We start from the raw sequence: 57,486 nt of genomic DNA, 5'->3' as shown, positions 1-57,486 counted from the left end.
CGCATCTGCGCGGCGGCGTCCGCGTCGAGGCCGGCGCAGGCGGGCGGGAGGCCCACGCAGATCCGCTCGGCGAGACCGGCGGCGACGCCCGTGAGGGCCGCCGTGTCGGTGCCCCGCACGTCCCCGTAGCGCAGCGAGCGGGCCAGGGCGGGGAGCGCGTCGGCGAGGTGGGCGGCGTCGGTGTCGAGCGCGGCCCGGTCGGCGAGGGCGCCCAGGACGGCGGGCAGGGCGTCGCCGAGCCCGGCGAGCAGGCACTGCTCGGCGAGGGCGGTGATCTCGCCGAGGGAGCCGGCGGCGCGGGCCCGGGACTCGGCGCGGGCGGTGGCGGCGGTCTCGACGGTGGTGCCCCAGACGCCGGCCTCGGCGACCCGGACGTGCAGTTCGGGCTGCCAGCGCAGCCGCCAGGACTCCCGGAAGGTGCCGGTGCCGGTGCGGCCCGCGGCCGGCTCCCCCCAGTCGACGCCGAGGAGCCGGAGCCGGTGGAGCAGCCGGCTGCGGGCGGCGTCGGTCTCCCCGCGCAGGTCGAGGCCGAGCTCGCGCTCCTCCGCCTCGGGTTTGAGGCGGAGGCTCCGCTGGAGGCGGTTCAGGTCGCGCTGGAGCGGGACGGCGGGGGCGGCGGCCGGGACCTCGCCGAGGACGTCGCCGACGACGAGCCGGTCCCGGACGAGGGCGAGTGGCACGTCGGAGCCCTCGCAGAGGACGGCGCGGACGGCGTCGGTGGTCTCGGCGAGGCCCGGCCGCGGGCGGCCGCGCAGGGCGGCGAGGGTGTCGGCGAGCCGGACGGCCTCGATGACATGGGCGGAGGAGACGGGGTGGTCGGCCTCGCGGAGGAGCCCCGCGACCTTGGCCATCCACCGCTCGACGGGCCGGTCGGGGGCGGAGAAGAGGTGCCCGTACCAGCCGGGGGACTCGATCCCGGCGCCGTACCCGGAGCGGCGGGCGAGCCGCCGGTGGGTCCAGGGGACCCAGGTCAGCTCGGTCCTCACCTTGGGCAGGCCCTTGAGGAGGGCGCGGTCGGCGGTGACGGTGGTCCGCCGGGCGAGGGCGGGCACGTGCCAGGCGCCGCAGACGACGGCGACCGCGTCCCCGAACTCCTTCCGCGCGGCGCGCAGCCGGAGCCGCATGTGCGCCTCGCGGACGAGGTCGCGCGGGTGGCCGCCGTGCCCGTACCGCTCGCGCAGGGCGGTCATGGCGTCGGCGAGGGCGGTGAAGGGGGCGAGGGGGTCGGTGTCGCCGCGGAGTTCGACGACGTCCTCCCACCACTGCTCGGGGTCCTCGTGCCCGGCGGCCCGGGCGAGTTCGGCCAGGGGGTCGATCCGGGTGGCGGGGTCGGCGGGGGCGTACTCCTCGTCCTCGCCGTCGCCCCAAGTGGGGTCGGCGGCGAGGGTGTGGGCGGCGGGCAGGTCGACGAAGCGGACGGGGACGCCCCGGGCGAGGGCCCAGCGGATCGCGGTCCACTCGGGCGAGAAGGCGGCGAAGGGCCAGAAGGCGGCCCGGCCGGGGTCGTCGACGGCGTGGGCGAGGAGGGCGACGGGCGGCCGCATCGCCGGGTCGGCGGCGAGGGCGACGAGCGCGTCGGCCTCGGCGGGGCCCTCGATCAGCACCGCCTCGGGCCGGGCGGCGTCCAGGGCGGCGCGCACCCCGCGCGCGGAGCCGGGCCCGTGGTGCCGGACGCCGAGCAGCAGGGGGCCGGGCGGCCGGTCGCGGAGGTCCGCCCCGGCCGGGGCGGTGGCGAGGGCCGGGGTGGGGACCGAAACGGGGGCGGGGGCCGGGGTGGACGCGAGGGCCGTCATGCGCTGACCTCGCGGCAGGCGCGGTAGAAGTCCTTCCAGCCGTCGCGCTCCCTGACCACGGTCTCCAGGTACTCCTGCCAGACGATCCGGTCGGCGGCCGGATCGCGGACGACGGCGCCGAGGATGCCGGCGGCGACGTCCGAGGGGCGCAGCACGCCGTCCCCGAAGTGGGCGGCGAGCGCCAGGCCGCCGGTGACGACGGAGATGGCCTCCGCGGTGGAGAGCGTCCCCGAGGGGGACTTGAGCCGGGTGCGGCCGTCGGCGGTGACGCCGTCGCGCAGTTCGCGGAAGACGGTGACGACCCGTCGGATCTCCTCCACGCCCTCGGGAAGAGAGGGCAGTTCGAGGGAGCGGCCCAGCTGCTCGACCCGGCGGGAGACGATGTCCACCTCGTCCTCGGGGGTGGCGGGCAGCGGCAGCACGACGGTGTTGAAGCGGCGGCGGAGCGCGCTGGAGAGGTCGTTGACCCCCCGGTCGCGGTCGTTGGCGGTGGCGATCAGGTTGAAGCCGGGGACGGCCTGGACCTCCTCGCCGAGCTCGGGGACGGGCAGGGTCTTCTCGGACAGGATCGTGATGAGCGTGTCCTGCACGTCGGCGGGGATGCGGGTGAGCTCCTCGACGCGGGCGGTCGTGCCCCGCTCCATGGCCCGCATGACGGGGCCGGGCACGAGGGCCGCCCTGCTGGGGCCCTCGGCGAGCAGCCGCGCGTAGTTCCACCCGTACCGGATGGCTTCCTCGGGGGTGCCGGCGGTGCCCTGGACGAGGAGGGTGGAGTCGCCGCTGACGGCGGCCGCCAGGTGCTCGGAGACCCAGGTCTTGGCGGTGCCGGGGACGCCGAGGAGCAGCAGGGCCCGGTCGGTGGCGAGCGTGGTGACGGCGACCTCGACGATGCGGCGGGGCCCGACGTACTTGGGTGTGATGACGGTGCCGTCGGGGAGCGTGCCGCCGAGGAGGTAGGTGGCGACGGCCCAGGGCGAGAGGCGCCAGCGGGCGGGCCGGGGGCGGTCGTCGGCGGTGGCGAGCGCCGCGAGTTCGTGGGCGAAGGCGTCTTCGGCGTGGGGCCGCAGGGCCTCGGCGGCGGGCCTGGGCCGGCCCGGGCCGGTGTCCTTCACGGCACCGGCGCCGGGCTGGGCGATGGTTTCGGCCACGGTCATGGTTTCGGGCACGGTCATGGATCCCCCTCCAGATCGTTCGACCTGCTGTGCGATCCACGGTGCACCACGCCACTGACAATCGGTCGTGTCCGCAGGTCAGGGGCGTAATCGGGGGTGGCGGAGGCTCAGTTGAAGACCGGGGAGACGGCGACGCAGCCGCCGGCCACGGCCTGCTCGCCCTTGGCCTCCTTGATGACCTTGCCCTGGTAGACGACCTTGCAGGTGAGGTCCTGAGGCTTGTCCGCGACCGGCATGACGGCGGGCGGCATGATGCCGTGCAGCCTGACCGTCTTGGTCCACGGCGTGGTGGGCTTCGCGTCGGTCTCGACCCGCGGCTGCATCGCGGTGCCGTCGCCGGCGTGGTAGTCGATCGACCGGATGTTCTCGCCGGTGACCTCGTAGGTCACCTCGTAGCTCTCGGTGACGGCCTTGTCGACCTTCTCGGCGGCCTTGCCGGACGCCTCGGAACAGGCCCCGAGCCCGAACGCCAGGCCGGTGACGGCGAGGGCCGAAACGACGGAGCGGACGGTGCGGTTCATGGTGGTACTCCCCCTGCACGATGGTGCGGACGTGAGGTGGCGCGCTGGTTCGCGCGAGCTCGAACAGCACCGTAAGGGGTGGTCGGACCTGTCATGCCGCCAGGGCCGCCCTTGAGGGCGAAACCGCAGGTCAACCGCGTTGTCAGTGGAGAAGAATACCGTCAAGTACATGAATGCCATGGGGGTGCGTCGGACGGCTGAACAGGTGCTGGCACTGGCTCCTGACGAAGCCTCACGCAGAGCGGGGAGCAAGCTGGGCACGGCCGGGCCGTGGAGCGGCGCGGGCTGCGGCGAGGGGATCGTGTGGGGGCGGTGCGAGGGCAGCGGCCGCACGCCGTACCGGACGGTCGTGGACACGACCGGGCCCGCGTACGCGTGCACCTGCCCGAGCCGCAAGTCGCCGTGCAAGCACGCACTCGGACTGCTGCTCCTGTGGGCGACGGACGAGACGGCCGTGCCGGGCGGAGCCGAGCCGCCCGACTGGGTGGCGCGGTGGCTCTCGGCACGCCGGGCCGGGGCCGCCGGGGCGGCGCGGAAGGCGGAGGGGAGCGTGGCGGCGGGCCCGGCCGATCCGGAGGCCGCGCGCCGCCGGGCGGAGCGCCGGGCGGCCCGGGTGACGGCGGGCGCCGAGGAGCTGGAGCGGCGGCTCGCGGACCTGGTGCGCGGGGGGCTCGCCACGGCCGGACAGCAGGGGTACGGCCTGTGGGAGGAGACCGCGGCCCGCATGGTCGACGCGCAGGCGCCGGGGCTCGCGGGCCGGGTCCGCGAGCTGGGCGCGATACCGGGCTCGGGCCCGGGCTGGCCGGTGCGGCTCCTGGAGGAGTGCGCGCTCACCCATCTCCTCGACCGGGCGTGGCTGGCCGCCGACCGGCTGCCCGCCCCGCTCGCGACGACGGTACGGACCCGGGTCGGGCTCCCGTCCGCGCCCGACGGCCCCGCGGTGCGGGACCGGTGGCTGGTCCTCGCCCAGTACGACACGGGGGACGGCCGCCTGACGACCCGCCGGATCTGGCTGTACGGCACGGGCAGCGGCCGTACGGCGCTGCTGCTCTCCTTCGGCGCGGCGGGCCGCGCCCCCGGTCTGGCGCTGCCGGTCGGCGCGGTGGTCGACGGCGAGCTGACCCCGCACGCGGGCTCCGGGCAGCTCCGCGCGGAGCCCGGCGAGCCGCTGGTGCCGGTCGCCGGACCGGCCGCGCCGCCGCCGGGCGGCCCGGTGGGCGCGGCCCTCGACGCGTACGGGCGGGCGCTGCGGGAGGACCCGTGGCTGGACTCCTGGCCGGTGACGCTCGCTCAGGTGGTGCCCGCGCGCGCGGAGTACGGCTGGCAGCTCGCCGACTCCGACGGGCGGGAGGCCCTGCCGCTGACCGGCGCCGACCGCTCCCGCCCCGGTCTGTGGCGGCTGCTCGCCCTGTCGGGCGGTGCCCCCGTCACGGTCTTCGGCGAGTGCGGCCACCGCGGCTTCACCCCGCTCGCCGCCTGGTCCCCGGACCACCCGTCGGAAACGGTGCCGCTGTGACCACCATCCGCCGTACCCCCTTCCCGTCTCCGTCCGAGGCCCGCGACAGCGGCCGAGACCATGCCCGAGGAGTGCCCGTGCCGACGACCCAAGCCCCTGGAGCAGCCCCCCGTTCCGGGCCCGGTGACGCCGGCTGGGAGGAGCTGGTGACGTCCGCGCTGCTCGGGACCGACCGGCGGCCGCCCTCGGGGACGCGGGGCGCCACGGCCGCCGGGGCGCTGCTCGACGCCGCCGCGCGGCAGACGCTGCGGCGGCGCGCGGGGCTGCGGCCAGGACCCGCCGCCGTACCGCCCGAGCCCGCGCCGGACGATCCGCGGCCGGAGCTGCCCGCCGCCGCCCGGCGCCGGCTCGGGCTGCTGCTGGCCGGGCGGGCCGCGCCCGCGCCTGCGGGCGGCCGCCGGGGCACCGCGCCGGACCTCGCCGAGCTGCTGCCGCAGTGGCTGACGCTGGCCGGCGAGCGCGGCTACAAGGCGCCGTACGCCGCCCTGCCCGCGCTGCTCGACGCGGCCAGGGCCCGTACCGACCTGCGGCCGCAGGCGCTGGCGCTGGCCGGGCCGCGCGGGCTTTGGCTGGCCAGGCTCAACCCGGAGTGGCGGTTCGCCCTGCGGGGCGGCGGGGCGGGCGGTGCCCTTCCGGACCTCGGAGACCTCAAGGACGCCGAGGCGGTGCGGGAGCTGTGGGAGGAGGGCCTGTTCGCCGAACGGGTCGCGCTGCTCGGAGCCGTACGGGCGAAGGATCCGGCGGCCGGGCGGGCGCTGCTCGCGAGCACATGGGCCGGGGAGCGGGCAGAGGACCGGCTGATGTTCCTGGACTCGCTGCGGGCCGGTCTTTCGGCGGCGGACGAGGAGTTCCTGGAGGCGGCGCTCGCCGACCGCAGCCGCAACGTCCGCGCGACCGCCGCCGAACTGCTCTCCGCGCTGCCCGGCTCGGCGCTCGCGGCCCGCATGGCGGGCCGGGCGGCCACCTGTGTGGGTCTGGACCGGACGGCGGCCGTGCCGACGGTCGTCGTGGAGGCCCCGCACGAGTGCGACGAGGAGATGCGGCGGGACGGTGTGGTCGCGGTGCCCCCGTCGGGCCGGGGCGAGCGGTCCTGGTGGCTGGGGCAGCTGGTGGAGGCGGCCCCGCTGTCCTGCTGGCCGGCCCGGTTCGGCGGGCGCACGCCCGAGGAGGTCGTGGCGCTGCCGGTGGCCGACGACTGGCAGGCGGAGCTGCACGCGGCCTGGTGCCGGGCGGCGGTGCGGCAGCGGGACCCCGCCTGGTCACGGGCGCTGCTCGGTGCGCCCGCGGTGCCGCCCGCGACGGGGCCCGGCACCTCGTCGCTGGCCGAGCGGGCACAGCTGCTGGCGACGCTCGACCCGGAGGAGCGGGCCCGGTGGGTGGCGGCCTTCGTGGCGGCGCACGGCCTGTCGGAGGCGTTCCAGCTGCTCGGGGTCTGCGGGGTTCCGTGGGCGGAGCCGCTGGGCGAGGCGGTGATCGACGCCCTGGACACCGCGCGGGACGCGGGCAGCTACCCGTGGAGCTTCAGCGGGGTGATGGGCCTCGCGGAGCGGTGCCTCTCCCCCACGGCCGCCCGGCGGCTGGAGTCGCTGGCGGCGGCGGTCCCGGAGGCGGAGGACACCTCGCCGGGGGCCGGCGCCTACTGGTCCGAGGCCTTCCAGCGCCTGGTGGCCACGCTGGACCTCCGCGCCCGGATGCGCGCGGAGCTGGACGGCACCCCTGCCGCGGCGGCCTGACCCGCTCCCGTACACAGGGGGCGACCGCACACGCGCGTGGGGAGCCACGTACCCGCGTGGCCGACGGAAGGCCCGTACACGCGCGGACGGCCGGGAGCCCGTCGGAGGGGGCTCCCGGCCGTCACGGCCGGAGGGCGTGCGCAGGCGCCGCACGCGCCGACCGCCCACCGGGGCGCGGCGGACGGGTGCCCGCGCGCGTGCCGGGCGTCGGCGGGTGCCGGCGGGTGTCAGACGGCCGTCGTGCGGACGTTCGCGTTGACCCAGTCGACGATCGACGCGGTCGTGGCGCCCGGCGTGAAGATCTCCGCGACGCCCTTCTCCTTCAGCGGCGGGATGTCCGCGTCGGGGATGATGCCGCCGCCGAAGACCTTGATGTCCTCCGCGTCGCGCTCCTTGAGCAGCTCGATGACCTTGACGAAGAGCGTGTTGTGCGCGCCCGAGAGGATCGACAGGCCGATCGCGTCGGCGTCCTCCTGGATCGCCGTGTCGACGATCTGCTCGGGCGTCTGGTGCAGCCCGGTGTAGATCACCTCCATACCGGCGTCGCGCAGGGCCCGCGCGATCACCTTGGCCCCACGATCGTGGCCGTCGAGACCCGGCTTGGCGACCACCACGCGGATCGGACCGGTCACACCCATCACTGCCTCCACATGCGACCCCCGCGCGTCTGTGCCGGGGAGGTGAACGAACGTTATCGACAGCATCCCGCAACCAGCCGTTTCACGGTGGCCGGGGAGGGGGAAATCACACGTGGGACACGTTCGTTCCGTGGCCTGCCCCGCTCCGGGCCCCCCTCCTGGGCCCTCCAGCCGCCTGCGGGGCGGTCGCGAAGGGAGCCGCGACGCCGGTCGCCGGACCTCCGTGCCGCCGTCCGCGCGGCGCGAAGGTCCGGCGACCCGGCGTACCGCCCGGCCCCAGGCGCCGCAAGGGAGGTCGGCGATGGAGCTCGCCAAGATCACCGCCCTGATGAAGGCCACCGCCCTCGAAGCCGCGATCCTCACCGGCCACCTCGTCCTCTACCCGTCCGGGATCGTCTCCGTACGGCCCGGAGGCTCTCCCACCGAGTCCGCCCCCGTCGTCGGCGGGGGCGGGGGCGGGCGTCCGGTCGTCCTGCTGCACGGCTTCGTCGACAACCGCTCCGTCTTCGTCCTGCTGCGCCGCGCCCTCGCCCGGCACGGCCGCCGCCACGTCGAGTACCTCGACTACTCGCCGTTCACCTGCGACCTGCGGACCGCCGCCGAGGCGCTGGGGCGGCGAGTCGACGCGATCCGGGAGCGGACCGGCCGGGCGGAGGTGGACCTCGTGGGCCACAGCCTGGGCGGGCTCGTCGCCCGTTATTACGTACAGCGGCTGAACGGTGACGCGCGGGTGCGGACGCTGGTCACCCTCGGCACCCCGCACACGGGCACGACCGTCGCGCCGCTCGCCGACGCGCATCCGCTGGTGCGGCAGATGCGGCCGGGGTCGGAGGTGCTGCGGGATCTCGCCGGTCCGGCGCCGGGCTGCCGGACGCGGTTCGTGAGCTTCTGGAGTGACCTGGACCAGATCATGGTGCCGGTGGAGACCGCCCGCCTCGACCACCCCGACCTGCGGGTGCACAACGTGCGGGTCAGCGGCATCGGACATCTCGCGCTGCCGGTGCACCCGGGGGTGGCGGCCGGGATCCTGGCGGCCCTCGACGCCGGCGGGGCCGAGGACGGGGCGGACGGCGGGGCGGCCTCCGTGGCCTGAGCCGGACGAGCAGGCCGACCCGGACGAGCAGGCCGAGCCGGCCGCACCCGCCGCACCCGCCATGCCGGTGGCGACACTCCCGGCGCCGTTCTTCGAACGTTCCTCGAACACAAGGCCAAAGCTCTGTGCGTGAGCTGGCGAAACACGGTCGATTGCCCGTTTCCTGCGCCCGCGAACCCCTCCGAAGATTGTCGGTCCCGCATACCGCCGGGTACAGTCGCGCCACTGCTTCCCCCGGGACACCCCCCTGTCGGGCCCGCCCCGGACTGGTTCTGCTGCCGAGGCGAGAGAGACGTTGGTGAACGACCAGCACCCCCACGCCGGGTACGCCGGAGACGGCGCCCACCTCACCGGCAGCTTCGCCACCGACCCGCTCTTCGGGACCTGGTCCGACGCCGGCCAGACCGGCCACAGCGGCCAGTGGGACCTCGGCCAGTACGCCGCCACCGGTACGTACGACACGACCGGCACGTACGACACCACCGGTACCGGTACCGGTACGTACGACACGACCGCCTGGACCACCACCACGGGAAGCCACGACACGACGGGCCAGTGGGACACCACCGGCCAGTGGGCCGGCGCCGCCGTGACGGACCCCTACGCGACGGGCACGACGTACGAGCAGCCCGCGCAGTACGACACCACCGGGCAGTGGGACGCCTCCGCCTGGACCGAGGCCCAGCACACCGGCCAGTACGAGACCCTGCACTCCGGCGCCTACGCGGCGCAGGGCGCGTACGGCCACGAGGCGTACGACGTGACCGGCCAGTGGGCCGCCCCCGCCTTCGCGACCGACACCGGCGCCTACGACGCCGCTGCCTGGAACCAGGCCCCCGACCCGGTCGAGCCGGTCGTCCCCCACCAGTACACCCCGCAGCACGAACTCGCCGACCAGACCGCCGAGTTCGAGTTCGCCTACGAGCCGGATCCGGAAGTGGCGCACGAGGCCACCGAGGACGACTCCCCCGAAGGCCCCGCCGCGGAAACCGACTCCGGTGCCGACCTCGGCACCGGCCCCGGCACCGACTTCGACCTCGACGAGGCCGACGCCCCCGCCCCCGCCGCCGAGGTCCGCACCGACGCCGCCGCCCGCCCCGCACGCCGCTCCTCCGGCGGCAGCCGCGCCCGGCGCCGTACCCCCGCCAAGCGCTCCGCCCTGCTGACCGTCGCCGTCCCCTCCGCCTGTGTCATGGGCGTCGCCGGCATCGCCGCCGCCTCCGTCAGCGGGCTCACCGGCTCCGGCCCCGAGGGCCAGAAGAAGCAGGACACCACCGCGCTCGCGGCCGCCGCCGACCCGGCCTCGGTGAAGCAGCTCGCCGCCAACAGCGTGGTGGACAGCCGGTTCGACGCCCTTGAGGCCGGTGCCCTCGACTTCGGCGACCGCGCCAGCCGCACCCAGGAGCGCATCGACCTCAAGGCGCGCCAGGCCGCCGAGAAGAAGAAGCGCGAGGAGGAGGCGGCCCGCCGCGAGGCGATGCGCCCCAAGTTCATGCTGCCGGTGAAGCTGCACCAGCTCAGCGCCCGCTTCGGCCAGTCCGGCGTCAACTGGATGTCGGTGCACACCGGCATCGACTTCCCCGTGCAGTACGGCACCCCCGTCATGGCCGCGACCGACGGCACCGTCCGCACCCAGTGGAACCCCGCCTACGGCAACATGGCGATCGTGACCGCCGCCGACGGCACCGAGACCTGGTACTGCCACCTCAGCAGCACCAAGATCCGCTGGGGTCAGGTCAAGGCCGGCGACGTCATCGCCTACTCGGGCAACTCCGGCAACTCCACCGGCCCGCACCTCCACTTCGAGGTCCGGCCCGGCGGCGGCTCCGCGATCGACCCGCTGGCCTGGCTCCGCAACCGCGGCCTCGACCCGACGAGCTGACACCCCGTACGTACGGGCGAGGGCCCGGTCCGTCGGACGGACCGGGCCCTCGCGCGTACGAGTGCTCTCCTACAACTTCTCGACCGGCGCGTACCGCAGCAGCAGCCGCTTCGGCTTCTCGTCGCCGAAGTCGATCGTCGCCTGCGCGTCCGAGCCCGAGCCCGTCACCGCCAGGACCGTGCCCAGGCCGAACTGGTCGTGGGTGACCCGGTCGCCGACCGCCAGCGAGACCACCGGCTTGTCCGTGCCCGCGCGGCGGGTCGCGAAGCCGGACGGGCCCGAGCGGGCGCGGGACGAGGAGAGCGAGGACGACAGCGAGGAGGCGATCCCGGAGACCGGCCCCGCGGGCTTCGCCACCGGCCCCGTCCGCTTCCACTCCAGGTACGCCGGCGGAATCTCCTCCAGGAAGCGCGAGGCCGGGTTGTACGAGGGCTGGCCCCAGGCGCTGCGCATCGACGAGCGGGTGAGGTAGAGCCGCTCGCGGGCGCGGGTGATGCCCACGTACGCCAGGCGCCGCTCCTCCTCCAGCTCCTTGGTCTGGCCGAGCGCCCGCATGTGCGGGAAGACGCCGTCCTCCATGCCGGTGAGGAAGACCACCGGGAACTCCAGGCCCTTGGCGGTGTGCAGGGTCATCAGCGTGATGACGCCGGTACCCTCCTCGTCCTCGTCCGGGATCTGGTCGGAGTCCGCGACCAGCGCGACCTTCTCCAGGAACTCGGCGAGCGTGCCCGCCCCTTGCTCCTCGCCGCGCTCCTTCTCGAACTCCAGGGCCACGGCGGCGAGTTCCTGGAGGTTCTCGATACGGGTCTCGTCCTGCGGGTCGGTGGAGGCCTGGAGCTCGGCGAGATAGCCCGTCCGCTCCAGGACGGCCTCCAGGACGACGGCCGGGCCCGCGCCGGACTCGGCGATGGTGCGCAGCTCGTCCATGAGCGTGTTGAACCGCTTCACGGCGTTGGCCGAGCGGGCGGCCATGCCGTAGGCCTCGTCGACCCGCTTGAGTGCCTGCGGGAAGGTGATCCGCTCGCGCAGCGCCAGGGCGTCGATCATCGCCTCGGCGCGCTCGCCGATGCCGCGCTTGGGCACGTTGAGGATCCGGCGCAGCGGCACGTTGTCCTCGGGGTTGGCGAGGACGCGCAGGTAGGCGAGGACGTCCCGGACCTCCTTGCGCTCGTAGAAGCGCACGCCGCCGACGACCTTGTAGGGCAGGCCGACGCGGATGAAGATCTCCTCGAAGACGCGGGACTGGGCGTTGGTCCGGTAGAAGACGGCGACGTCTCCGGCCTTGGCCTCGCCCGCGTCGGTGAGCCGGTCGATCTCGTCGGCGACGAACTGGGCCTCGTCGTGCTCGGTGTCCGCGACGTAGCCGGTGATCTGGGCGCCGGCGCCGGCGTCGGTCCACAGGTTCTTGGGGCGGCGCGACTCGTTGCGCTCGATGACCGCGTTGGCGGCCGAGAGGATCGTCTGGGTGGAGCGGTAGTTCTGCTCCAGGAGGATCGTCGTCGCGTCCGGGTAGTCCTCCTCGAACTGGAGGATGTTGCGGATGGTCGCGCCGCGGAAGGCGTAGATCGACTGGTCGGCGTCGCCGACGACGCACAGCTCGGCCGGACCGAGGTCCTCGTAGCCGGTGCCGACCAGCTCGCGCACGAGGGTGTACTGGGCGTGGTTGGTGTCCTGGTACTCGTCGACGAGGACGTGGCGGAAGCGGCGGCGGTAGTGCTCGGCGACGTCCGGGAACGCCTGGAGCAGGTGGACCGTCGTCATGATGATGTCGTCGAAGTCCAGCGCGTTGGCCTCGCGGAGCCGCGCCTGGTACATCCGGTACGCCTCGGCCAAGGTCTTTTCAAAACCGTCGGCGGCCTGGTCGGCGAAGCTCTCCTCGTCGATCAGCTCGTTCTTCAGGTTGGAGATCTTGGCGCTGAAGGACTTCGGCGGGAACTTCTTCGGGTCGAGGTCCAGGTCGCGGCAGACCAGCGCCATCAGGCGCTTGGAGTCGGCGGCGTCGTAGATCGAGAAGGAGGACGTGAAGCCGAGCCGCTTGGACTCCCGGCGCAGGATGCGGACGCAGGCGCTGTGGAAGGTGGAGACCCACATCGCGTTGGCCCGGGGGCCGACCAGCTGCTCGACGCGCTCCTTCATCTCGCCGGCGGCCTTGTTGGTGAAGGTGATCGCCAGTATCTGGCCGGGGTGCACGTGCCGCGTGGCCAGGAGGTGGGCGATGCGGTGGGTGAGGACCCGCGTCTTGCCGGAGCCGGCGCCGGCCACGATGAGCAGGGGGGAACCGGTGTGGACGACGGCGGCGCGCTGCTGCTCGTTCAGCCCGTCGAGGAGGGCGGCCGGGTCCACGGCGGGGCGGTGGGCGCCGTCGCGGTAGTACGGGTCACGGGGCGGGGGCGCGTCGAAGTGCTCCCCGAACAGGTCGTGCGGGATCTCCTCCGCGGCCGGGGCGCCGTACTCGTCGTCCTCGGGCGGGGGCGGGACGTCCTCCGGGGAGTGGGACTGGAGGCCGGCCAGGAAACTGTCGTCAAAGAGGCTGCTCATCGCCTCACGAGTCTAGGACGCCGGGCCGACAAGCGGGTCCGCCTTCGGCGTGCTCCCGGTGTGAGCACGCCCACCGGGAGGGGCCGGCGCCCCGGCCGGGGCTCGGCCCCGGGGGGCTGGGGAATCAGACCCAGAGGGTGGCGATGAAGATGTTCGCCGTGGTCAGGCCGCCGACGGCACCGAAGAGGCCCTTGTCGACGGTCTCCTCGTCCCGCTTGACGTAGACGATCGCGAGGATCGCCACGAGGATCGCCAGCTTGATGCCGACCTTGAGGTTGTTGACGGTCTGGTCGTCGGCCTGGTTGAGACCGACGAGCGCGACGCCGGTGACCAGCATGGTCAGCGCGCCGTGCAGCATCGCCGGGACGAAGCGGGCCGTGCCGGCTCCCATCGCCTTCATCTGGGTGAGGAATCCGCCCAGGAGGGAGGCGATGCCGATGATGTGCAGGGCGACGAAGACATTGATGAGGACGTCCATGGGGCGGAGCCTAACCGGGCCCCTAGCACCGCTCCCCAGCCGGGTCCACCCACTCCCCCGCTTCGGTCGCCCTCCCCGCCGAAACCTTCGCCGACCGCCCGGTGGGCGACAGGGAACGGTCCCGGAAGGTCATCCGGTGTCAATAGCGGTCAACCCGGCGCCGGGGCGTGACCGCCGGGTCTAGCGTCCTGCCCCAGGTGGTCGGCTCCCCACCCCGCCGGACCACCCGGCGGTGCCGGCCGTCCCCGCCGGAGAACCCCGGCGGCGGCCCGTCTCCCCTGTGCGGTCCGCCGCCGGCCCCGGCCGGCACCGTCCCCCACAGGGAGAGGATGTGACCCGCCCTCGTGGCAGCTCACCGAAAACCCAGGCCGGCGCCGCTCGGCCGCCACGCGGCCCGCACCGCCGCCACGCTCGCCCTGGCCTCCGCCGCCACCACGACCCTCCTCGAAGGCTCCGGGCACGCCGATCCGGCCCGCCCCGGCCGCACCGCCGCCCAGGTCAGGGCCGAGGTCGACAAGCTGTACGAGGAGGCCGAGGCCGCCACCGAGCGGTACAACGGCGCGAAGGAACAGGCCGACGCCGCCCGCACCGCCTACGACCGGCTCCGCGACGAGGCCGCCCGCCGCACCGAGCGCCTCAACACCGCCCGCCGGAGCCTCGGGGCCGTCGCCGCCGCGCAGTACCGCTCCGGCGGACTCGACCCGGCCGTCCAGCTCGCCCTCACCTCGGACCCCGACCAGTACCTGGAACGGGCCGCCCTCGCCGAGAAGGCCGGTGACCGGCAGGCCGCCACCGTCACCGCCGTACGCCGCGAACTCGCCGCCCTCGCCCAGCTGCGCGCCGAATCCACCGGCCGGCTCACCGCCCTGCGCGGCCACGAGGCCGAGCTTCGGCGCCAGAAGGCCGCCGTCCTCGGCAAGCTCGCCGCCGCGCGCGACCTCCTCGCCCGGCTCACCGCCGAGGAGCGGGCCCGCTATGAGGCCGCCGTCGCCGCCCGCTCCGTCACGCCACCCACGACCGGCGCCACGGCACGCCCCGGTGCCCCCGGCGCCAGCGCCTCCGGGACCGGCGCGGCCGCCGCGGGCGGCACCACGGCCCGGGCGGACCGCTCCTCCGGCGAACGGGGTCCGGTGACCGCCCCCACCAGCCGTGCCTCGGCGGCCATCTCCTTCGCCCGGGCGCAGCTCGGCAAGCCGTACGTCTGGGGCGCCACCGGCCCCTCGGCCTACGACTGCTCGGGCCTCACCCAGGCCGCCTGGCGCGCCGCCGGGGTGTCCCTGCCGCGCACCACCTACACCCAGATCAACGCCGGCCGCCGGGTCTCCCGCGCGGAGCTGGCCCCGGGCGACCTGGTCTTCTTCTACTCCGGCATCAGCCACGTGGGCCTCTACATCGGCGGCGGCCAGATGATCCACGCGCCCCGGCCGGGTGCCCCGGTCCGGATCGCGCCGATCGACGAGATGCCCTTCGCGGGCGCCACCCGCGTCGCCTGAGCCCCGGGGCTCGGGGCCTCGGGGCGGGCCCGGGGTCAGACCAGCCGGCGGGCGGTGGCCCAGCGGGTCAGCTCGTGCCGGTTGGAGAGCTGGAGCTTGCGGAGCACCGCGGAGACGTGCGACTCGACGGTCTTCACCGAGATGTAGAGCTGCTTGGCGACCTCCTTGTACGCGTAGCCGCGGGCGATCAGCCGCAGCACCTCCCGCTCCCGCTGGGTCAGCCGGTCCAGGTCCTCGTCCACCGGGGGCGCGTCGGTGGAGGCGAAGGCGTCGAGGACGAAGCCGGCGAGCCGCGGGGAGAAGACGGCGTCGCCCTCCTGGACCCGGAAGATCGAGTCCACCAGGTCGTCACCGGTGATCGTCTTGGTGACGTAGCCCCGGGCACCGCCCCGGATCACGCCGATCACGTCCTCCGCCGCGTCCGAGACGGAGAGCGCGAGGAAGCGCACCGGGTGCTCGGCGGCCGCCATCAGCCCGGCGCAGCGGCGCAGCACCTCGACCCCGCCGCCGCCGGGCAGATGGACGTCGAGGAGGACGACCTCCGGTCTGGTCGCGGTGATCACGGTGACGGCCTGGTCGACGTCGGCGGCCTCGCCCACGACCTCGACCCCGGTGATCTCGGTCCGGCCGATCTCCGCCTGCACACCCGTACGGAACATGCGGTGGTCGTCGACGAGGACGACCCGCACCCGGCGCCCGGCACCGCCCGCCGTGCCCGGACCCGTCTCCCCGCCGCCCCCGGCCGTCGCTCCGGTCTCGTCGCTCATCCGTCCGCCCTCTCCATCTCCAGCTCGACCTCCGTGCCCCCGCCCGGCACGGCCCGCAGCCGGGCCGTGCCGCCGTTGCGCTGCATGCGGCCGATGATCGATTCCCGTACGCCCATTCTGTCCTCGGGGACCTCGTCCAGGTCGAAGCCCGGCCCCCGGTCGCGGACCGAGACGAACACCGTGCGGCCCTCCACCTCGGCGTACACCTGCACCGCCCCGCCCTCGCCACCGTACTTGGCGGCGTTGACCATCGCCTCGCGCGCGGCCTGCATCTGCGCGACCAGTTTCTCGTCGAGCGGGCAGTCGCCGACGACGACCACCTCCAGCGGTACGCCGTGCTTGTCCTCGACCTCGGCGGCGGCCCGCTTCACGGCCTCCGCGAGGGTCTCCGGCTCCTCGTCCCTGCCGGTGCCCTCCGGCTTGTACAGCCAGTTCCGCAGCTCCCGCTCCTGGGCGCGGGCGAGCCTGCGGACCTCGCCGGCGTCGTCGGCGTTGCGCTGGATCAGGGTGAGGGTGTGCAGGACGGAGTCGTGGACGTGGGCGGCGACCTCGGCCCTCTCCTGGGCCCGGATGCGCAGGGTCCGCTCCGCGCTGAGGTCCTGCGACATGCGGATCAGCCAGGGGCCGGCGAGCAGCGCTATGCCGGTGAGGACGGCGACGGCGGCGGTCAGCGCGGTGCCGATCTGGGCGACGGAGCCGCGCACGACCACGAAGACGGCGAGACCGGTGCCGACCAGGGCCACGCCGACGAGCCCCCGCAGGAGGTGGAAGCCGCGCCCGTGTCTGACCGCACGGCCGGTCCAGGTGTCGCGGCGGGCGTTGTCGGCCTGCCGCCACACCAGGACGACACCGACGCCGATGAGCAGCGTCGGCCACACGTACCGGCCCGTCTCCCCGTCCATCCGCAGGTTCGCCATGAAGACGGACGCGCCGATCGCGAGGGCTATGAGGGCGAGTATCTGGTTGCGGTCGGGTTTCCGCAGCCGGCGTCTGCCGTCCGCGGTGGTCTCGAAGACGGGGCGGGGGGTCTCCCGGCCGCCGACGCCGAGCGGGACGACGATCCAGAAGACCGCGTAGAGCAGCAGCCCGAGTCCTTCGGTGAGGACGAGCACCGCGAAGACGGCGCGCACCCATACGACGGGCAGGCCGAGGTGTCCGGCGAGACCGCGGGCGACACCACCGAGCCACCGCCCGTCGGCGCTCCGGTAGAGCCTGCGCACGGGCGGTTCGTCGAGGTCGGTGACGTGAGCGGTTGCGGACATGCACCGATCGTCACACGTCCGGCCCTCGCGGGGCATCAGGGTCGGCCCTGAGATCGACCCCGGGATCGCCTCGGGGTCGACACGCCGTCGAATATCAGGGTCGCGCCAGGGTCGTTCCCGGTGCCGTCCGAGGGTCACGGTCCGTCAGCATGGACGCATGACGAGTTCGACGCCTTCGCAGCACACGCAGCACGAGGCCCCGCCGGCGGCCGAGGCCGCCTCCACAGCTCCCCTGCGCCGCTCGCGCACGAGCAAGGTGGTCGGCGGGGTCTGCGGCGGTCTCGGCCGGCACTTCGACCTGGATCCGGTGATCTTCCGGATCGTGGTGGGGGTGCTGGCGGTGACCGGTGGCATCGGTCTGATCTTCTACGGATTCGCCTGGCTGCTGATACCGCTCGTGGGCGAGGAGGAGAGCGAGGGCCGGCGGCTGCTGACCGGCCGGGTGTCCGGTGCCTCGCTCGCGGCGATACTGATGGCGCTGGTCGGCTGCGGGATCTTCCTGTCGATGCTGCGCACGGGCTCGCTGCTGGGCTTCGCGGTGATGCTGGCGCTGGTGACGGCGGCGGCCGCGTACTGGTCGCAGCGGCGGCGCACGGCAGAGGAGGGGGAGGCCGAGGGCGATGCTGCGGCAAGGCCGAAGACCTCGCCCGGCCGCGTCCCGGTGCCGCCTGAGGCGAAGGCACCGCCGCTGACGTTCATCGAGATGGGCTCGTGGTGGCGCGATCCGATCGTGAAGGACGGTTCGACGGGCAAGGTGGCCATCGGCTACCTGTGGGGCCCGCACGGCATCGTCGACGAGCGGGGCCGGGTCGATGGCGAGGTGCCGAGACCGGGCAGCCAGTGGGGGCCGCCGGCCGATCCGGGCCGTCCGAAGCCGTCGGTGCGGCGCAGCCCGTACTCGATCGCCGGTCTCGTCACTCTCCTGGCAGCGGCCGCCGCGATCACGGGCACCGCCCTGACCTGGGAGTCGCAGCCGCTGGGCACCAGTCTGGCGACGGGTTTCGCGGCCGCGCTCGCGGTCTTCGGTCTGGGGCTCGTCGTCAGCAGTTTCCTGGGCCGCACCGGCTTCGGCACGATCGTGCAGGTGGTGGTGACGGCGGCGCTGCTGGCCGGGGCGGTCGCCCTGCCGGACCGGATCACCACGGACTGGACGCGCCGGACGTGGACGCCGCCCACGGTGGCCGCCGTGCAGGCGCGGTACGACCTGGGGTCGGGTGTGGGGACGCTGGATCTGTCCCGGCTGGCGGTGCCGGAAGGGACGACGGTGTCCACGGCCGTCGACGTGGGCGCGGGCAAGCTGAAGGTGGTCGTGCCGGAGGACGTGGTGGTGAAGCTCCACGCCCAGGTGGGTCTCGGTGATCTGCGGCTGCCCGGCGAGGCGCCCGACGACATCGACGTCGAACCGGGCCGCGACGAGACGCGGACGCTGAACCCGCCCACCGGGACGGACCCGGCAGGGACGCTGGACCTCTCGCTGGAGGTCGGTCTTGGACAGTTGGAGGTCACCCGTGCTGCTTCATGAGTTCCGTCCGGGCCGGCTGGTCGTCGGCGTGGCCGCCCTCGGCCTGGCCTGGGCCTACGGGGGCGACCTCGCCGGCTGGTGGACAGTGCCGTGGTGGCTGGCGGTCCCGGTGATGTGCGGCGGTCTCGGGGTGGCCGGCCTGGTGACCTGGGTGGCCTACGGCATACGGCGGCGTTCGGCGAGGAGCCGGTCGACGGAGAGCACCGGGGCCCCGGCGAGCAGCAGCGGCAGCCAGGCCATGAGATAGGCGAGGTCGTTGCCGAGGTAGTACGGGTTCACCTGCCAGCTCACGGTGAGCCAGAGGCTCAGCGAGATCAGGGCGCCGCCGAGGGCCGCCAGCCGGGCGTAGAGGCCGAGGAGGGTGCCGAGGCCGACGGCGATCTCTCCGAAGGCGATGGCGTAGCCGAAGCCGGTGGGGCTGTGGAGGGCGAGGTCGACGAGGCCGGGGATCGCCGCGGTGTCGCGGACGCCGCGCATGGTCTCGCCGATGGAGCCGGTGCCGGTGTCGGCGAGGAAGGCCGGATCGGTGAGCTTGTCGAGGCCGGCGTAGACGAAGGTGACGCCGAGGAAGATCCGGAGCGGGAGGAGGGCGTAGCGGGAGGCGGTGGCCTTCCAGGTGTCCATGCGGTCCCTCAGGGTGGTCCCGCCGGGGCGGTCCGTGTACTCGCTCATGATCGGTCACCTCTCCACGCCCCGTACGACTGTTCGCGGATCGATTGTCTCCGCTTGTCCCGTGAGGGGATACAGGGCGGGGCCGGATGCTCAGTCGACGACGTCGATCGTGACCCGGTTGGTCTCGATTCCGGCGGCGGTGACGACGGAGACCTCGACGCGGCCGGGCTCGACGTCGGCGGGGAGGGAGACGGTGAGGACGGTGTTGGTGGGGTTGGCGAAGCCACCGGGGACCGGAACCAGGGGCACATGGGCGTGGACCGGGCCGATGCGGACGACGAGCCGGGTGAGCGGGTCGGGGGCGGCGGCGCCGGGCGGGACGAAGCCGTGGCCGCGGATCTCGATGTCGTCGCCGGTGCGGATGGGGGCGTCGAGGTCGCCGGCCTCGCGGGCGCGGACCACGGAGTGGACGGCGGGCCGGTTGCCCTCGGTGCAGGTGGCGGCGAGGTGCCAGGCGGCGGAGACGGCGACGAGGAGGGCGAGGGACCAGGGCAGTTCGGGGAGGCGGCCGGGTTCGGTGGCGAGCCGGACGGCGGAGTGGGCGAGGACCGCGCCGGAGACGAGGACGTACTGGACGTCGGCGAGGTCGGCGCGGCCGTTGTCGTCGCAGAGGAGGTCGGCGGCGCGGGGCCGGTCGGCGCGGACCTTCTGGAGCCGCTGGGCGGCGATCCGGACGGAGACGACGAACCGGGAGGCGACGGCGACGCCGGAGACGAGGGCGAGGACGGTGACGAGGCCTGCGGCGGCGGAGAGGCCGAAAGGGGTGGTGGCGAGCGAGCGGGAGGTGAGGAAGAGGAGGGCGTAGCAGAGGAAGAGGAGCCAGGCGGCGACGGCGCGGGTGGTGGAGAGCCGGTTGTCCTCGCCGGTGAGCGGGGCGAGGAGGCCGCCGCGGGCGCGGTGGGCGTGGGCGGCGGCGGTGAGCGGGGCGGCGAGGAGGAGGGCGGTGCAGAGGCCGGCGGTGCGGGTGGCGGTCCAGCCGGTGCCGAGGGCGGTGAGGGCCTGGCCGAGGAGGAGGGCGAGGACGGCGGCCCAGACGACGGCGATGCTGCCGGTGCGGACGCGGGCGAGCCAGGCGAGTCCGGCTTCCCGGCCGTGGGCGGTGACGGCGCGGGCCGACTGGGCGAGTTCGTCGGAGACCCACTGGCGGGCGGCGACCGGGGAGTGGGCGACGGCGGCGGGGACGCCGTGGCCGGCGGCGAGTTCCTCGCGGCGGGCGAGGAAGGCGGCGACGGCCCGGCGGTGGCCGTTCTCGCCGCAGTGGGCGCAGCCCGCGCAGGCCGTCGGATGGTCGTCGGCCGCGTGGCGCCCCTCGTATCGTCTCGCCTCTTGAATCGCCACGGCGCCGCCACCTCCCGAGCTCAACTTGCGCTTTATTCCTCGGAATTGTGCCGCACCGAGGGGGCTCGTGAGGGCCGCGTGCGCCCCGCCCGAGGGTGATTGGCGTGCCGTCCCATTGACGTACAGAAAGGTGAGGCGATGGTGTTACGACAGGAGTTCGGGCTCCGCTCGGCTGATTCTGCGCCACAAGGGCTGGTAGTTGATCCAGGCGACGAGGTCGCTGCCGAGCTGTTCGCGGGTGGCGACGGCGTCCTTGTGGTCGATGAGGACGGGTTTGCCGGCGGCGCGGGCGGAGAGCTGGATGCGGGCGCAGCGGTCCATGGCGATGAACCACCAGGCGGCGGCGTCGACGGAGGAGCCGACGGTGAGCAGGCCGTGGTTGCGCAGCACGATGCCCTTGAAGGGGCCGAGGGCGACGGCGATCCGGCGGGCCTCCTCGGTGTCGACGGTGACGCCGGTGTAGGCGTCGTAGAGGGCGTGGTCCTGGTAGAAGGCGCAGGCTTCCTGGGTGAGGGGGTCGAGGAGTTCGCCGAGGGCGGCCAGGGCGCGGCCGTGGGTGGAGTGGGTGTGGGCGACGGCGACGGCGTCCGGGCGGGCGCGGTGGACCTGGGCGTGGACGGTGAAGGCGGCCTGGTTGACGTGCTGGTCGCCGAGGACGACCTGGCCCTCGCCGTTGGCGAGGACGAGGTCGCTCGCGGTCAGGTCGCCGAAAGGGGCGCCGAAGGGGTTCACCCAGTAGCAGTCGTCGTACTCGGGGTCGCGGACGGTGATGTGGCCGGAGACGCCCTCCTCGTACCCGAGCCGTCCGAAGAGGCGGAGCGCGCCGGCGAGCCGCTGCTTGCGGTGGGCGCGTTCCTCCTCGGCCGTCGCGTGGACGGGCGGCATGGCGAAGTGGAGCCGGTCCACGGGGACGGGGACGGGGACGGGTACGGGGGCCGGTGTCTCGGTCATGCGCGGGAAGGTAATGCCCGGCCGGTCAAGTCACCAGAGGCCGGACGGGACCGGAAAGCGACGGGGCCGGAAACAACAGCCCCGGAGTCAGCGGCTCCGGAAGCGATGAGGCCGGAAGCAGCGGTCCCGGAGGCCGCGGCTCCGGAAGCGATGAGGCCGGAAGCAGCGGTCCCGGAGGCCGCGGCTCCGGAAGCGGCGAGGCCGGAAGCAGCGGTCCCGGAGGCCGCGGCTCCGGAAGCGGCGAGGCCGCCGCCCGCGGGGTGCGGGGGCGGCGGCCTCGGGTGCGTGCGGGAGGGGTCACTCCCACTCGATGGTGCCCGGGGGCTTGCTGGTGACGTCGAGGACGACGCGGTTGACGTCGGGGACCTCGTTGGTGATGCGGGTGGAGATCCGGGCGAGGACCTCGTACGGCAGGCGCGACCAGTCGGCCGTCATGGCGTCCTCGGAGGAGACCGGGCGCAGCACGATCGGGTGGCCGTAGGTGCGGCCGTCGCCCTGGACGCCCACGGAGCGGACGTCGGCGAGCAGGACGACCGGGCACTGCCAGATCTCGCGGTCGAGGCCGGCGGCGGTCAGCTCCTCGCGGGCGATGGCGTCGGCCTCGCGGAGCAGGTCCAGGCGCTCCTTGGTGACCTCGCCGACGATGCGGATGCCGAGGCCGGGACCCGGGAAGGGCTGGCGCTGGACGATCTCCTCGGGCAGGCCGAGCTCCTGGCCGACCATGCGGACCTCGTCCTTGAAGAGCTGCCGCAGCGGCTCGACGAGCTGGAACTCCAGGTCCTCGGGGAGGCCACCCACGTTGTGGTGGGACTTGATGTTGGCGGTGCCGGTGCCGCCGCCGGACTCGACGATGTCCGGGTAGAGGGTGCCCTGGACGAGGAAGGCGACCTCTTCGCCGTCGGCGGCGCCCTCGGCGACGATCTCGGCCTGCGCCTGCTCGAAGACGCGGATGAACTCACGGCCGATGATCTTGCGCTTGGTCTCCGGGTCGGAGACGCCGGCGAGGGCGGTGAGGAAGCGCTCCTGCGCGTCCACGACCTTCAGCTGGACGCCGGTGGCGGCCACGAAGTCCTTCTCGACCTGCTCGGTCTCGCCCTTGCGCATCAGACCGTGGTCGACGTAGACGCAGGTGAGCTGGGAGCCGATGGCCTTCTGGACGAGGGCGGCGGCCACGGCGGAGTCGACGCCGCCGGAGAGGCCGCAGATGGCGCGCTTGGTGCCGACCTGGGCGCGGATCGCGGCGACCTGCTCCTCGATCACGTTGCCGGTGGTCCAGTTGGGCTCGATGCCGGCGCCGCGGTAGAGGAAGTGCTCCAGGATCTGCTGGCCGTGCGTGGAGTGCAGCACCTCGGGGTGGTACTGGACGCCGTAGAGCTTCTTCTCGTCGTTCTCGAAGGCGGCGACCGGGACCACGTCGGTGGAGGCGGTGACGGTGAAGCCCTCGGGGGCGGCGGAGCAGGCGTCGCCGTGCGACATCCACACGGACTGCTCGACCGGGGTGCCCTCGAAGAGGGTGGAGCCGGCCTTGGTGACGTGCAGCGGGGTGCGGCCGTACTCGCGGGCGCCGGTGTTGTCGACGGTGCCGCCGAGGGTCGTCGCCATCAGCTGGAAGCCGTAGCACATGCCGAAGACGGGCACGCCGGCCTCGAAGAGCGCGCGGTCGAGACGCGGGGCGCCCTCCGCGTACACGGAGGACGGACCGCCGGAGAGGATGATCGCCTTGGGGTTCTTGGCCAGCATCTCGGCCACCGGCATGGTGGACGGGACGATCTCGCTGTAGACCCGCGCCTCACGGACGCGACGGGCGATGAGCTGGGCGTACTGGGCGCCGAAGTCGACAACGAGGACTACGTCCGGGTTGGTGACGTCGGGCGCGGCAGCGGGGGGCGCTGATGACACTACGGCGGCCTTCCGGCGGTAGGAGGATTCCCTGCGGGGTTCCCCCGAAGGGGGCTATTTGTCGATTCTACCGGCGCGCGCGTGACGCTTTTCGTCTCACCATCCGAACCCGGGTGGCCTTCGTCTCACCATCCGGGCCCGGCTTGACCCGGCCCGGAGCGCGGGCTCCATACTGGGCGCCATGCGCGAGCTCACGACCTTCGTCTTTACCTATGGCACCGGCCGGTCCGGATGCCATGGTCGTGCTGCTTGAGCAACTGACAAGCGACTTCCCAGGCGCCCCGGGCCGACAAGGCCCGGGGCGTTCTGCTTTCCCGGGCCGTGCCGATCCGGGGCCTCCCCGTCACGAGACACCACCGAGACCCCACGAGGAGCCCCAGATGACCAGCGAGACCCTCACCGAGCAGACCCTCCCCCAGAAGACCCTCACCGAGCAGACCGGCGCCCGCACCGACAAGGCGGCCTCGCTGATCGGCGACGCCCGCGAGCGGATCGACGCGCTCGACGACCGGATCATCGGTCTCATCCAGGAACGGGTGGCGATCTCGGCGGTGATCCAGGAGGCGCGGATCTCCTCCGGCGGCCGCCGGGTCAACCTGGCCCGCGAGATGGAGGTCCTGGCCCACTACCGGGACGCCCTGGGCAAGCCGGGCACGGCGCTGGCGATGACGATGCTGGAGCTGTGCCGCGGCCGCATCTGAGCGGCCCGAAGGAACCGGTGGGACGCGTCTGAGTGGGTGCCCGCACCCGCGTTCGGGGCCGGTCTCACCCGTACGGCGCGTGACCGGCGCCCGCCGGGCTTCGTTGAGCGGGGTGTCCGTGCCAGCCAGGGGCGGGCCCATAGAAACCACGCGTGGCTCCGCTGGAGCGTGTGGCGTGCTTCTGGCACGTCGTGGGACCTCGCTCCAGCGCGCGTGACCGGACGGCAGGGGACAGCAGCCCGGTCACCCAGAAAGGGCGGTCGGTCCCGGGGACGCCCGGGACCGACCGCAACCGGCTCACCGGCCGTGCCCCTCGCGGCCCAGCACCCCGACCCGTACGACCGTCCCCCTCGGCTTCCCTCCCCCGATGCGGCGCGACCCCCCGGCGCCGCTCCGTTCGGCGCCGCCGCTGCCCTGACACCGGCGCCGGACCCGGGCCCGTGCCGCGACCGGAATCGCGGCACGGGCCCCTTTTCTCATGACCCTCTTCCTCATGACCCATCAGAGTGACGCGCGTCACATGGAGATCCGGTGCAACGCCTACAACCAATGGCGGGGGCCGGAGGTCATCTATGCAGCAACACCGAAAAGCCGGAAGGGCGCTGCACTCGGAGGGGGGTGCAGCGCCCTTCCGTCTTTCCGGAAGCCCTACGCAGGAACCCCTACAGACTCTTCTTCGGCGGGACCGTCGGGATGCCGAGGAAGGGCAGGCGCAGGGCGCCGAAGGCCCCGGCCGGGACCGCCGGCGACTTCGGCTCGACCGGTGCCAGGCGTACGTACGCCTCGCCCTGCCGCGGCCGCGGATCCTCCTCGCCCTTGTTCGGCCAGAAGGACATGGCCCGCTCCGCCTGGGCGGTGATCGTCAGGGACGGGTTCACGCCGAGGTTGGCGGAGACCGCCGCGCCGTCCACGACCGAGATGCCGGGGTGGCCGTAGAGGCGGTGGTACGGGTCGATGACGCCGGACTCCGCGTCGGCGCCGATCGGGCAGCCGCCGAGGAAGTGGGCGGTCAGCGGGGTGCCCATCAGCTCGCCGATGTTGGAGCCGGCGAAGCCGTTGATCTCCTCGGCGAGCAGGGAGGCGGCCCGGGTCGCCGCCTCGATCTGCGTCGGGTTCGGCGCCCCGTGCCCCTGGCGGGCCGTGAGCAGGCCCTTCCCGAGGCCGCCGGGCTTGCGGTAGGTCGTCAGCGAGTTGTCGAGGGACTGCATGACGAGGCCGATGATGGTCTTCTCGGACCAGCGCCGGTTGGAGAGCGAGCGGAGCGCCAGGGCCGGGTGCCGGAGCATGTTGAGGACCCAGTTGCGCACCCGGTGGGTGCCGTAGGGGACCTGGAGGACGGTGAGGCCGCCCATCGAGTTGGAGCCCTTGCCGTAGCGGACCGGCTCGATGTGGGTGTTCTCGTCGGGGTGGACGGACGAGGTGATGGCGACGCCGCGGGTGAAGTCGGCCCTCTCCTCGCCGTGCTTGCGCCGGTAGCGGCGGTCGGTGGTCTGGGCGCCGACCAGGCCCTCGGAGTTGGTGCGGGTCAGCTCGCCGAGCCGGGCGGAGATCCGGGGCAGCAGGCCGGTGTCCTTCATCCGGTGCAGCAGGGTCTGGGTCCCGTACGTACCGGCGGCGATCACCACCCGGCGGGCGGTGAAGGTGCGCCCCTCGCCCTTCCTCCGGGCATCGGTGGGCAGGGTCCTCACCGCGTAGCCGCCGCGCGCGTCCTCGGTGACGGCGACGACCGAGGTCATCGGGTGGACGACCGCGCCCGCCTTCTCCGCGAGGTACAGGTAGTTCTCGTTGAGGGTGTTCTTGGCGCCGTGGCGGCAGCCGGTCATGCACTCGCCGCACTCGGTGCAGGCCCTGCGCGAGGGGCCGACGCCGCCGAAGAACGGGTCGGCCACCTCTCCGCCCGGCTTCGCCCGCGCCGTACCGTCGCCGTCGTCGCCGTCCCCGAAGAAGACGCCGACCGGCGCCATGTGGAAGGTGTCGCCGATGCCCATGGCCTCTGCGGCGGACTTCAGGTGCACGTCGGAGGGGGTCATCGTCGGGTTCAGCCGGACGCCCAGCATCCGTTTCGCCTGGTCGTAGTACGGGGCGAGCTCGGACCGCCAGTCGGTGATGTCCCTCCACTGCGGGTCGTCGAAGAACGGGGCGAGCGGCTCGTAGAGCGTGTTCGCGTAGTTGAGCGAACCACCGCCCACCCCTGCACCCGCCAGCACCATCACGTTGCCGAGCAGGTGGATGCGCTGGATGCCGTAGAGACCGAGGGCGGGGGCCCACAGGAAGTTCCTCAGGTCCCAGGAGTTCTTCGGCAGGGTCTCCCGGGTGAAGCGGCGGCCGGCCTCCAGGACGCCGACCCGGTACCCCTTCTCGGTGAGCCGGAGGGCGGTGACCGAACCGCCGAAGCCGGAGCCGACCACGAGGACGTCGTAGTCGTACGCGCCTTCCTCGTCCTGATTTCGGGCAGGGGGTACCGCGGTCATGGCTCTCCTCAAGAGGATCGGGAGGAAAAGGGCGGAGGGGAGGAAGAGGCGTCAGCTCAGACGCAGGGCCTTCAGCGCCTTCAGGGAGAGGCTCATCACCGCCGCGTACTTCTCGTCGGTCATCCCGAAGGAGGGCGCGAGCGGCATCAGGCGCTGCTGGGCGACGGTCTGGGCCTCGGTGTACTTGAGGATGCCCTCGGAGCCGTGGCGGCGGCCGAGGCCGGAGTCCTTCATGCCGCCCATGGGGGCGCGGACGCTGCCGTACGCGGGGGCGTACCCCTCGTTGATGTTGACGGTGCCGGTGCGCAGGCGGGCGGCGACGGCGTGGCCGCGGCGGGAGTCGGTGGTCCAGACGGAGGAGTTGAGGCCGTACGGGGTGGCGTTGGCGCGCGCGATCGCCTCGTCCTCGTCGGTGAAGCGGTAGATCGAGACGACCGGGCCGAAGGTCTCCTCGGCGCAGACGGACATCGTCGGCTCGACGCCGTCGAGGATGGTCGGCTCGTAGAAGAGCGGTCCGATGTCGGGGCGGGCGACGCCGCCGGCGACGAGCACGGCGCCCTGGGCGACGGCCTCCTCGACGTGCTTCGTGACGGCCTCCAGCTGCCGCTCGCCGACGAGGGAGCCCATGTCGGCGCCGTACGCGAGGGCGTTGCCGAGCCGCATCGCCTTCGTGCGGGCGGCGAAGCGCTCGACGAAGGCGTCGGCGATCGACTCGTGCACGTAGAGGCGCTCGATGGAGATGCAGAGCTGGCCGGCGGAGGAGAAGCAGGCGCGGACGGCTCCGGCGGCGGCCTTCTCGACGTCGGCGTCCTTGAGCACCAGCATGGCGTTCTTGCCGCCGAGTTCGAGGGAGACGCCGACGAGACGGGCTGCGGCGCCCTGGGCGACCTCGCGGCCGGTGCGGGTGGAGCCGGTGAAGGAGACGTAGTCGGCGTGGCGGACGACCTCGGGGCCGACGACCGGGCCCTCGCCGAGCACGACCTGGAAGACCTCGGCCGGCAGACCGGCCTCGACGAGCAGGTCGCGGGCCCAGAGCGCGGTGAGCGCGGTCTCGGTGTCGGGCTTCATGACGAGGGCGTTGCCCGCCACGAAGGCGGGCAGGGCGTCGCCGACGGAGAGTTCGAGCGGGTAGTTCCAGGGGGCGATCTGGCCGACGACCCCGCGCGGCTGGCGCAGCTCGGTCACCTTGGTGAGGGTCGGGACGACGCCGGTGTGCCGCTTGGGGCGCAGGTACGAGGACGCCTTGCGGCCGTAGTGGCGGGCGGCGACGGCGACCGCGAGGACCTCCTCGTGGGCGTGCAGCCGGGCCTTGCCGGTCTCCAGCTGGATGAGGTCGAGGACCTCGGACTGGCGGGCGAGGACCAGGTCGTGGAAGCGGAGCAGGACGGCGGCGCGGGCCCGGACGGGGGTGGCGGCCCAGGCGGCCTGCGCGGCGCGGGCGCGCTCGAACGCCTCGGCGACGTCCTCCGCGGTGGCCTCCGGCAGGTCCGCCAGCTTCTTCCCGGTGAACGGGGTGTGGTTGGCGGTGCGGCCGGAGCCGACGACCCCGCGGGTGAGCCGGGCGACCAGCTCGGGCGTCACCACGTCGGCGGCGGTCCGGGCGCCGGCCGGGGCGGGCGCGACCGGATTGGTCGCACCGGCCGGGACGGCGGCGAGCGAGGCGGTGGCGACCGGGGCCGCCTGGGCGGGGACGACCGGCGCGGCGGGGCGGGCCGCGGGCGCGGCGTCGTCATCGGCGGGAACCGGGAGGGCGGCGGGGGCCTGCGAGTCCGTCATGACGCCGAGCGTAAGCGCCGTTCCGGTCTTTGGGTACCCGCCGGTAACGCGTTTTCACCACCTGCGCACAACACGCCAGTGATCACTGGCACATAAGCCCTGATCAGGGGCTTACGGCCCGGAGAGCCCGCCATGAAGATTTTCCGGAGACCATGAGGGAGACCATGAGGGAGACCATGGGTCCGAGGTCAGGAGCCGGGCGCCCGCCAGTGCTGGACGACGATGTCGAACTGCTCCCGGGTCTTCTCCCAGCTCGACTCCGGCGAGGTCATGTAGATCGCGTACTCGGTGCCGTCGTCGGCGAAGTACACCTGGTCGATCGCGTGCCGGGGCCCCGGGAAGTTCTGCTTCTCGGTCCAGGTGAACTCCCACAGCGCGGACTTGACCTGATCGCGGTAGGTGTTCTGGCTCAGCCACACCCGCCGGTAGTCCATCCGCTTCTGGAGCGTCTTCTCCAGGTCCAGGAGGTGCATGTACGGGTTCTCGAAGTCGGGGCGCTCGTCGATGCTGATCCGGAGGCGGTGGCGGCCGCCGTCCGGGGTGTAGTCGATGTTGTCGCCGTCCTTCTGGCGCTTCCAGCCGTCCGGGACGACCAGGCTGAAGCCCGCCGGGTCCTCGACGCGCCGCCAGCCCGCCGGGACGCCGTCCGCCGTCACGTCCTTGTCGGTGGCGGTGGCGGTGGGCGTGGGCGTGGCGCCGGTGCTCGTACCGGTACGGGGCTCGTCGCCCCCGCCCCCGTACTGCATCACGGCGAAGACGGCGCCGCCCGCGACGGCGGCGGCGAGCACCGCGGTGAGGGCGGCGGAACGCCAGCGGCCCTTCCTCGGGACGGAGGGCGCGGGCGTGGCGGGAACGAGGGTGGGCGAGGAGGCCTGGGTCTGGGACGTGGTCGGGGTCGGAGTCGGAGTCGCAGGGGCCGAGGACGGCGCCGGTACGTCCTCCGGGGCCGCGGCGGCACCCGTCTCCCCCAGGTCCCGGGGCATCCGCTGCGTCGGCACGTACGCCTGGGCCGTCGCCGGGCTGCGCCCCTCCATCGCGTCCAGCAGCATCCGCTCGGCCTCGTCCGCGCGCGGCCGCTGCTCCGGGTCCTTGCGCAGCAGCGCCACGATGACGGAGGCGAGCGGTCCCGCGTTCGCCGGGTGGGGCGGCTCCTCGCCGACGACGGCCTGCATGGTGCTGATCGGGGACGTGCGGCGGAACGGCGAGGCGCCCTCGACCGCCGTGTACAGGGTGGCGCCGAGCGACCAGAGGTCGGAGGCCGGACCGGGATCGCCGCCCCGTACCCGCTCGGGCGCCAGGTAGTCGATGGAGCCGACGAGTTCACCGGTGCGGGTGATGGTCGAGTCGCCCTCGATCGCCGCGATGCCGAAGTCGGTGATGAGGACCCGCCCGTCCCGGGCGAGCAGGACGTTGCCGGGCTTCACGTCCCGGTGGAGCACCCCGGCCGCGTGCGCGGCGCGCAGCGCGCCGACGACGTGCAGCCCGACCCGGGCCGCCTCGCGCGGCGCGATCGTCCCGGCCTCCTTGACCGCGTCGGCGAGCGAGGGCCCGTCGACGTACTGCATGACGATCCAGGGCCGGTCGTCGTGTTCGAGGACGTCGTGGACGGTCACCACACCGGGATGGGAGATCCGGGCGGCGGCCCGCGCCTCCTTCTGGGTGCGGGCGTGCAGCACCAGCCGGTCGGCCTCGGCGACGAAGCGACCCGCCGTCAGCTCCTTCACCGCGACCACGCGGTGCAGGACCTCGTCGTGCGCGCGCCAGACCTTGCCCATGCCGCCGCGCCCGATGGACTCGCCGAGCCGGTACCGCCCGGCGAGCAGCAGCCCCGACCCTGTGCTGTGAGAGTGTTCCACTTGCCCCCGCCCCGTTGCTTCCGATGCCAGGTTACGGAGGAGGGGACGGCGGACGGAACCTCGGGGCCCGCAAAGGAACAGCACCGTGACCGGCGGGGGGTGACGGAGGGGGTGACGGCCTGGCGGCGGAGGGGGTCAGCGGCCCGGCCGGAACCCCTTCACGGCCTCGTCGTAGACCTCCGAGACCTTGTCCCGCTCGCTCTCCGGGCCGATCACCTGGACCACGTAGTAGCGGCCGCCGTCGATCAGGGCGAGGTTGCGGACGAAGACCTCCCGGCCCGTGCTGTCGATCCAGGTGTAGTGCCCCTCGGCGGTGGGCGTCCGGCCGATGTCCACCCGCCGGGCCTTCACCAACTGCGACCAGCTCGACTGCCGGTAGGGCTCCAGCTCGCGCTCCTTGGAGTTCTGGTACTCCAGCGGATCGGAGCCGTTGTCCCGGACGCTGTCCCGGCCCGGGACGACGATCATCGTGAAGTCGCCGCCGCTGTAGCGGACTTGCCCCGCGTCGTTGACGGGGCTGCGGCGCCAGTCGCGCGGCACCCCGATCCGGAACCCCTCCGGGTCCTCGCGCAGCACGTAACCGGAGGCGAGGGCGGGGGCGGAGGGGGCGGGTGGCGGCGAGGCCGATGTGGGAGGCGGGGTGGTGGGGGCGGTCGTGGGGGCGGTCGTGGCGGTGGTCGTTGCGGCGGGCGGGGCCGTGGTCCCGGTCGGGGACGGGGTCGGGCGGGCGTCGGCGGGCGTCTTCTCCGCGCCGGGCAGGGTGACGGCGACGTACGTCAGGACCCCGCCGAGCAGCAGGAGGACGAGGAGCAGCAGACGCCGGCCGGGGGAGCGCGGCGACCGGCGCGGGGGCTTGGGCCTGGGCTCGGCCTCCTCGTAGGCGTGGTCGTCGTATGCCTGGTGGGCCTCGTACGGGTGGGGCTCGTGCGGCTGGTGGGGCTCGTACGGCTGCTCGTACGGCTGCTCGTACGGCTGCTCGTACTGCTGCTCGTACGTGGGGAACTGCTCCGTGGGCGGCTGTTCCTCGGGTACGGGGGCGGGCGCGGCGGTCCGGTTTCCGCGCGGGTCCTTGGTGCGGCGGTGCCGGCGACGGCCCGAACCGGCGGCACGACGGCGGCGGACCAGCTCGCCCCGGCGGCGCAGGATCGGCAGCCGCTTCGCGTCGAACGGCGGCGGGGGCACGGCCGCGAAGTCCGCCTCCGGCTCCGGCGCGGAACGGACCAGCGACCGCAGCCAGCCGCGCAGCTCCTCGAAGTCGGGGCGCTCGGTGGGGTCCTGGCGCAGCAGGGACTCGACCACCGGGCGCAGCGGGCCGCACTCCTCGGCGAAGGCGGGCGGTTCGGCGCAGACCAGCTGGACCAGTTCGGCCGCGCTGTCCTCCGGGTAGGGGGCGTGGCCCTGGACGGCCCGGTAGAGCAGGGCGCCGAGCGCCCACAGGTCGGTGGCGGGGCCGATGGGCGGGGCGAGCCGCCAGTTCTCGTGCACGGGCCCGGCCTGTTCGGGGGCCCAGCGCTCGGTGACGGCGCCGACGACCGCGATCCGGGTCTGCCGGGCCCGCTCGGCGGCGAGCCGGGTGGTCGGCCCCCGGTACCGCTCCCCCGGCGGGCCGGGCTGTGCGGGGACGGCGACCTCGACGGGCTGCGGCGCCCGGCGGACGGGCTCCGGGGTCGCGGCCGTGTAGCCCGCGGGCAGCGCGGGGCGGCCGGAGCCGGGCAGCACGGGACCGCCGCCGGCCGGGACCGGCGGCGAGTTGTCGCGGGAGGCGTGCGGGCCGTCGCTCCAGGTGCCCTTGAGCATCAGGCGGGGCGGGTGCGGACCGCCGTACGGCCCCCCGGTCCCGGCCTCGTCCTCCTCGTCGCCCCCGTCGTCGGCCTCGTCCTCCTCGTCGCCCCCGTCGTCGGCCTCGTCGTCCTCGGCGTCCGCCGTGCGCGCCCACCACTGCGGCGCGGGCCCGGGGCGGGTGGTCTCCGGGAGCGCGGGCGCCCCGGGCTCGGGCTCGGAGCCGGTGTCGCCGAGCCGCGCGGCGGCGGCACGGGTGGCCGCGCGGTAGGCGGCGATGGCCCCCGCCCGGGCCGCCCGCAGGTCGGCGCTGGGCGGCACCGCCGGGACCTCGGGCGGGGCCGCGGGACGCGGGACGGGCGTCGCCCGGCCGTAGGGATCGACGCCGTACGGGACGGGCTCCGGGTCCGGCTCGGCTTCCGGCTCCGGGTCCTGGTACGGCTCCGACGACTCGGGCGACGGCTCGGGTGCCGCGTACTCGCCGGTCTCGTACGGTTCCCCGGTCTCGTACGGTTCCCCGGTCTCGTACGGCTCGGGCTCGTGGAACTCGCCGGTCCCGTACGGTTCCCCGGCGTCCTCCTGGGGCTCGTACGCCTCGGGTCCCGGCGCCGGCGGGAAGGCGAGGTCCTCGGGGTCGGGGACGGGGGCGTAGCCGCAGAGGGCTTCCTCGGCGGCGCCGGCGGCGAGGCCGGTGAGGAGGACGCGGCCGTCGTCGCAGACAAGGACCGTGCGGGCGGTGATGTTGCGGTGGACCCAGCCGTGGGCGTGGAGGGCGCGCAGGCCGGTGAGGACGTCCGCGGCGATCTCGGCGGCCCGGAACGGGTTGAGCGGGCCCTCGGCGAGGAGGGCGGAGAGGGGGCGGGCGGCCACGTGCTCGCTGACTATCCACAGCGAGCCGGCTTCCGCGAAGACGTCGAAGACCTGGTCCAGTAAGGGGTGGTCGGGGATCTGGGCGGCGGCCTGGGCCGCCTCCACCGCCCTGCGCACGACCGGCTCGGCCGGTCTGCGGGTGGCGCCGCCCCTGACCCCGCCCGCGTACGGACCGGTGGGCGCGGGTGTCTCGCCGAGGACCTCGGCGTCGACGATCTCGGGCAGCGGGACCTGACGGACCCGCACCTCCTGCCCGCTGTAGGTGTCGAACGCGCGGGTCTCGACGAGTTCGGCGAGCGGGTCGGTCAGGGAGTCGGTGCCGGCGGGCGGCAGCGGCAGGCGGTAGCGCTCGGCCAGCACCCTTCCCGCGTACTCGTCCACGGCGCCTCCCCCGCGCGTCGGTCGTCCCCGCCCTCACGATACGGGGCGCCGGTCAGTCCTTGGGGCTGAACGTGGCGAACGCCGTCTCGCGCAGCGTCCTGCACTCGGCCCCGTTCCACTCCTCGTCCTTGCAGGTGATCATGATCGAGTAGCCGTGCGTGGCGTCCACCTTGAAGCCCCGGTTGAGGACGTGGACCCGCATGCCCTTCTGGTTCCGCTTGAACTCCCAGTCCGCGACGGTCGGGTAGCCCTTGTACGAGACGCTGTCGATGCGGATGTGTTCATAGCCGCTGCTGCTCAGGCGGACACCGCCCATGGCGGCGAGCCAGGCGGCCTTGGCTTCGTCCTTGGGGCTGGCGTTGAAATCGACCTGGACGCGCGGGAAGCCGCCGCTCTCGCTCCATATGGCGCCGCCGTTGTAGCCGTCTATCGGGCGCATGGTGAAGGAGGAGGGCATGGCCATGGAGAAGTGGAAGCGGTCGTTGGTGACGAGGGCGTAGCCGGCGGGCAGTGCGGCGCCGGTGCCGGTGCCGCCGCTGGGCTCGGCGGTGGGCGGGGTGCCGGTCTGCCCGGTGGAGGTGCCCGTGGAGCCGTTCGTACCGTTCGAACCGCCGTCTCCGGTCGAGCCGTTGCCGCCGGTCGAGCCGTTGCCGCCGGGCTGGGCGCCGCCCTGCTGGCCGGGGTCGCTCGGCGCCCCGCCCTTGCCGCCGTCCGTACCGGAGTCGGAGCCGGAACCCGAGCCGCCGTCGCCGCCCGCGGTGGTCCCGGCCGAGACGGTGGCGTCGCCGTCCTTGCCCTGGTCGCCCTTGTCGCCGCCGCTCAGGGAGACGGCGAGGATGGTGCCGAGCACGGCGAGGACGGCGACCGCGGCGATGATCACCAGGGTGCGCCGGGGGACGACGTCGGTGAGCGGGGCGCGGACCGGCGCCGTACGGGGGCCGCCCTGCGGAGGCACGGGCCGGGTCTGTTCCTTGCTCCGCTCCCTGGAGCGGTCCTTCGCCTCCGCCTTGGCCGCCGCTGCCGCGTTCCGTACGGAGGCGAGGGCGCCCCTCATCCGCTCGGCGGCGGGCTCGGGGGCCTTCTCGCGGGCGACGACCGCCGCCGCCGGGTCCCGCTCGGGGCGGGTCGGCAGCGGAACGATCCTGGTCACCTCGGGCGAGGGCTCCGGGGCGGCCTCGGGGGCGTCGAGCACGGCGCGCAGCAGCACCCGGGCGCGGGCGTCGTCGAGCCGCTGCGCCGGGTCCTTGGCGAGCAGGCCGTAGATGACCTGCTCCAGCTCGGGGCCCGCGTTCTTCGGCGGGTCGACCGGCTCGGTCATGACGGCGGTGAGGGTCGCGATCGCGGAGCCCTTGTCGTACGGCGGGCTGCCCTCGACCGCCGCGTACAGCAGTCCGCCCAGCGACCACAGGTCGGCGGCGGGGCCCGGCTTGTGGCCGCGGGCGCGCTCGGGCGAGATGTACGAGGGGGCGCCGACGAGCATGCCGGTGGAGGTGATGGAGGGGTCGCCCTCGACCTGGGCGATGCCGAAGTCGGTGAGGACGACGCGGCCGTCGTCGGCGATGAGGACGTTGGAGGGCTTCACGTCGCGGTGGAGGATGCCCTCGCGGTGCGCGGAGCGGAGCACGTCGAGGATGGCGAGGCCGACCTCGGCGGCGCGGCGCGGGGTGAGGACGCCGTCCTCGCGCACGGCGTCGGCGAGCGACTTGCCCTCGATGAGCTCCATGACGATCCAGGGGCGGTCGTCCTCGTCGACGACGTCGTAGACGGTCACGGCGCCGTTGTTGCGGATCTTGGCGATGGCCTTGGCCTCGCGCAGGGTCCGGGTGACGAGGCGTCGCTTCTCGTCCTCGTCGATGCTGTTGGGGAAGCGGAGTTCCTTGACGGCGACGGTGCGGCCGAGGGTCTCGTCGACGGCGCGCCAGACGGTGCCCATGCCGCCGCGGCCGACGAGGGCGCCGAGCCGGTAGCGGCCGGCGAGCAGCCGGCCCTCGGTCTCGGCGGTGGTGGAGGTGGAGGCGGAGCCCTTGCGGAGCCGGTCGGCCGCGGGCCGCTGCCCGTCGCCGTCCCCGGCACCGAAACCGGCCCGCCCGGTGGACGGTTCGGTCCCCGGCACCCGCCCGCCACCGGGCTTCACGTCCTGGGGCTTCACGTCCTGGGGCGTGGCGTCCTGCGGCTTCGCATCCTGGGGCGTACGGCTCTCGACACCGGCCCCGGCCTCGGCGCCGGTCTCCGCGTCAACGGCCTCCGCGTCCTTCGCCGTTTCGCCCCGTTCGGCCTCGTCCCGTGCCGCCTCGCGCGCGGCCGGAACCGTCCCCCGCCCGCCGTCGGTCGCGGCCCCCGCCACGGCGTCCCGCCGGGGGTCCTTCGCCGTGTCCCGCGACTGCTCCGACTCCGACATGCGTCCCCTCTGCGATCCCTGATCTCCGCCGCGTCCGCCGCACTCCGCACGCTGCGGCAACCCGCCCTGGAAGAGACGCCATTGTCCCTCACCTCGCGGCGGGCGGCGCCCCCGGGTCCGTACTCCGGTATGACGACGCGCCACCGCCGTCCCCGGGTTCCCTCCCGCCCCGGACACACCGTCAGGCGGAGTCCCGTCAGTAAGCGGTCCCCGTCAGGCGAAGCCCCGTCAGAGCGGGACGATGTCGGGCGCGCCGAGCCGGGCGGCGTCCGCCGTCAGGTCGTCGGGCTGCCGCTGCGACTCGCGCTCCGCCTCGACCCGCTTCTCGTAGTGCGCGACCTCCTTCTCGATCTGGCGCTCGTCCCAGCCGAGGACCGGTGCCATCAGCTCGGCGCACTCGCGCGCGCTGCGGGTGCCGCGGTCGAAGGTCTCGATGGAGACGCGGGTGCGACGGGTGAGGACGTCGTCCAGGTGGCGGGCGCCCTCGTGGGATGCGGCGTAGACGATCTCGGCGCGCAGGTAGTCGTCGGCCGCGGCGAGCGGTTCGCCGAGCGAGGGGTCCTCGGCGACGAGCGCGAGGAGTTCCTCGGCCAGGGAGCCGTACCGGTCGAGCAGGTGTTCCACGCGGACGGTGTGGAGGCCTGTGCGGGCGGCGATCCTCGCCCGCGCGTTCCACAGCGCGCGGTAGCCCTCGGCACCGATCAGCGGGGTGTCCTCGGTGACGCAGGGGGCGACCCCTCCCCAAGCACTTCGTGCAGGGGATACCCCAGGGCCGAGGCCGTGCACGGCCTCGTCGACGGCGTCCTTCGCCATCACCCGGTAGGTCGTGTACTTGCCGCCGGCGACGACGACCAGGCCGGGCACCGGGTGGGCGACGGTGTGCTCGCGGGAGAGCTTGCTGGTGGCGTCGGACTCGCCCGCGAGCAGCGGGCGCAGGCCCGCGTAGACGCCCTGGACGTCGTCGCGGGAGAGCGGGGTGGCGAGCACCGTGTTGACGTGTGCGAGGAGGTAGTCGATGTCGGCGCTGGAGGCGGCGGGGTGGGCCTTGTCGAGGTCCCAGTCGGTGTCGGTGGTGCCGACGATCCAGTGGCGTCCCCAGGGGATGACGAAGAGGACGGACTTCTCGGTGCGCAGGATGAGGCCGGTGGTGGAGTGGATCCGGTCCTTGGGGACGACGAGGTGGATGCCCTTGGAGGCGCGGACGTGGAACTGGCCGCGCTCGCCGATGAGGGCCTGGGTGTCGTCGGTCCACACCCCGGTGGCGTTGACGATCTGCCTGGCCCGGATCACGTACTCGCCGCCGGTCTCGACGTCCTGGACGCGGGCGCCGACGACCCGCTCGCCCTCGCGGAGGAAGCCGGTGACGCGGGCCCGGCTGGCGGCCAGGGCACCGTAGGAGGCGGCGGTGCGGACGAGGGTGACGACGAAGCGGGCGTCGTCCATCTGGGCGTCGTAGTACTGGAGGGCGCCGGTGAGGGCGTCCCTGCGCAGGCAGGGGGCGACGCGGAGGGCGCCCTTGCGGCTGAGGTGGCGGTGGACGGGCAGGCCTCGGCCGTGGCCCGAGGAGACGGACATGGCGTCGTACAGGGCGACGCCGGAGCCCGCGTAGAACCGCTCCCAGCCCTTGTGCCGGAGGGGGTAGAGGAACGGCACCGGTTTCACCAGGTGGGGTGCGAGCCGTTCGAGGAGGAGCCCGCGCTCCTTGAGCGCTTCCCGTACAAGGGCGAAGTCGAGCATCTCCAGGTAGCGCAGCCCGCCGTGGATGAGCTTGCTGGAGCGGCTGGAGGTGCCGGAGGCCCAGTCACGGGCCTCGACGATGCCGGTGGAGAGCCCTCGCGTGGCCGCGTCGAGGGCGGTGCCGGCGCCGACCACCCCGCCGCCGACGACGAGCACGTCCAGCTCGCGGTCGGCCATGGCCGTGAGCGCCTCGGCGCGCTCGGCGGGTCCCAGTGTCGCTGTCCTCACGGCCGTCGCCTCCCGTCGTCCGTCCCGTGTCCGTCCCTGCGCCTGCCCGGCAGGGAGCCGGACCTCGGTGTGGCCCGGCTCACAGTCCCGATTCTGGACCGGTCCGGCGGCTTCGGCCACCGCCCCCGGCCGGACCTGTGGATAACACTCGGCGACCTTCGATCATGCAATGCCGCATATCGGTCATATTTACTCCTAGTCTGACAGTGCGTATATGTTGCGCACGCAACAGGCAACGGCTACCGGGAAGGACGGCCCACCCCCATGCCCGCAGACCTCGCCGTCATCGGCCTCGGCCACCACGGACTCCCCCTCGCCCAGGCCGCGACCGCCGCGGGCATCGCCACCGTCGGCTTCGACACCGACCCCCGCCCGGTCGCCGAACTCGCCGCTGGGCGCCCCCCGGTCGACGGTTCGCTCACCGCCTCCGAGCTCCGCCGCATGCTCTCCGGCGGTTTCCGGGCCACCACCAGCCCGGTCGAGCTCGGCCGGGTCCGCACCGCCGTCCTCTGCGCTCCCACCCCCCTCGGACCCGACGGCGCCCTCGACCTCACCGCCGTCACCGCCGCCGCTCGCGCGCTGGCCGTCCGGCTGCGCCCGCACACCACGGTGGTCCTGGAGTCGCCCGTCCCGCCTGGCACCACCGAGGGCCCGCTCCGGGAACTCCTGGAGACCGGCTCCGGCCTGCGGGCCGGCCGCGACTTCCACCTCGCGTACTCCCCCGGCCGCCTCGACCCCGGCCGTACCGACTCCGGCCGCACCGACCTCGGCGGCCGCCCCACCGGTCTCGCCGGCACCCCCAAGGTCATCGGCGGCCTCACGCCCGCGTGCACCGAGTCCGCCGCCGCCTTCTACAGCCGCTTCACCGACAAGGTGGTACGCGCGCGTGGCCCCCGCGAGGCCGAGACGGTCAAGCTCCTGGAGACCAACTTCCGGCACGTCAACATCGCCCTCGTCAACGAGATGGCGGTGCTCTGCCACGAACTCGGCGTCGACCTCTGGGACGTCATCCGCTGCGCCGAGACCAAGCCCTTCGGCTTCCAGGCCTTCCGCCCGGGCCCCGGCGTCGGCGGCCACGGCGTCCCCTTCGAGCGCCTGGGCACCCACCACCCGCTCCGCCTCGTCGAACTCGCCGGCCAGGTCAACCAGCGGATGCCGCGGTACGTCGTCCAGCGCGCCGCCGCCCTCCTCAACGAGCACGGCAAGTCCGCCCGCGGCGCCAGGATCCTGCTGCTCGGCATCACGTACAAGCCCGACCTCGCCGACCGCGAGGGCTCCCCCGCCGACGAGATCGCCGACCGCCTCATGGACCTCGGCGCGACGGTCGGCTTCCACGACCCGTACGTCCTCGACTGGCGGGTGCGGGACCTCCCCGTCCCCCGCGCGGACTCCCTCTACGAGGCCGCCGCCCACGCCGACCTGACGATCCTGCTCCAGCACCACCGCACGTACGACCTCCAGGGCCTGTCCGTGAAGGCCCAGCTCCTCCTCGACACCCGCGGCGCGACCCCGGCGGGCGCGGCACACCGGCTGTGAGGCCGTTCCTGACGGGAGAGGGCCCCGCACCGGTCGGTGCGGGGCCCTCTCACATACGTACGAGGAGCGTCAGCGGTGGTGCTGGGAGTCCGCGACGGTGACCTCGACGCGCTGGAACTCCTTGAGCTCGCTGTAGCCGGTGGTGGCCATCGCGCGGCGCAGGGCGCCGAAGAAGTTCATCGAGCCGTCCGGGGTGTGCGACGGGCCGGTGAGGATCTCCTCGGTGGTGCCGACGATGCCCAGGTCGACCAGCTTGCCGCGCGGCACGTCCTCGTGGACGGCCTCCATGCCCCAGTGGTGGCCCTTGCCGGGGGCGTCCGTGGCGCGGGCCAGCGGGGAGCCCATCATGACCGCGTCGGCGCCGCAGGCGATCGCCTTCGGGAGGTCGCCGGACCAGCCGACGCCGCCGTCGGCGATGACGTGCACGTACCGGCCGCCGGACTCGTCCATGTAGTCGCGGCGGGCCGCGGCCACGTCGGCGACGGCGGTCGCCATCGGGACCTGGATGCCGAGCACGTTGCGGGTGGTGTGCGCGGCGCCGCCGCCGAAGCCGACCAGGACGCCCGCGGCGCCGGTCCGCATCAGGTGCAGGGCGGCGGTGTACGTGGCGCAGCCGCCGACGATGACCGGGACGTCCAGCTCGTAGATGAACTGCTTCAGGTTGAGCGGCTCGGCGGCGCCGGAGACGTGCTCGGCGGAGACCGTGGTGCCGCGGATGACGAAGATGTCCACACCCGCGTCGACGACGGCCTTGGAGAACTGGGCGGTGCGCTGCGGGGAGAGCGCGGCGGCGGTGACGACTCCGGAGTCGCGCACCTCCTTGATGCGCTGCCCGATCAGCTCCTCCTTGATCGGGGCGGCGTAGATCTCCTGCAGACGGCGGGTGGCGGTGGCCTCGTCGAGCTCGGCGATCTCGTCGAGCAGCGGCTGCGGGTCCTCGTACCGGGTCCAGAGACCCTCCAGGTTCAGGACGCCCAGGCCGCCCAGCTCGCCGATGCGGATGGCGGTCTGCGGGGAGACGACCGAGTCCATCGGGGCGGCCAGGAAGGGCAGCTCGAAGCGGTAGGCGTCGATCTGCCAGGCGATCGAGACCTCCTTCGGGTCCCGGGTGCGCCGGCTCGGTACGACGGCGATGTCGTCGAACGCGTACGCCCTGCGGCCGCGCTTGCCGCGCCCGATCTCGATCTCAGTCACGATGTGTGGCCTTTCCCTCTACGTCTGCGCCTACCAGTATCCCCGACACACGCGTGAGGGGCGGCTCCGGCCACATGCCGGAACCGCCCCTTCCCGTCGCGCCGGGTTACTTCCTGCTGTAGTTCGGCGCCTCGACCGTCATCTGGATGTCGTGCGGGTGGCTCTCCTTGAGGCCCGCCGCGGTGATCCGGACGAAGCGGCCCTTGGACTCCATCTCCTCGATGGTGGCGGCGCCCACGTAGCCCATGGTCTGGCGCAGGCCGCCGACGAGCTGGTGGAGCACGTTGGCCAGCGGGCCGCGGTAGGGCACCTGGCCCTCGATGCCCTCGGGCACGAGCTTGTCGTCGGAGGCGACGTCGGCCTGGAAGTAACGGTCCTTCGAGTAGGACCGGCCCTGGCCGCGGGACTGCATGGCGCCGAGCGAGCCCATGCCGCGGTACGACTTGAACTGCTTGCCGTTGATGAAGAGCAGCTCGCCGGGCGACTCCTCGCAGCCCGCGAGGAGGCTGCCGAGCATCACGGTGTCGGCGCCGGCGGCGAGCGCCTTGCCGATGTCGCCGGAGTACTGCAGGCCGCCGTCGCCGATCAGCGGGATGCCGGCGGGGCGGGCCGCGAGGGACGCCTCGTAGATGGCGCTGACCTGCGGGACGCCGATGCCGGCGACCACGCGGGTGGTGCAGATGGAGCCGGGGCCGACGCCGACCTTGATGCCGTCGACACCGGCGTCGATCATCGCCTGCGCTCCGTCACGGGTGGCGACGTTGCCGCCGATCACGTCGACGTTCACGCTCGACTTGATCTTCGCCATCCAGCTCAGGGCGTTGCTGTTGTGGCCGTGGGAGGTGTCGACGACCAGGAAGTCGACACCGGCCGCGGCGAGCGCCTGGGCCCGCTCCAGGGACTCCGGACTGGCGCCCACGGCGGCGCCGACGAGCAGGCGGCCCTCGGCGTCCTTCGCGGCGTTCGGGTACTTCTCGGCCTTGACGAAGTCCTTGACCGTGATGAGGCCCTTGAGCACGCCCGCGTCGTCGACGAGGGGAAGCTTCTCGATCTTGTGGCGGCGCAGCAGCTCCATGGCGTCGACGCCGGAGATGCCGACCTTGCCGGTGACCAGCGGCATCGGCGTCATGACCTCGCGGACCTGACGGCCGCGGTCGGACTCGAAGGCCATGTCGCGGTTGGTCACGATGCCGAGCAGCTTGCCGGCCGGGTCGGTGACCGGGACACCGCTGATGCGGAACTTGGCGCACAGGGCGTCGGCCTCGGCGAGCGTGGCCTCCGGGTGCACGGTGATCGGGTCGGTGACCATGCCGGACTCGGAGCGCTTGACCAGGTCGACCTGGTTGACCTGGTCCTCGATGGAGAGGTTCCGGTGCAGCACGCCGACGCCGCCGAGGCGGGCCATGGCGATCGCCATGCGGGACTCGGTCACCTTGTCCATGGCCGCGGAGAGCAGCGGGATGTTGACCCGGACGTTGCGGGAGATGCGGGACGAGGTGTCGACCGCGTTGGGGAGCACTTCGGAGGCTCCCGGCAGCAGCAGCACGTCGTCGTAGGTCAGCCCGAGTGTCGCGAATTTCTCGGGCACTCCGTCGACGTTGGCAGTCATGACACCTTCCCAAATGGCCTTGATCGGTGCGGGATGTCCATGCTAACGGGCCCGAGCGGTGTCTCATTCCACGATCAAGATCAGCGGGAATCTTTGGACGTTTCCACAGGTACGTGAGGGACGCTCAGCCCCTTCGACACTTACTGCTCGGCGAGGGCCCGCAGCCGGCTGAGGGCGCGGTGCTGGGCGACGCGGACGGCGCCCGGGGACATGCCGAGCATCTGGCCGGTCTCCTCGGCGGTCAGTCCGACGGCCACCCGTAGCACGAGGAGTTCGCGCTGGTTCTCCGGGAGGTTGGCGAGGAGCTTCTTGGCCCATTCGGCGTCGTCGCTGAGGAGGGCCCGCTCCTCGGGGCCGAGGGAGTCGTCGGGCCGCTCGGGCATCTCGTCGGAGGGCACGGCGGTGGAGCCGGGGTGGCGCATGGCGGCCCGCTGGAGGTCGGCGACCTTGTGGCCGGCGATGGCGAAGACGAAGGCCTCGAAGGGGCGGCCGGTGTCCTTGTAGCGGGGCAGGGCCATGAGGACGGCGACGCAGACCTCCTGCGCGAGGTCCTCGACGAAGTGGCGGGCGTCGCCGGGCAGCCGGCTGAGCCGGGTGCGGCAGTAGCGCAGCGCGAGCGGGTGGACGCGCGCGAGCAGGTCGTGGGTGGCCTGCGCGTCCCCGTCGACGGCGCGGTGGACGAGCGCACCGATCTCCCCCTGCCCGGCAGGCATGGGGGAACCCATGGTCTCGTCGTCGCGCATCGCTCCATGGTGCCTTGAGGCCCGCTCGTCCGTGACACCGCGTCCGTAGTTGTGCACCGAAGCGTTATGAGCAGGTGCGCCGGGATTCATCTCTGGCGCCCTCCCCTTCCGCTCGATCGACTCGTCCCCGAGGAACTCCACACCTCAAGGATGCGGCATCGGCCGGGGAAGTGACACAGGCCCGCCCCGTCCGCCCCTCGGCGGACGGGGGTGCGGACGGGGAGGCGGCCGGTGGCCGGCGGTTCAGCGGACCAGGCCCCAGCGGAATCCGAGCGCGACGGCGTGCGCCCGGTCGGAGGCGCCGAGCTTCTTGAAGAGGCGTCGGGCGTGGGTCTTGACCGTGTCCTCGGAGAGGAAGAGCTCGCGCCCGATCTCCGCGTTGGACCGGCCGTGGCTCATGCCTTCGAGGACCTGGATCTCGCGGGCGGTGAGGGTGGGCGCGGCGCCCATCTCGGCCGAACGGAGCCGGCGGGGGGCGAGCCGCCAGGTCGGGTCGGCGAGCGCCTGGGTGACGGTGGCCCGCAGTTCGGCGCGCGAGGCGTCCTTGTGCAGATAGCCACGGGCACCCGCGGCGACCGCGAGCGCGACGCCGTCGAGGTCCTCGGCGACCGTGAGCATGATGATCCGGGCGCCGGGGTCGGCGGAGAGCAGCCGGCGTACGGTTTCCACACCACCGAGGCCGGGCATGCGCACGTCCATCAGGATGAGGTCCGAGCGGTCCGCGCCCCAGCGGCGGAGGACTTCCTCGCCGTTGGCCGCGGTGGTCACGCGCTCGACGCCGGGCACGGTCGCGACCGCGCGGCGAAGCGCCTCTCGGGCAAGCGGGGAGTCGTCGCAGACGAGGACGGACGTCATGACTGACCTCCGCGGCTCTCGCAGCTGTTGCGCGTCACCTTGAGCCTCCAGGGCTGGTACGTATCGTCACCTGTGCGGTTGACGCTCCCGGACACCTGCCCGATCGCTTGTTCATTCAACCGCCTCGCACTCTCAACGATGGTCACTCGAAAGAGTTACGGGTCGGACGGGACCTTCGGCACTCCTTGTGAGGGGTCGTGCGCGGAGAAGAGCGTCGGGGGTCGTACGTCCATCACCAGAAGCTATGCCCCATTTAGCGGGTTTTCTTCCCTTTTCGCGGTGTCTGTGGCTAGATTCGCAATGAGTCATATTTACATCTACTTCGACAGTAGACAGTAGTGGGAGCACGTCCGGACCCACCGGGGACCGAGGAGCCCCGGACCGACAGCCACCACCCGCACACCCACCCACCCGTTCGACACGGTTTCAAGGGGACTAGCGCAATGGCAGATTTCTCCCGCCTTCCCGGACCCAACGCCGATCTGTGGGACTGGCAACTCCTCGCGGCCTGCCGCGGGGTCGACAGCTCCCTGTTCTTCCACCCCGAGGGAGAGCGCGGCGCGGCACGGAGTGCGCGTGAGAACTCGGCGAAAGAGGTCTGCATGCGGTGCCCGGTCCGCGCGGAGTGCGCGGCACACGCACTGGCCGTGCGAGAGCCCTACGGCGTATGGGGCGGCCTCACCGAGGACGAACGCGAAGAACTCATGGGACGCGCGCGCAACCGCCTGATCGCGGCGACACCGGCGGCCACGGCCTCGGCGGCCGGCCGGCCGGTCATGGGGCGCGCCTGAAGGAACGTTTCCCCGGACCTGATCCCAGGACCTGACCCCAGAGAGACGTACGCGCCGCGCACGCGCGCGTGGCGCCGGGCCCCGCCTACGCGCGCGTGGCGGCCCGGGTCAGCTCGTCGAGGGTGGCCGCGACGGCCGGGACGTTCGCCAGGTCCGGCAGGGTCAGCGCCACGATCTCCCGCTCCACGGCGGGTTCGACGGCCACGGTCCGCGCTCCCTTGGGCCGTACGGACTCGATGGCGAGCTCCGGCAGGACGGCCACGCCCAGGCCCGCGCCGACCAGGCCCACCACGGCCGGGTAGTCGTCGGTGGCGAAGTCGATGCGCGGGGCGAAGCCGGCCTCCTCGCAGACGTCGACGAGCTGACGGCGGCAGCGCGGGCAGCCCGCGATCCAGGAGTCCCCGGCCAGTTCGGCGATGCCCACCGAGCCGGCGCCGGCGAGCGGGTGCCCCTCGGGCACCAGGCCCACGAGCCGGTCGGTGAGGAGCGGGCGGACCACCAGGTCGTCCCACTCGGAGGCGGCCTGGCCCGATCCGTACCGGAAGGCGAGGGCGATGTCGCAGTCGCCCTCGCGGAGCATCTCGACGGAGCGCGGCGGTTCGGCCTCGACGAGGGAGACGCGGGTGCCGGGGTGGGCGGCGCGCAGGGCGGCGAGCGCGGTGGGGACGAGGGTGGAGCTGCCGCTGGGGAAGGAGACGAGCCGGACGCGGCCGGCCCGCAGGCCGGCGATGGCGGCGACCTCCTCCTCGGCGGCGGTGAGCCCCGCGAGGATGCCGGCGGCGTGCCGGACCAGGACCTCACCGGCCTGGGTGAGGCGCATCTCGCGGCCTGTCCGGATCAGCAGCGGGGTGCCGGCCGAGGACTCCAGGGCCTTCATCTGCTGGCTGACGGCGGGCTGGGTGCAGCCGAGTTCGCGCGCGGCGGCGGAGAAGGAGCCGGTGGCGGCGACGGCGCGCAGGACGCGGAGATGACGTGCCTCGATCACGAGGCGAGCATAAGCGACTCTTGGGGGCAGGCGCGAATGTTCGATCGAATCTTTGAGGTGGGGGGGCATCCGGCCCGCCTAGGCTGCCTCCATGACTTTGCTGAGCGTGAACGCGGGCCGGGCGAAGAAGGCGGACTACACCGACTCCGCCTCGGGGATGACCGGCATCGACAAGCGCCCCGTCGACGGGCCCGTACGGATCGAGTCCCCCGGCGCCAACGGGGTCGGGGCGAGCGGGGTCGCCGGGGACGACGTGTGCGACCTGCGCTTCCACGGCGGTGCCGACCGGGCCGTGTACGCCTTCGCCCGCGAGGACCTGGACCTGTGGGAGAAGGAGCTGGGCCGGGAACTGGCGAACGGCTCCTTCGGGGAGAACCTGACGACGAGCGGCCTGGACGTGAACGGGGCGCTGATCGGCGAGCGGTGGCGGATCGGCGAGGACGTGGTCCTGGAGGTCACCGGCGGCCGGATCCCCTGCCGCACCTTCCAGGGCCACCTGGAGGAGCAGGGCCACCCCGCCCAGGGCTGGGTACGGCGGTTCACCCAGGCGCAGGCCGGTCCTGGCGCGCTGCTGCGGGTGATCGAGCCGGGCGAGGTGCGGGCCGGCGACCCGGTCACGGTCGTGCACCGCCCCGACCACGGCATCACCGTCTCCTTCCTGCACCGGGCGGCGACCACCGAGCGCGAGCTCCTGCCGGAGACGCTGGTGGCCGCGGAGTGGATGGAGTCCGGCCTCCTCGCCCTCGCCCGCCGCCACGCGGAGCTGCACGCGGACAAGGACGGGAACAAGGACGGGGCCTGAGACCGGAGCCGTACACGAGGAAGTGCGCGGCGGAGCACGGCACCTGACAGAGGAGCCGTACGCCGAGCCGTACGCCATCCGGGCGGGCACTACGGTTCCGGTATGACCACTGCACTGATCACGGGAGCCACCGCCGGCATCGGCGCCGCCTTCGCTCGCCGCCTCGCGGCCGACGGGCACGACGTCGTCCTCGTGGCACGGGACCTGACGCGCCTTCGGGAACAGGCCACCGAGCTGCACGACCGGCACGGCGTGGAGGCCGAGGTCCTCGCCGCGGACCTCTCCGACGAGGAGGGGATCGCCGCGGTCGAGGCCCGGCTCTCGGATCCGCGCCGCCCGGTCGACCTGCTGGTGAACAACGCGGGCTTCGGCAACAAGGGCCGCTTCCTCGACGTGCCCATGGCCGACGAGCTGCGGATGCTGACGGTGCACTGCGAGGCGGTGCTCCGGCTGACCTCGGCCGCGGCCGCCGCGATGAAGGAGCGCGGCCGGGGCGGCGTGGTGAACGTGGCCTCGGTGGCGGCCTTCGTGCCGCGCGGCACCTACGGGGCCTCGAAGGCGTGGGTCGTGCAGTTCACCCAGGGCGCGGCCCGGGACCTGGCGGGCAGCGGGGTGCGCCTGATGGCGCTCTGCCCCGGCTTCGTGCGCACCGAGTTCCACGAGCGGGCCGGGATGGGCACGGACAACATCCCCGGCTGGATGTGGCTGGACGCGGACAAGCTGGTGGCGGCGGCCCTCGCCGACCTGGCGCGCGGCAGGTCGCTGTCGATCCCGGACCCGCGCTACAAGGCGCTGATGGGCGTGGTGAAGCTGGCGCCGCGCGCGCTGCTCGGCGGGCTGTCGTCGAAGGCGGGCCGCAAGTACGGGCCCCAGTAAGCCCGTACGCCCGTACCCCGGCCCGTACTCCCCGTCCTCAGGGGAGTTGAGTACGCGTCCCCCGCCCGCCGACGGCCGCGGGCCGGGCCGCGTGCGTGATCGGCGCGCCCGTCGCCTCGGCCGCCTGGTCCGACCGGCGGCACCGTCTCGTCTCGGCCTAGACTGGAAGGGTCCATCCGCGGCTTCGCCCGGTCGGAGGCGGCCATGACCTTCGTGCAGATCATCGATTGCAGGACGAGCCGGGTCGAGGAGCTCAACCGGCTCATGGACCGGTGGGTCGAGCAGACCCGGGGAAAACGCACCGCGACCCACAGCATCGTCGGCAAGGACCGGTCCGACGCCTCGCACGTCGTGGAGATCGTCGAGTTCCCCTCGTACGACGTGGCCATGCGCAACTCGCAGCTGCCGGAGACCGACCGGATCTTCCGGGAGATGGTCGCCCTCTGCGACGAGATGCCGACCTTCACCGATCTGGACGTGGTCCGGGACGAGGCGCTGTACAAGGCGAACGCCCGGCGGTTCTTCGAGCTGATGGCGGAGGAGCCGGAGCTGGCGCTCCTCGACGAGGTGATCGCCGAGGGGTACCACGACCACGACCCGACGAACGAGCAGGACACCATCGGCATGGACGCGCTCCGGCGCGAGATAGAGGAGTGGCGGAACGGCTTCGACTTCGCCTTCACGATCGACGACCAGCTCGCCGACGGCGACCGGGTCTGCACCCGCTTCACCTGGCGGGGCGCCCACACCGGGGACTTCATGGGGCTCCAGCCCACCGGCATGGAGGTGACGATGACCGGCACGGTCATCCACCGCTTCCGGGACGACGGGAAGATCGTCGAAGGGTGGTGGCAGTACGACCTGCTCGGCCTGATGAACCAGCTCGGCGCCGTCGAGGCCTGAGGCCGTCCGGCGGGTGGGGTCTCCCGCTCAGGCGAAGTCGAGAGCTCGGGGAAGCAGCTGCTGGGCGTTTCGGCACCGCGGCAACGCCGCGAGGTGCCGGGCCGGAAGTCGTGGCCCCGGCCATGATCCGGCGGACAGCCGCACACGCACCGGGGCCCGGTGCTCCCGCGACGGGAGCACCGGGCCTCGGCAGTGAAGCAGGTGAAGCAGGTGGATCGGGTGGATCAGTGGGCGTGGCCGTGACCGTGGCCGTGGCCCGCGTCCGCCGGCTCCTCTTCCTTCTTCTCGACGACCAGGGTCTCGGTCGTGAGGAGCAGGGAGGCGATGGAGGCGGCGTTCTCCAGGGCGGAGCGGGTGACCTTCACCGGGTCGATGACGCCGGCCTTGACCAGGTCGCCGTACTCGCCGGTGGCGGCGTTGAAGCCCTGGCCCTTGTCGAGCTCGGCGACCTTGGAGGTGATGACGTAGCCCTCCAGGCCGGCGTTCTCGGCGATCCAGCGCAGCGGCTCGACGGCGGCGCGGCGGACGACGGCGACACCGGTGGCCTCGTCGCCGGTCTTGTCGAGGTTGCCCTCCAGGACCTTGACGGCGTGGACGAGCGCGGAGCCACCACCGGAGACGATGCCCTCCTCGACCGCGGCGCGGGTCGCGGAGATGGCGTCCTCCAGACGGTGCTTCTTCTCCTTCAGCTCCACCTCGGTGGCGGCGCCGACCTTGATCACGCACACGCCGCCGGCCAGCTTCGCGAGGCGCTCCTGGAGCTTCTCGCGGTCCCAGTCGGAGTCCGTGGTCTCGATCTCGGCCTTGATCTGGGCGACGCGGCCCGCGACGTCCTCGGAGTTGCCGCCACCGTCGACGATGGTGGTGTCGTCCTTGGTGACGGTCACGCGGCGGGCGGTGCCGAGCACGTCCAGACCGGCCTGGTCGAGCTTGAGGCCGACCTCCTCGGCGATGACGGTGGCACCGGTGAGGGTGGCCATGTCGCCGAGCATCGCCTTGCGGCGGTCGCCGAAGCCGGGGGCCTTGACGGCCACCGCGTTGAAGGTGCCGCGGATCTTGTTGACGACGAGGGTGGAGAGGGCCTCGCCCTCGACGTCCTCGGCGATGATCAGCAGCGGCTTGGAGCCACCGGCCTGGATGACCTTCTCCAGGAGGGGCAGCAGGTCCTGGATCGAGGAGATCTTGCCCTGGTGGATCAGGATGTACGGGTCGTCGAGGACGGCCTCCATGCGCTCCTGGTCGGTCACCATGTACGGGGACAGGTAGCCCTTGTCGAAGGCCATGCCCTCGGTGAAGTCGAGCTCCAGACCGAAGGTGTTGGACTCCTCGACGGTGATGACGCCGTCCTTGCCGACCTTGTCCATCGCCTCGGCGATGAGCTCGCCGACCTGCTGGTCCTGCGCGGAGAGCGCGGCGACGGCGGCGATGTCGGACTTGTCGTCGATCGGGCGCGCGGTGGCGAGCAGCTCGTCGGAGACGGCCTTGACCGCGGCGTCGATGCCCTTCTTCAGGGCGGCCGGGGAGGCGCCGGCGGCGACGTTGCGCAGACCCTCGCGGACGAGCGCCTGGGCGAGGACGGTGGCGGTGGTGGTGCCGTCACCCGCGATGTCGTTGGTCTTGGTCGCCACCTCCTTCACGAGCTGGGCGCCGAGGTTCTCGTACGGGTCCTCGATCTCGACCTCGCGGGCGATCGTGACACCGTCGTTGGTGATGGTGGGGGCGCCGAACTTCTTGTCGATGACGACGTTGCGGCCCTTGGGGCCGATCGTCACCTTCACCGTGTCGGCAAGCTTGTTGACGCCGCGCTCAAGGGCGCGACGGGCGTCCTCGTCGAACTTCAGGATCTTCGCCATGGGAGCGATTCAGCCCTCTCGGAAATCGTTTCTGAAAAGACCGCGCCCCTGGACGCCCGTGGAATCAGGGGGTCTCAGGGGCGCGGTTCAATGCACGTACGTCGTCTTACTTCTCGATGATCGCGAGCACGTCGCGGGCCGAGAGGACGAGGTACTCGTCGCCGTTGTACTTGACCTCGGTGCCGCCGTACTTGCTGTAGAGCACGACGTCGCCGACCTTCACGTCGAGCGGAAGGCGCTCGCCGTTCTCGAAGCGGCCCGGGCCCACGGCGAGGACGGCGCCCTCCTGGGGCTTCTCCTTCGCGGTGTCCGGGATGACCAGGCCGGAGGCCGTGGTCTGCTCGGCGTCGAGCGGCTGGACCACGATGCGGTCCTCAAGCGGCTTGATGGCAACCTTGGAGCTGGCGGTCGTCACGATCCGACCTCCCCCTTCGGAGATCTCGCGGGGTTAACTGTCTGAGGTGGCGACCAGGTGGATCCGTCGTCGCGGGTGCCGGACCTGCCCGTCGCTACGCTGGCACTCTCCTGTGGGGAGTGCCAGAGCCGAGACTATGACCGCGATTAGCACTCGGTCAAGCGGAGTGCCAATTCCTCACTCCGTGGCGGTCCGGTCCGCCCGGACGGGCCGCTCGGACGGCCCGTCGGCGATCCGCTCGACGGCCTTGCGGCCGAGCCGTTCGAGCGGGTCCACGGCCGGGGCGCAGCCGGTGAGGCCGAGCAGCAGGGCGACGGCCAGGAGCGGGCCCAGGTGCCCCGGGCGCGGAGGTCCCGCCGGAGGTCTCATACGTAGTCCTCCAGCCTGCCGACGGCGTAGCCCTTCGCCGTGATCACGTTCATCACCCTGCGGATCATGTCCGGCATGCTGCCCTTCCACTCCTCCTCGCCGCGGAAGTGGGTGAGGACGATGTCGCCGGGGTGCAGGTCCCGGTCCCACTCGCGCCACTCCATGCGGTCGGGGAACGCCTCGGCGGCCCAGAGCGGAACGGCCTTGACGCCGCAGGACTTGGCGGCGCGCAGGGTGTCCTGGTTGTAGTTGCCGTACGGGGGCCGGAAGAGCTCGGGGCGCTTGCCGTACTTCTTCTCGATGACGTCCTGCATCCCGCAGATCTCCTGCTTCTGCCGCGCGTAGGACAGTCCGGGCAGGTACTTGTGGTGCAGGGTGTGGTTGTTGAGGGTGACGCCGCGCGGCTGCGACTTCTGCATCTTCGCGAAGTAGCCGTAGTCGTCGCTGATCACGTAGTCGCTGAGGAAGGCGCTGTACGGGATCCCGAGCTCGCTCATCATGCGGATGAGTGCGGGGTCCTTGTCGGAGCCGTCGTCGATCGTCAGGAAGACGACCTTCTCCTTGGTGGGGACGGTGGTGAAGACGGGCGGCAGGTCCTTGCCCGCGGTCTCGAAGCCCTTCCGGGTGGTGATCTTCGGCTTGGCCGCCGGCGGGGCGGGCGCCTCCAGGGGGGTCGCCTTGAGCCCCCACTTCTTCGCGGCGGCGGCGCGGGCGGCCCGCCACTGCGCCAGCTCGGCCTTCTGCCGCGCCCGCGCGGCCTCCTTCTGCTGAGCCGACCGGGCAGCGACCTCCGCAGGAGCCTGCTGGCCCGCGGCGGGGGCGGGGGCGCCGGGGGAACCGGGCCCGGCCTCGCTCGCGCAGGCCGCGGTGGAGGTGAGCGCGGCGACGAGGAGCACGCCCCCCACGGCACGGCGCGCACCGCGCCACGAACCACGCCGCAAACCACCTTCTGTCATCATCTGGTCCTTTTGTCGTACGGGGGTCATGGCGCCGCATCCTGTCAGCGCGGCCCGCCCCGCCCGGCCGCGACACCTCCGTACCGGCCCCGCTGTCCCCCGCCCGGCCCACAGCGCGGGACGACGGAGAAGACGACGGAGAATGAGACGGTGACCGATCTCGCCGCCTTCACCGCCCTGCTCGCCCCCGAGGGCCAGACGCTCCTCGCCGCCCTGCGCGACTACGACCCCGCCCAGGAGCTGGCGGTCGCCTCCCGGCTGCGCCGCGACCACCCCGCCGAACTGGTGTCGGCGGCCCTCGGGCAGGCCCGGCTGCGGCAGCGCGCGGCGGCGAAGTTCGGCACCGAGGACGCGTACCGGATGTACTTCACGCCGAACGGCGTCGAGCAGTCCACGCGCGCGGCCGTCGGCACCTACCGCGCGGCCCGCCTCAAGGCCCTCGGGGTCCGGAGCGTCGCCGACCTCTGCTCCGGCATCGGCGGCGACGCGCTCGCGCTCGCCCGCGCCGGCATCTCCGTCCTCGCCGTCGACCGCGACCCGCTCACCGCCGAGGTCGCCCGCGCCAACGCCGCCGCGCTCGGCCTCGCGGACCTGATCGAGGTCCGCTGCGCCGACGTCACGGAGATCGACACGAGCCCGCACGACGCCGTCTTCGTCGACCCGGCGCGGCGGAGCGGCCGGGGCCGAGTCTTCGACCCGGAGGCGTACTCGCCGCCGCTCTCCTGGGCGATCGAGGCGGCCCGCAAGGCCCCGCGCGCGGCCCTGAAGATCGCCCCCGGCGTCCCGCACGAGACCGTGCCCGAGGAGGCCGAGGCCGAGTGGATCTCGGACGGCGGCGACGTGAAGGAGGCGGTCCTCTGGTTCGGTACGGCCCCGGGCGCGCGCCGCGCCACCCTGCTGCCCTCCGGCGCGACCCTCACCGGCCGGGGCCTCCCCGACCCGCGGGTCCGCCCCGTCGGCCGCTACCTGTACGAGCCCGACGGCGCCGTCATCCGCGCCCATCTGGTCGCCGAGGTCGCCGAGGAGCTGGACGGCGGCCTGATCGACGAGACGATCGCCTACGTCACCTCCGACGCCCTCACCCCCACCCCGTACGCCTCCGCCTACGAGATCACCGACGAACTGCCCTTCAACCTCAAGAAGTTGAAGGCCCTGCTGCGCGAGCGGGAGGTCGGCGTCCTGACCGTGAAGAAGCGCGGCTCGGCCGTCGAACCGGAGGAGATCCGCCGGAAGGTGAAGCCGAAGGGGCCGAACTCCGCGACGGTACTGCTCACCCGGGTCGCGGGGGCCCCGACGATGCTGATCGGCCGGCCGGCGGGGCGGTGAGCCGGACCGCCGGCCGTCCTTCCGTACGCTCGCACCCGACGCGGGCCCGGAGGCCTCGGGCATCCTCGTCCGCGTCGTCCTCGACCACCTGCCGGAGCAGCATGCCCGAGCCCAGGACCCCCTTCCACGACCAGCCGTTCCCCGAACTGCCGGGCCGGCCCCTCCAGGCGGTCGCCGGCGCCGACGGGCGGTGGATCGCGGCCGGGGCATCGATCTGGTCCGCCGGCTGGATCCCCGCACACTCGAACCGACCCGCCGCGCCGTGGATCCGCACGACGAGTGCGTGCACCACGTGTCCCGGCCCGCCGTCGTCCTCGACGACCGGCGCGGACCCGCCCCCGAAGCCCTCGGCCTGACCACCTTCGACGCGCCGTTGCCCGACCCGGTCGACCACCCCGGCCCGGGATCCGCGCGGGGGCTCCTCCGGACGCTCGCCGAACGGGTGGGCCGGAAGGCTACGGGGGCAGGGTCCCGGGCCGGTGAGCGTCCCGGGCGCGGGCCAGGAGCAGGGCGCGCTCGCTCTTGTTCCGGGTGAGCTCCGCCGCGCGCTCGAACTCCGCGCGCGCCTCCGCCGTACGGCCCAGGCGGGCGAGGAGATCACCGCGGACGCTCGGGAGCAGGTGGTAGCGGTCGAGGCCGGGGGCGGTGGCCAGGGTGTCGACGAGGGCGAGGGCCGCGGCCGGGCCCTCGGTCATGGACACGGCCACCGCCCGGTTCAGCTCGACCACCGGGGACGGGGCGAGGACGGCGAGCCGCCCGTAGAGCCCGGCGATCACCGCCCAGTCCGTCTCCTCGTACGAGACGGCCCGCGCGTGGCAGGCGGCGATGGCGGCCTGCAGCGCGTACGGGCCGTAGCCCCGCCCGTCCCCGGCGCGGGCCAGGGCGTCGAAGCCGCGCCGGATCAGCAGCCGGTTCCAGCGGCGCCGGTCCTGGTCGGCGAGGAGCACCGGCCGGCCGTCGGGCCCGGTGCGGGCGGGCGTCCGGGATGCCTGGAGTTCGAGGAGGGCGGCCAGGCCGTGCACCTCGCTCTCGCCCGGCATGAGCGCGGCCAGGCCGCGGGCGAGCCTCAGCGCGTCCTCGCAGAGTCCGGGCCGCAGCAGGTCGTCGCCGGCGGTCGCCGCGTACCCCTCGTTGAAGACCAGGTAGACGACCTCCAGGACCGAGCCGAGCCGGGCCGCGCGCTCCTGCCCGTACGGCACCTCGAACTCCACGCCCGCCTTCGCGAGCGTCCGCTTCGCGCGGGTGATCCGGGCCGCGACGGTCGCCTCCGGGACGAGGAAGGCGCGGGCGACCTCGTCCGTCCGCAGCCCGCCGACGAGCCGCAGGGTGAGCGCCGCGCGCGCCTCGGCGGAGAGCACCGGATGGCAGGTGGTGAAGACCAGCCGGAGCACGTCGTCGTCGATGTCGCCGGGGCCGGAGGGCTCCGGGTCGTACGACTCCTCCGGGAGCGTCCGGCCGACCTCGGCGAGCTTGCGGGCGTACGTCTCACGGCGGCGCACCAGGTCGACGGCGCGATGCTTGGCGGCGGCCGTCAGCCAGGCACCCGGCCGGTCGGGGATCCCGGAGCCGGGCCACTGCTCCAGGGCCGCCAGGAACACGTCCTGGGCGATCTCCTCGGCGATGCCGAGGTCCCGGACGATCCTCGCCACGGTGGCGACGATCCGGGCGGACTCCAGCCGAAAGACCGTCTCCAGCGTCCGCTCGACGCTCTGTGCCGTCACGCCTCACATGACAGCACAGAGCACTGACAGCCGCCGTGGCCCCGGCTTGCGCGCCGGGTCTCAGGTGCCCGGCATCTCCTCGACCTCGCGGACCTCCAGACCCACCGTCCAGTGCTCGGGGTGCACCTCCAGGAAGCGCTTCCCCCACTCGACGGCCTCGGCCATGTCCTTGCACTGCAGCATGGCGTAGCCGCCGACGACCTCCTTGGTCTCGGTGAACGGGCCGTCGGTGTACGACAGCTTCCCGTCCGTCCAGCTGATCCGGGTGGCCTCGGCGGTGGGCTTCAGACCGGCCGTGTCCAGCATGACGCCGGCCTTGGTGATCTCCTCGAACAGCGCGCCCATGCGCTCCTCGAAGCCCGGGTCGGCGGACCCCATGTCGATGCTGTTCTCCTCGATGCGGACGAGGGAGAGGTAGCGGGGCATGGTGACTCCTCGGGGTGTGGTGGCGGGGCCGTTCCCCGCCTTCCACTCATACGTCGAACGGGAACCGGCCGCATCGACACCCGCGCCGAAGTTCTCTCGCCGACCGGCACCGCCGACGCGTGCGCGCCTCGTCGACGGGGCCGCGGAATCAGCGGCTGATCGGGCGAGGGGCGAGTCTCAGACGTAGTCCTCCAGGCGGGCCACCGTGAAGCCCTGCTCCTGGATCCGGCGCAGCATCGTGGCCGTCATCTCGGTCATCGAGCGGCCCTTGAGCTCGCCGGGGCCCCGGAAGTGGGCGAGCACGATGTCGCCGGGGCGCAGCTTCCGGTCGCCGCGCTGGTACTGCATGTTCTTGATCTGCATGGACTCGCGCCACAGCACGATCGCGTCGATCCCGCACGTGCCCGCCGCCGTGCGCGTGGCCTCGTTCCAGTGGCCGTAGGGCGGGCGGAAGAGGCGGGGTGTCGTGCCGTACCGGTTCTTCAGCTTCTCCTGCTGGCCACAGATCTCGCGGCGCTGGGCCTCCGGGGAGAGGGTGCGCAGGTCGGGGTGGGTGAGGGTGTGGTTGGCGAGGCCGTGGCCCTGGGCGACGAACGGAGCGAAGTACTTGTAGTTCCCGCTGATCACCGAGTCGGTGAGGAACATGGTGAAGGGGACGCCCAGTTCGTCCATCATCCGCACGAACTCGGGGTCCTTCTCGGCGCCGTCGTCGATCGTGAGGAAGACGATCTTCTCGTCGGTCGGGATCTCGCTGATGACCGGCACCGGGCCGCCGGGGACCCGCTTCACCGGCTTCACGGCCGGCGGGGCGGGCGGGGCGGGGAAGGGCTTGAGGCCCCACCGGGCGTACGCGGCGTGCGCGCCACCGGCGGGGGGTGGCGGTGTGGCGGACCCGGCGTCACGGCCCGCCTCCGCTGGGGCCGACGCGGCCGGCTTCGTCCGCGCCCCGCCTCCCCCGGTCGTCCGGCCCTCGTCGCTCCCCGCGGAACACCCCGCCAGGAGCAGGGCCGCGATCAGCGCCGCCCCCGCCCGCTTCCCGGCCACGCGGCCACCTCGTTCTTCACGCACCGACCATTTGTACTACCGACATACAGAATGATGGTCGTGGGACGCGCGGGGTTCCGCCGAACAGATCACGTCGGTGCCTACGGACCGGCCGTGGCGACGACCGTCCCGAGCACCAGCGCGGCGAGGCCCAGCCCGGCCCAGAAGGTACGGCTCCGAGGGCGCCGCCCCAGGCCGAGCACCCACACGCCGTAACCGAGCAGCCCGACGCCGACGGCGCTCACCACGACCGCGACGACCGTGGTCTCCGTGGCGTCGCCGACCGGCCCTGCCAGGGTCGCCTGCCGCCTGGTCCCCGAGGACAGCTCCACCACCCTGCCGCGCCAGACCGTCGCCCGGACCCGGTCCCCCGGCTCCAGGGCGGAGAACACCGGGACGGCGTGCCGGAAGTACACCCGGCCGGTCACCGGCCCCTGCCCCGGCCCCTCCCCGGCCAGTTCGACCTCGCGCGTCGTGTTCCTGCCGCTCGTCTCCTCGCGCACCGTCCGGACGGTCGCCGCCTCGACGCGCAGACAGTCCTCCGCCGGGACCGGCGGTCCGGCGCACGGCACGGCCGCCAGGAAAGCGCGCTCGTCGGACGCCTGGCCGCCCGCGAACCCGAAGGAGAGGACGAGGGAGAGCACCACCACCGCCATGCCCGCGACGAGCCCCAGCACCCCCTTGGCCCGGCCGAAGGGAACCTCCTCAGCACCACTGTGGTGCCGCTTCCTCCCCCGCACGGCGCTAGCTCCCGTACGACTCGAAGCGCCAGCGGTGGACCGGGCGGGTGATCAGGTCCGCGGCCGGTTCCGGGAGTTCCGGCAGCTCGGCGTCGAAGGTCTCCGCCTCCCACCAGGTGAGGACGAGGACCCGGTCCTGGGGGGCGCGGAAGAGTTCCCGGCGCAGCGGCTCGCGCGGCAGGAGCTGGGCCCGAGCCCACTCCAGGAGCTCGGCGCCCCGGCCCTGGGCGGCGCGGGCCTCCCACATGAGGGTGAGCCTCACGGGTACAGGTTCTCCTTGCTGACCTCGTGGACGTGGTCGTGGTCGTGGTCGTGGGAAGGCGACGCGCCCGGCACGTGCGGGTCCGTCACCGGCAGGGACGAGTCCGCCGACAGCTCCAGGTCGGAGGCGGCCCGGTTGCGGGCGACCATCTCGGCGCCGAGCGCGGCGACCATGGCGCCGTTGTCGGTGCACAGGCCCGGCCGGGGCACCCGGAGCCGGATGCCGGCCCGCTCGCAGCGCTCCTCCGCGAGCGCCCGGAGGCGGGAGTTCGCGGCCACGCCGCCGCCGATCATCAGGTGGTCGACGCCCTCGTCCTTGCAGGCCCGGACGGCCTTGCGGGTCAGGACGTCGACGACGGCCTCCTGGAAGGAGGCGGCCACGTCCCGGACCGGCACCTCCTCGCCGGCCGCCCGCTTGGCCTCGATCCAGCGGGCCACCGCCGTCTTGAGGCCGGAGAAGGAGAAGTCGTACGCGGGGTCCTTGGCGCCCGACAGGCCGCGCGGGAACGCGATGGCGGCCGGGTCGCCCTCCTTGGCGAGCCGGTCGATGACCGGCCCTCCGGGGAAGCCCAGGTCGAGGACGCGGGCGATCTTGTCGAAGGCCTCGCCCGCCGCG

At 73.5% G+C, this 57,486-nt stretch carries 47 protein-coding genes (2 of these 47 only partly in view); 14 read left to right on the top strand and 33 right to left on the bottom strand.

Going from position 1 to position 57,486, the window contains the following annotated elements:
- From QK442_RS15065 to QK442_RS15055, 3 genes are all read right to left on the bottom strand, one after another.
- On the bottom strand, positions 1 to 1,793 hold the 5' portion of the coding sequence (locus QK442_RS15065) for a DUF5682 family protein (RefSeq protein WP_282694430.1). The gene continues 556 nt to the left of window position 1, outside the view; 1,793 of the gene's 2,349 nt are visible here — the first part of the coding sequence; its start codon is at positions 1,791 to 1,793; its stop codon lies off the left edge, out of view.
- Positions 1,790 to 2,947, bottom strand: a complete 1,158-nt coding sequence (locus QK442_RS15060; protein ID WP_282694454.1) for an AAA family ATPase — start codon at positions 2,945 to 2,947, stop codon at positions 1,790 to 1,792. The genes QK442_RS15065 and QK442_RS15060 overlap by 4 nt, the downstream gene beginning before the upstream one ends.
- Before the next feature lie 125 nt (positions 2,948 to 3,072).
- On the bottom strand, positions 3,073 to 3,486 hold the full coding sequence (locus tag QK442_RS15055) for a hypothetical protein (RefSeq protein ID WP_282694429.1): 414 nt from the start codon (positions 3,484 to 3,486) through the stop codon (positions 3,073 to 3,075).
- Between the two features lie 169 nt (positions 3,487 to 3,655).
- On the opposite strand from QK442_RS15055, the gene QK442_RS15050 reads away from it, so the two are divergent.
- Both QK442_RS15050 and QK442_RS15045 read left to right on the top strand, forming a co-directional pair.
- Positions 3,656 to 5,002 (top strand): SWIM zinc finger family protein, encoded by a 1,347-nt coding sequence (locus QK442_RS15050; RefSeq protein ID WP_282694428.1) that lies wholly within the window; start codon positions 3,656 to 3,658, stop codon positions 5,000 to 5,002.
- Between the two features lie 77 nt (positions 5,003 to 5,079).
- Positions 5,080 to 6,735, top strand: a complete 1,656-nt coding sequence (locus QK442_RS15045) for a DUF5691 domain-containing protein (RefSeq protein WP_282694427.1) — start codon at positions 5,080 to 5,082, stop codon at positions 6,733 to 6,735.
- Between the two features lie 227 nt (positions 6,736 to 6,962).
- On the opposite strand, the gene QK442_RS15040 is transcribed toward QK442_RS15045, so the two are convergent.
- Positions 6,963 to 7,373 (bottom strand): cobalamin B12-binding domain-containing protein, encoded by a 411-nt coding sequence (locus tag QK442_RS15040; protein WP_282694426.1) that lies wholly within the window; start codon positions 7,371 to 7,373, stop codon positions 6,963 to 6,965.
- Positions 7,374 to 7,674: 301 nt separating this feature from the next.
- On the opposite strand from QK442_RS15040, the gene QK442_RS15035 reads away from it, so the two are divergent.
- Both QK442_RS15035 and QK442_RS15030 read left to right on the top strand, forming a co-directional pair.
- Positions 7,675 to 8,466, top strand: a complete 792-nt coding sequence (locus tag QK442_RS15035) for an alpha/beta fold hydrolase (RefSeq protein WP_282694425.1) — start codon at positions 7,675 to 7,677, stop codon at positions 8,464 to 8,466.
- Positions 8,467 to 8,764: 298 nt separating this feature from the next.
- Complete coding sequence (locus QK442_RS15030; protein ID WP_282694424.1) at positions 8,765 to 10,348, top strand: M23 family metallopeptidase; 1,584 nt, start codon at positions 8,765 to 8,767, stop codon at positions 10,346 to 10,348.
- 69 nt (positions 10,349 to 10,417) lie between these two features.
- Here the strand turns inward: QK442_RS15030 and pcrA are convergent, their stop codons facing one another.
- Positions 10,418 to 12,886, bottom strand: a complete 2,469-nt coding sequence (pcrA, locus tag QK442_RS15025; RefSeq protein WP_282694423.1) for a DNA helicase PcrA — start codon at positions 12,884 to 12,886, stop codon at positions 10,418 to 10,420.
- A 124-nt stretch (positions 12,887 to 13,010) separates the two neighbouring features.
- A complete protein-coding gene (locus QK442_RS15020) occupies positions 13,011 to 13,364 on the bottom strand; it encodes a hypothetical protein (RefSeq protein ID WP_282694422.1) in 354 nt (117 codons plus the stop codon).
- Positions 13,365 to 13,708: 344 nt separating this feature from the next.
- Between QK442_RS15020 and QK442_RS15015 the strand changes: the two genes are divergently transcribed.
- Positions 13,709 to 14,857 (top strand): C40 family peptidase, encoded by a 1,149-nt coding sequence (locus QK442_RS15015; protein ID WP_282694421.1) that lies wholly within the window; start codon positions 13,709 to 13,711, stop codon positions 14,855 to 14,857.
- Between the two features lie 35 nt (positions 14,858 to 14,892).
- Here QK442_RS15015 and QK442_RS15010 read toward each other — a convergent pair whose 3' ends face one another.
- Entirely contained in the window at positions 14,893 to 15,624 is a 732-nt protein-coding gene (locus tag QK442_RS15010) for a response regulator transcription factor (RefSeq protein WP_282694420.1), read from the bottom strand.
- Entirely contained in the window at positions 15,621 to 16,886 is a 1,266-nt protein-coding gene (locus QK442_RS15005) for an ATP-binding protein (protein WP_282694419.1), read from the bottom strand. The genes QK442_RS15010 and QK442_RS15005 overlap by 4 nt, the downstream gene beginning before the upstream one ends.
- A gap of 157 nt (positions 16,887 to 17,043) precedes the next feature.
- Between QK442_RS15005 and QK442_RS15000 the strand changes: the two genes are divergently transcribed.
- On the top strand, positions 17,044 to 18,408 hold the full coding sequence (locus QK442_RS15000; protein WP_282694418.1) for a PspC domain-containing protein: 1,365 nt from the start codon (positions 17,044 to 17,046) through the stop codon (positions 18,406 to 18,408).
- 156 nt (positions 18,409 to 18,564) lie between these two features.
- Here the strand turns inward: QK442_RS15000 and QK442_RS14995 are convergent, their stop codons facing one another.
- From QK442_RS14995 to guaA, 4 genes are all read right to left on the bottom strand, one after another.
- Positions 18,565 to 19,080, bottom strand: coding sequence for a DoxX family protein (locus QK442_RS14995; RefSeq protein ID WP_282694417.1), 516 nt, complete (start codon positions 19,078 to 19,080; stop codon positions 18,565 to 18,567).
- Positions 19,081 to 19,170: 90 nt separating this feature from the next.
- Positions 19,171 to 20,418, bottom strand: coding sequence for a hypothetical protein (locus QK442_RS14990; RefSeq protein ID WP_282694416.1), 1,248 nt, complete (start codon positions 20,416 to 20,418; stop codon positions 19,171 to 19,173).
- 144 nt (positions 20,419 to 20,562) lie between these two features.
- Positions 20,563 to 21,369: a class II aldolase/adducin family protein gene (locus QK442_RS14985; RefSeq protein WP_282694415.1), complete on the bottom strand. Its 807-nt coding sequence runs from the start codon at positions 21,367 to 21,369 to the stop codon at positions 20,563 to 20,565.
- 297 nt (positions 21,370 to 21,666) lie between these two features.
- Positions 21,667 to 23,268 (bottom strand): glutamine-hydrolyzing GMP synthase, encoded by a 1,602-nt coding sequence (guaA, locus tag QK442_RS14980; RefSeq protein WP_282694414.1) that lies wholly within the window; start codon positions 23,266 to 23,268, stop codon positions 21,667 to 21,669.
- A 380-nt stretch (positions 23,269 to 23,648) separates the two neighbouring features.
- Here guaA and QK442_RS14975 point away from each other — a divergent pair, with 380 nt between their 5' ends.
- Positions 23,649 to 23,969 carry a chorismate mutase gene (locus QK442_RS14975; RefSeq protein WP_282694413.1) on the top strand — a complete coding sequence of 107 codons (321 nt, stop codon included), beginning with the start codon at positions 23,649 to 23,651 and terminating at the stop codon, positions 23,967 to 23,969.
- Between the two features lie 662 nt (positions 23,970 to 24,631).
- Here QK442_RS14975 and QK442_RS14970 read toward each other — a convergent pair.
- The 6 genes from QK442_RS14970 to QK442_RS14945 form a co-directional block, all read right to left on the bottom strand.
- The gene (locus QK442_RS14970; protein ID WP_282694412.1) at positions 24,632 to 26,440 is read right to left on the bottom strand and encodes a GMC family oxidoreductase; all 1,809 of its coding nucleotides are present in this window, start codon (positions 26,438 to 26,440) and stop codon (positions 24,632 to 24,634) included.
- A gap of 51 nt (positions 26,441 to 26,491) precedes the next feature.
- Positions 26,492 to 28,216, bottom strand: a complete 1,725-nt coding sequence (locus QK442_RS14965; RefSeq protein ID WP_282694411.1) for a succinic semialdehyde dehydrogenase — start codon at positions 28,214 to 28,216, stop codon at positions 26,492 to 26,494.
- A 188-nt stretch (positions 28,217 to 28,404) separates the two neighbouring features.
- Positions 28,405 to 30,072, bottom strand: coding sequence for a serine/threonine-protein kinase (locus QK442_RS14960; RefSeq protein ID WP_282694410.1), 1,668 nt, complete (start codon positions 30,070 to 30,072; stop codon positions 28,405 to 28,407).
- 135 nt (positions 30,073 to 30,207) lie between these two features.
- On the bottom strand, positions 30,208 to 33,102 hold the full coding sequence (locus QK442_RS14955; RefSeq protein WP_282694409.1) for a protein kinase: 2,895 nt from the start codon (positions 33,100 to 33,102) through the stop codon (positions 30,208 to 30,210).
- A 52-nt stretch (positions 33,103 to 33,154) separates the two neighbouring features.
- Positions 33,155 to 35,500, bottom strand: coding sequence for a serine/threonine-protein kinase (locus QK442_RS14950; protein WP_282694408.1), 2,346 nt, complete (start codon positions 35,498 to 35,500; stop codon positions 33,155 to 33,157).
- Between the two features lie 228 nt (positions 35,501 to 35,728).
- Positions 35,729 to 37,465, bottom strand: coding sequence for a glycerol-3-phosphate dehydrogenase/oxidase (locus QK442_RS14945; RefSeq protein WP_282694407.1), 1,737 nt, complete (start codon positions 37,463 to 37,465; stop codon positions 35,729 to 35,731).
- 264 nt (positions 37,466 to 37,729) lie between these two features.
- On the opposite strand from QK442_RS14945, the gene QK442_RS14940 reads away from it, so the two are divergent.
- Positions 37,730 to 39,001, top strand: a complete 1,272-nt coding sequence (locus QK442_RS14940; protein ID WP_282694406.1) for a nucleotide sugar dehydrogenase — start codon at positions 37,730 to 37,732, stop codon at positions 38,999 to 39,001.
- Between the two features lie 69 nt (positions 39,002 to 39,070).
- Here the strand turns inward: QK442_RS14940 and QK442_RS14935 are convergent, their stop codons facing one another.
- From QK442_RS14935 to QK442_RS14920, 4 genes are all read right to left on the bottom strand, one after another.
- Positions 39,071 to 40,195, bottom strand: coding sequence for a GuaB3 family IMP dehydrogenase-related protein (locus QK442_RS14935; protein ID WP_282694405.1), 1,125 nt, complete (start codon positions 40,193 to 40,195; stop codon positions 39,071 to 39,073).
- 106 nt (positions 40,196 to 40,301) lie between these two features.
- Complete coding sequence (guaB, locus tag QK442_RS14930) at positions 40,302 to 41,804, bottom strand: IMP dehydrogenase (protein WP_282694404.1); 1,503 nt, start codon at positions 41,802 to 41,804, stop codon at positions 40,302 to 40,304.
- A 140-nt stretch (positions 41,805 to 41,944) separates the two neighbouring features.
- Entirely contained in the window at positions 41,945 to 42,547 is a 603-nt protein-coding gene (locus QK442_RS14925; RefSeq protein WP_282694403.1) for a sigma-70 family RNA polymerase sigma factor, read from the bottom strand.
- Positions 42,548 to 42,790: 243 nt separating this feature from the next.
- Positions 42,791 to 43,402 (bottom strand): response regulator transcription factor, encoded by a 612-nt coding sequence (locus QK442_RS14920; protein ID WP_003948568.1) that lies wholly within the window; start codon positions 43,400 to 43,402, stop codon positions 42,791 to 42,793.
- A gap of 443 nt (positions 43,403 to 43,845) precedes the next feature.
- Here QK442_RS14920 and QK442_RS14915 point away from each other — a divergent pair, with 443 nt between their 5' ends.
- Positions 43,846 to 44,193 carry a WhiB family transcriptional regulator gene (locus QK442_RS14915; RefSeq protein ID WP_282694402.1) on the top strand — a complete coding sequence of 116 codons (348 nt, stop codon included), beginning with the start codon at positions 43,846 to 43,848 and terminating at the stop codon, positions 44,191 to 44,193.
- 85 nt (positions 44,194 to 44,278) lie between these two features.
- Here the strand turns inward: QK442_RS14915 and QK442_RS14910 are convergent, their stop codons facing one another.
- Positions 44,279 to 45,178: a LysR family transcriptional regulator gene (locus QK442_RS14910; protein WP_282694401.1), complete on the bottom strand. Its 900-nt coding sequence runs from the start codon at positions 45,176 to 45,178 to the stop codon at positions 44,279 to 44,281.
- A gap of 91 nt (positions 45,179 to 45,269) precedes the next feature.
- On the opposite strand from QK442_RS14910, the gene QK442_RS14905 reads away from it, so the two are divergent.
- From QK442_RS14905 to QK442_RS14895, 3 genes are all read left to right on the top strand, one after another.
- Entirely contained in the window at positions 45,270 to 45,980 is a 711-nt protein-coding gene (locus tag QK442_RS14905) for an MOSC domain-containing protein (RefSeq protein WP_282694400.1), read from the top strand.
- A 102-nt stretch (positions 45,981 to 46,082) separates the two neighbouring features.
- Positions 46,083 to 46,856: an SDR family oxidoreductase gene (locus QK442_RS14900; protein WP_282694399.1), complete on the top strand. Its 774-nt coding sequence runs from the start codon at positions 46,083 to 46,085 to the stop codon at positions 46,854 to 46,856.
- Positions 46,857 to 47,060: 204 nt separating this feature from the next.
- On the top strand, positions 47,061 to 47,759 hold the full coding sequence (locus tag QK442_RS14895; protein WP_282694398.1) for an ester cyclase: 699 nt from the start codon (positions 47,061 to 47,063) through the stop codon (positions 47,757 to 47,759).
- A 224-nt stretch (positions 47,760 to 47,983) separates the two neighbouring features.
- Here the strand turns inward: QK442_RS14895 and groL are convergent, their stop codons facing one another.
- From groL to QK442_RS14875, 4 genes are all read right to left on the bottom strand, one after another.
- Positions 47,984 to 49,612, bottom strand: a complete 1,629-nt coding sequence (groL, locus tag QK442_RS14890; protein WP_282694397.1) for a chaperonin GroEL — start codon at positions 49,610 to 49,612, stop codon at positions 47,984 to 47,986.
- Between the two features lie 106 nt (positions 49,613 to 49,718).
- Entirely contained in the window at positions 49,719 to 50,027 is a 309-nt protein-coding gene (gene groES, locus QK442_RS14885; RefSeq protein ID WP_004955293.1) for a co-chaperone GroES, read from the bottom strand.
- A gap of 177 nt (positions 50,028 to 50,204) precedes the next feature.
- A complete protein-coding gene (locus tag QK442_RS14880) occupies positions 50,205 to 50,396 on the bottom strand; it encodes a hypothetical protein (RefSeq protein ID WP_282694396.1) in 192 nt (63 codons plus the stop codon).
- Positions 50,393 to 51,352, bottom strand: coding sequence for a polysaccharide deacetylase family protein (locus QK442_RS14875; protein ID WP_282694395.1), 960 nt, complete (start codon positions 51,350 to 51,352; stop codon positions 50,393 to 50,395). Before QK442_RS14875 ends, QK442_RS14880 begins: the two co-directional genes overlap by 4 nt.
- Before the next feature lie 150 nt (positions 51,353 to 51,502).
- Here QK442_RS14875 and QK442_RS14870 point away from each other — a divergent pair, with 150 nt between their 5' ends.
- Both QK442_RS14870 and QK442_RS14865 read left to right on the top strand, forming a co-directional pair.
- Positions 51,503 to 52,678 (top strand): class I SAM-dependent methyltransferase, encoded by a 1,176-nt coding sequence (locus tag QK442_RS14870; RefSeq protein ID WP_282694394.1) that lies wholly within the window; start codon positions 51,503 to 51,505, stop codon positions 52,676 to 52,678.
- 101 nt (positions 52,679 to 52,779) lie between these two features.
- Entirely contained in the window at positions 52,780 to 53,034 is a 255-nt protein-coding gene (locus QK442_RS14865; RefSeq protein ID WP_282694393.1) for a hypothetical protein, read from the top strand.
- A 99-nt stretch (positions 53,035 to 53,133) separates the two neighbouring features.
- On the opposite strand, the gene QK442_RS14860 is transcribed toward QK442_RS14865, so the two are convergent.
- From QK442_RS14860 to tsaD, 6 genes are all read right to left on the bottom strand, one after another.
- Positions 53,134 to 54,399, bottom strand: a complete 1,266-nt coding sequence (locus tag QK442_RS14860; RefSeq protein ID WP_282694392.1) for an RNA polymerase sigma factor — start codon at positions 54,397 to 54,399, stop codon at positions 53,134 to 53,136.
- Between the two features lie 60 nt (positions 54,400 to 54,459).
- Positions 54,460 to 54,825, bottom strand: coding sequence for a YciI family protein (locus QK442_RS14855; RefSeq protein WP_282694391.1), 366 nt, complete (start codon positions 54,823 to 54,825; stop codon positions 54,460 to 54,462).
- A 177-nt stretch (positions 54,826 to 55,002) separates the two neighbouring features.
- The gene (locus tag QK442_RS14850; RefSeq protein ID WP_282694390.1) at positions 55,003 to 55,869 is read right to left on the bottom strand and encodes a polysaccharide deacetylase family protein; all 867 of its coding nucleotides are present in this window, start codon (positions 55,867 to 55,869) and stop codon (positions 55,003 to 55,005) included.
- Between the two features lie 101 nt (positions 55,870 to 55,970).
- Positions 55,971 to 56,609 (bottom strand): hypothetical protein, encoded by a 639-nt coding sequence (locus tag QK442_RS14845; protein ID WP_282694389.1) that lies wholly within the window; start codon positions 56,607 to 56,609, stop codon positions 55,971 to 55,973.
- 4 nt (positions 56,610 to 56,613) lie between these two features.
- Positions 56,614 to 56,871: a hypothetical protein gene (locus QK442_RS14840; protein WP_282694388.1), complete on the bottom strand. Its 258-nt coding sequence runs from the start codon at positions 56,869 to 56,871 to the stop codon at positions 56,614 to 56,616.
- Positions 56,868 to 57,486, bottom strand: partial view of a tRNA (adenosine(37)-N6)-threonylcarbamoyltransferase complex transferase subunit TsaD gene (gene tsaD, locus QK442_RS14835; protein WP_282694387.1) — the 3' portion only. Its footprint extends 494 nt past the window's final position; 619 of the gene's 1,113 nt are visible here — the last part of the coding sequence; the start codon falls outside the window, past its right edge — the gene reads right to left on this strand; its stop codon occupies positions 56,868 to 56,870. Before tsaD ends, QK442_RS14840 begins: the two co-directional genes overlap by 4 nt.

Origin of the sequence: Streptomyces sp. CC208A, from assembly GCF_030010625.1 — a bacterium.
Classification (GTDB): Bacteria; Actinomycetota; Actinomycetes; order Streptomycetales; family Streptomycetaceae; genus Streptomyces.
This window is presented reverse-complemented; position numbering and strand designations above follow the sequence as displayed.

What these genes read in the sequence shown, in the direction of transcription:
- QK442_RS15060 (WP_282694454.1), bottom strand. Translation starts at nt 2,947, where the DNA reads ATGACCGTGGCCGAAACCATCGCCCAGCCCGGCGCCGGTGCCGTGAAG.
- QK442_RS15055 (WP_282694429.1), bottom strand. Translation starts at nt 3,486, where the DNA reads ATGAACCGCACCGTCCGCTCCGTCGTTTCGGCCCTCGCCGTCACCGGC.
- QK442_RS15050 (WP_282694428.1), top strand. Translation starts at nt 3,656, where the DNA reads ATGAATGCCATGGGGGTGCGTCGGACGGCTGAACAGGTGCTGGCACTG.
- QK442_RS15040 (WP_282694426.1), bottom strand. Translation starts at nt 7,373, where the DNA reads ATGGGTGTGACCGGTCCGATCCGCGTGGTGGTCGCCAAGCCGGGTCTC.
- QK442_RS15035 (WP_282694425.1), top strand. Translation starts at nt 7,675, where the DNA reads ATGGAGCTCGCCAAGATCACCGCCCTGATGAAGGCCACCGCCCTCGAA.
- pcrA (WP_282694423.1), bottom strand. Translation starts at nt 12,886, where the DNA reads ATGAGCAGCCTCTTTGACGACAGTTTCCTGGCCGGCCTCCAGTCCCAC.
- QK442_RS15020 (WP_282694422.1), bottom strand. Translation starts at nt 13,364, where the DNA reads ATGGACGTCCTCATCAATGTCTTCGTCGCCCTGCACATCATCGGCATC.
- QK442_RS15010 (WP_282694420.1), bottom strand. Translation starts at nt 15,624, where the DNA reads ATGAGCGACGAGACCGGAGCGACGGCCGGGGGCGGCGGGGAGACGGGT.
- QK442_RS15005 (WP_282694419.1), bottom strand. Translation starts at nt 16,886, where the DNA reads ATGTCCGCAACCGCTCACGTCACCGACCTCGACGAACCGCCCGTGCGC.
- QK442_RS15000 (WP_282694418.1), top strand. Translation starts at nt 17,044, where the DNA reads ATGACGAGTTCGACGCCTTCGCAGCACACGCAGCACGAGGCCCCGCCG.
- QK442_RS14995 (WP_282694417.1), bottom strand. Translation starts at nt 19,080, where the DNA reads ATGAGCGAGTACACGGACCGCCCCGGCGGGACCACCCTGAGGGACCGC.
- QK442_RS14985 (WP_282694415.1), bottom strand. Translation starts at nt 21,369, where the DNA reads ATGACCGAGACACCGGCCCCCGTACCCGTCCCCGTCCCCGTCCCCGTG.
- QK442_RS14975 (WP_282694413.1), top strand. Translation starts at nt 23,649, where the DNA reads ATGACCAGCGAGACCCTCACCGAGCAGACCCTCCCCCAGAAGACCCTC.
- QK442_RS14970 (WP_282694412.1), bottom strand. Translation starts at nt 26,440, where the DNA reads ATGACCGCGGTACCCCCTGCCCGAAATCAGGACGAGGAAGGCGCGTAC.
- QK442_RS14965 (WP_282694411.1), bottom strand. Translation starts at nt 28,216, where the DNA reads ATGACGGACTCGCAGGCCCCCGCCGCCCTCCCGGTTCCCGCCGATGAC.
- QK442_RS14950 (WP_282694408.1), bottom strand. Translation starts at nt 35,500, where the DNA reads ATGTCGGAGTCGGAGCAGTCGCGGGACACGGCGAAGGACCCCCGGCGG.
- QK442_RS14940 (WP_282694406.1), top strand. Translation starts at nt 37,730, where the DNA reads ATGCCCGCAGACCTCGCCGTCATCGGCCTCGGCCACCACGGACTCCCC.
- guaB (WP_282694404.1), bottom strand. Translation starts at nt 41,804, where the DNA reads ATGACTGCCAACGTCGACGGAGTGCCCGAGAAATTCGCGACACTCGGG.
- QK442_RS14925 (WP_282694403.1), bottom strand. Translation starts at nt 42,547, where the DNA reads ATGCGCGACGACGAGACCATGGGTTCCCCCATGCCTGCCGGGCAGGGG.
- QK442_RS14920 (WP_003948568.1), bottom strand. Translation starts at nt 43,402, where the DNA reads ATGACGTCCGTCCTCGTCTGCGACGACTCCCCGCTTGCCCGAGAGGCG.
- QK442_RS14915 (WP_282694402.1), top strand. Translation starts at nt 43,846, where the DNA reads ATGGCAGATTTCTCCCGCCTTCCCGGACCCAACGCCGATCTGTGGGAC.
- QK442_RS14905 (WP_282694400.1), top strand. Translation starts at nt 45,270, where the DNA reads ATGACTTTGCTGAGCGTGAACGCGGGCCGGGCGAAGAAGGCGGACTAC.
- QK442_RS14900 (WP_282694399.1), top strand. Translation starts at nt 46,083, where the DNA reads ATGACCACTGCACTGATCACGGGAGCCACCGCCGGCATCGGCGCCGCC.
- QK442_RS14895 (WP_282694398.1), top strand. Translation starts at nt 47,061, where the DNA reads ATGACCTTCGTGCAGATCATCGATTGCAGGACGAGCCGGGTCGAGGAG.
- groL (WP_282694397.1), bottom strand. Translation starts at nt 49,612, where the DNA reads ATGGCGAAGATCCTGAAGTTCGACGAGGACGCCCGTCGCGCCCTTGAG.
- QK442_RS14880 (WP_282694396.1), bottom strand. Translation starts at nt 50,396, where the DNA reads ATGAGACCTCCGGCGGGACCTCCGCGCCCGGGGCACCTGGGCCCGCTC.
- QK442_RS14875 (WP_282694395.1), bottom strand. Translation starts at nt 51,352, where the DNA reads ATGACAGAAGGTGGTTTGCGGCGTGGTTCGTGGCGCGGTGCGCGCCGT.
- QK442_RS14865 (WP_282694393.1), top strand. Translation starts at nt 52,780, where the DNA reads ATGCCCGAGCCCAGGACCCCCTTCCACGACCAGCCGTTCCCCGAACTG.
- QK442_RS14855 (WP_282694391.1), bottom strand. Translation starts at nt 54,825, where the DNA reads ATGCCCCGCTACCTCTCCCTCGTCCGCATCGAGGAGAACAGCATCGAC.